Source organism: Sediminibacterium ginsengisoli (genome assembly GCF_900167075.1).
Classification (GTDB): Bacteria; Bacteroidota; Bacteroidia; order Chitinophagales; family Chitinophagaceae; genus Sediminibacterium; species Sediminibacterium ginsengisoli.
This window is the reverse complement of the sequence record NZ_FUWH01000004.1, coordinates 57,672-115,342: the sequence shown is the minus strand read 5'-3', so window position 1 is coordinate 115,342 and position 57,671 is coordinate 57,672. Positions and strand designations below refer to the sequence as shown.

53 protein-coding genes (2 of these 53 cut by a window edge) are annotated in these 57,671 nt (G+C 43.8%); 36 read left to right on the top strand and 17 right to left on the bottom strand.

The window, feature by feature from the left end; all coding sequences use genetic code 11:
* The 12 genes from porU to B5D42_RS08625 all read left to right on the top strand — a co-directional run.
* A protein-coding gene (porU, locus tag B5D42_RS08680) for a type IX secretion system sortase PorU (protein WP_078831091.1) crosses the window boundary here: on the top strand, positions 1-873 show its end. The gene continues 2,538 nt to the left of window position 1, outside the view; 873 of the gene's 3,411 nt are visible here — the last part of the coding sequence; its start codon lies beyond the left edge, outside the window; it ends in the stop codon at positions 871-873.
* 147 nt (positions 874-1,020) lie between these two features.
* Positions 1,021-2,175: a type IX secretion system outer membrane channel protein PorV gene (gene porV, locus B5D42_RS08675; protein ID WP_078831090.1), complete on the top strand. Its 1,155-nt coding sequence runs from the start codon at positions 1,021-1,023 to the stop codon at positions 2,173-2,175.
* Between the two features lie 39 nt (positions 2,176-2,214).
* On the top strand, positions 2,215-2,697 hold the full coding sequence (ispF, locus tag B5D42_RS08670) for a 2-C-methyl-D-erythritol 2,4-cyclodiphosphate synthase (RefSeq protein WP_078831089.1): 483 nt from the start codon (positions 2,215-2,217) through the stop codon (positions 2,695-2,697).
* Between the two features lie 141 nt (positions 2,698-2,838).
* Entirely contained in the window at positions 2,839-3,948 is a 1,110-nt protein-coding gene (gene gmd / locus B5D42_RS08665) for a GDP-mannose 4,6-dehydratase (protein WP_078831088.1), read from the top strand.
* Between the two features lie 12 nt (positions 3,949-3,960).
* The gene (locus B5D42_RS08660; RefSeq protein ID WP_078831087.1) at positions 3,961-4,896 is read left to right on the top strand and encodes a GDP-L-fucose synthase family protein; all 936 of its coding nucleotides are present in this window, start codon (positions 3,961-3,963) and stop codon (positions 4,894-4,896) included.
* Positions 4,897-5,276: 380 nt separating this feature from the next.
* Positions 5,277-7,586: an SLBB domain-containing protein gene (locus B5D42_RS08655; RefSeq protein ID WP_217698804.1), complete on the top strand. Its 2,310-nt coding sequence runs from the start codon at positions 5,277-5,279 to the stop codon at positions 7,584-7,586.
* 41 nt (positions 7,587-7,627) lie between these two features.
* Positions 7,628-8,701: a lipopolysaccharide biosynthesis protein gene (locus tag B5D42_RS08650; RefSeq protein WP_078831085.1), complete on the top strand. Its 1,074-nt coding sequence runs from the start codon at positions 7,628-7,630 to the stop codon at positions 8,699-8,701.
* Between the two features lie 37 nt (positions 8,702-8,738).
* A complete protein-coding gene (locus B5D42_RS08645) occupies positions 8,739-10,022 on the top strand; it encodes a nucleotide sugar dehydrogenase (protein WP_078831084.1) in 1,284 nt (427 codons plus the stop codon).
* A gap of 20 nt (positions 10,023-10,042) precedes the next feature.
* Positions 10,043-11,272, top strand: coding sequence for a class I SAM-dependent methyltransferase (locus B5D42_RS08640; RefSeq protein ID WP_078831083.1), 1,230 nt, complete (start codon positions 10,043-10,045; stop codon positions 11,270-11,272).
* A gap of 23 nt (positions 11,273-11,295) precedes the next feature.
* Positions 11,296-12,408 (top strand): DegT/DnrJ/EryC1/StrS family aminotransferase, encoded by a 1,113-nt coding sequence (locus B5D42_RS08635; RefSeq protein ID WP_176112952.1) that lies wholly within the window; start codon positions 11,296-11,298, stop codon positions 12,406-12,408.
* Positions 12,405-12,833 carry a GNAT family N-acetyltransferase gene (locus tag B5D42_RS08630; protein ID WP_078831081.1) on the top strand — a complete coding sequence of 143 codons (429 nt, stop codon included), beginning with the start codon at positions 12,405-12,407 and terminating at the stop codon, positions 12,831-12,833. The genes B5D42_RS08635 and B5D42_RS08630 overlap by 4 nt, the downstream gene beginning before the upstream one ends.
* Entirely contained in the window at positions 12,833-13,972 is a 1,140-nt protein-coding gene (locus B5D42_RS08625) for a hypothetical protein (RefSeq protein WP_078831080.1), read from the top strand. The genes B5D42_RS08630 and B5D42_RS08625 overlap by 1 nt, the downstream gene beginning before the upstream one ends.
* 127 nt (positions 13,973-14,099) lie before the next feature.
* Here the strand turns inward: B5D42_RS08625 and B5D42_RS08620 are convergent, their stop codons facing one another.
* Positions 14,100-14,414 carry a hypothetical protein gene (locus B5D42_RS08620; protein ID WP_139367067.1) on the bottom strand — a complete coding sequence of 105 codons (315 nt, stop codon included), beginning with the start codon at positions 14,412-14,414 and terminating at the stop codon, positions 14,100-14,102.
* A gap of 190 nt (positions 14,415-14,604) precedes the next feature.
* Here B5D42_RS08620 and B5D42_RS08615 point away from each other — a divergent pair, with 190 nt between their 5' ends.
* The 15 genes from B5D42_RS08615 to B5D42_RS08545 all read left to right on the top strand — a co-directional run bounded on the left by B5D42_RS08615 (position 14,605) and on the right by B5D42_RS08545 (position 31,666).
* A complete protein-coding gene (locus tag B5D42_RS08615) occupies positions 14,605-15,456 on the top strand; it encodes a hypothetical protein (RefSeq protein ID WP_139367066.1) in 852 nt (283 codons plus the stop codon).
* Positions 15,457-15,483: 27 nt separating this feature from the next.
* Positions 15,484-16,929: an oligosaccharide flippase family protein gene (locus B5D42_RS08610; protein ID WP_176112950.1), complete on the top strand. Its 1,446-nt coding sequence runs from the start codon at positions 15,484-15,486 to the stop codon at positions 16,927-16,929.
* Positions 16,901-18,031, top strand: coding sequence for a glycosyltransferase (locus tag B5D42_RS08605; RefSeq protein WP_078831077.1), 1,131 nt, complete (start codon positions 16,901-16,903; stop codon positions 18,029-18,031). The genes B5D42_RS08610 and B5D42_RS08605 overlap by 29 nt, the downstream gene beginning before the upstream one ends.
* 16 nt (positions 18,032-18,047) lie before the next feature.
* Positions 18,048-18,998, top strand: a complete 951-nt coding sequence (locus B5D42_RS08600) for an NAD-dependent epimerase/dehydratase family protein (RefSeq protein ID WP_078831076.1) — start codon at positions 18,048-18,050, stop codon at positions 18,996-18,998.
* A 4-nt stretch (positions 18,999-19,002) separates the two neighbouring features.
* Positions 19,003-19,626: an imidazole glycerol phosphate synthase subunit HisH gene (gene hisH / locus B5D42_RS08595; protein WP_078831075.1), complete on the top strand. Its 624-nt coding sequence runs from the start codon at positions 19,003-19,005 to the stop codon at positions 19,624-19,626.
* The gene (locus B5D42_RS08590) at positions 19,619-20,383 is read left to right on the top strand and encodes an AglZ/HisF2 family acetamidino modification protein (protein ID WP_078831074.1); all 765 of its coding nucleotides are present in this window, start codon (positions 19,619-19,621) and stop codon (positions 20,381-20,383) included. Before hisH ends, B5D42_RS08590 begins: the two co-directional genes overlap by 8 nt.
* Before the next feature lie 48 nt (positions 20,384-20,431).
* Entirely contained in the window at positions 20,432-21,538 is a 1,107-nt protein-coding gene (gene wecB, locus B5D42_RS08585; RefSeq protein WP_078831073.1) for a non-hydrolyzing UDP-N-acetylglucosamine 2-epimerase, read from the top strand.
* Positions 21,539-21,606: 68 nt separating this feature from the next.
* Complete coding sequence (locus B5D42_RS08580; RefSeq protein ID WP_217698802.1) at positions 21,607-22,806, top strand: glycosyltransferase family 4 protein; 1,200 nt, start codon at positions 21,607-21,609, stop codon at positions 22,804-22,806.
* Positions 22,807-22,841: 35 nt separating this feature from the next.
* Positions 22,842-23,975, top strand: a complete 1,134-nt coding sequence (locus B5D42_RS08575) for an N-acetyl sugar amidotransferase (RefSeq protein ID WP_078831071.1) — start codon at positions 22,842-22,844, stop codon at positions 23,973-23,975.
* Between the two features lie 34 nt (positions 23,976-24,009).
* Positions 24,010-24,609, top strand: a complete 600-nt coding sequence (locus B5D42_RS08570; RefSeq protein ID WP_078831070.1) for a sugar transferase — start codon at positions 24,010-24,012, stop codon at positions 24,607-24,609.
* Positions 24,610-25,221: an acetyltransferase gene (locus B5D42_RS08565; RefSeq protein WP_078831069.1), complete on the top strand. Its 612-nt coding sequence runs from the start codon at positions 24,610-24,612 to the stop codon at positions 25,219-25,221. It begins immediately after the preceding gene.
* Entirely contained in the window at positions 25,218-26,345 is a 1,128-nt protein-coding gene (locus B5D42_RS08560) for a DegT/DnrJ/EryC1/StrS family aminotransferase (protein ID WP_078831068.1), read from the top strand. Before B5D42_RS08565 ends, B5D42_RS08560 begins: the two co-directional genes overlap by 4 nt.
* 116 nt (positions 26,346-26,461) lie before the next feature.
* Positions 26,462-28,420 (top strand): polysaccharide biosynthesis protein, encoded by a 1,959-nt coding sequence (locus B5D42_RS08555; RefSeq protein ID WP_139367065.1) that lies wholly within the window; start codon positions 26,462-26,464, stop codon positions 28,418-28,420.
* A 34-nt stretch (positions 28,421-28,454) separates the two neighbouring features.
* The gene (locus B5D42_RS08550) at positions 28,455-30,011 is read left to right on the top strand and encodes a capsule assembly Wzi family protein (RefSeq protein ID WP_078831067.1); all 1,557 of its coding nucleotides are present in this window, start codon (positions 28,455-28,457) and stop codon (positions 30,009-30,011) included.
* An 8-nt stretch (positions 30,012-30,019) separates the two neighbouring features.
* Complete coding sequence (locus tag B5D42_RS08545; protein ID WP_078831066.1) at positions 30,020-31,666, top strand: capsule assembly Wzi family protein; 1,647 nt, start codon at positions 30,020-30,022, stop codon at positions 31,664-31,666.
* Positions 31,667-31,740: 74 nt separating this feature from the next.
* Here B5D42_RS08545 and B5D42_RS08540 read toward each other — a convergent pair whose 3' ends face one another.
* The 13 genes from B5D42_RS08540 to B5D42_RS08480 all read right to left on the bottom strand — a co-directional run bounded on the left by B5D42_RS08540 (position 31,741) and on the right by B5D42_RS08480 (position 47,631).
* Positions 31,741-32,835, bottom strand: coding sequence for a GumC domain-containing protein (locus B5D42_RS08540; protein WP_078831065.1), 1,095 nt, complete (start codon positions 32,833-32,835; stop codon positions 31,741-31,743).
* 6 nt (positions 32,836-32,841) lie between these two features.
* Positions 32,842-35,148, bottom strand: a complete 2,307-nt coding sequence (locus tag B5D42_RS08535) for an SLBB domain-containing protein (protein WP_078831064.1) — start codon at positions 35,146-35,148, stop codon at positions 32,842-32,844.
* A gap of 72 nt (positions 35,149-35,220) precedes the next feature.
* Entirely contained in the window at positions 35,221-36,855 is a 1,635-nt protein-coding gene (locus B5D42_RS08530; RefSeq protein WP_078831063.1) for a capsule assembly Wzi family protein, read from the bottom strand.
* A gap of 43 nt (positions 36,856-36,898) precedes the next feature.
* The gene (locus B5D42_RS08525) at positions 36,899-38,302 is read right to left on the bottom strand and encodes an undecaprenyl-phosphate glucose phosphotransferase (RefSeq protein ID WP_176112949.1); all 1,404 of its coding nucleotides are present in this window, start codon (positions 38,300-38,302) and stop codon (positions 36,899-36,901) included.
* Positions 38,303-38,467: 165 nt separating this feature from the next.
* Positions 38,468-39,244: a WecB/TagA/CpsF family glycosyltransferase gene (locus B5D42_RS08520; RefSeq protein ID WP_078831061.1), complete on the bottom strand. Its 777-nt coding sequence runs from the start codon at positions 39,242-39,244 to the stop codon at positions 38,468-38,470.
* Between the two features lie 42 nt (positions 39,245-39,286).
* A complete protein-coding gene (locus B5D42_RS08515; protein WP_176112948.1) occupies positions 39,287-40,468 on the bottom strand; it encodes a glycosyltransferase family 4 protein in 1,182 nt (393 codons plus the stop codon).
* A gap of 23 nt (positions 40,469-40,491) precedes the next feature.
* On the bottom strand, positions 40,492-41,619 hold the full coding sequence (locus B5D42_RS08510; protein ID WP_078831059.1) for a glycosyltransferase family 4 protein: 1,128 nt from the start codon (positions 41,617-41,619) through the stop codon (positions 40,492-40,494).
* Positions 41,616-42,986: an O-antigen ligase family protein gene (locus B5D42_RS08505; protein ID WP_078831058.1), complete on the bottom strand. Its 1,371-nt coding sequence runs from the start codon at positions 42,984-42,986 to the stop codon at positions 41,616-41,618. The genes B5D42_RS08510 and B5D42_RS08505 overlap by 4 nt, the downstream gene beginning before the upstream one ends.
* A 53-nt stretch (positions 42,987-43,039) precedes the next feature.
* Complete coding sequence (locus B5D42_RS08500) at positions 43,040-44,032, bottom strand: NAD-dependent epimerase/dehydratase family protein (RefSeq protein WP_078831057.1); 993 nt, start codon at positions 44,030-44,032, stop codon at positions 43,040-43,042.
* Positions 44,033-44,036: 4 nt separating this feature from the next.
* Complete coding sequence (locus B5D42_RS08495) at positions 44,037-44,960, bottom strand: glycosyltransferase family 2 protein (protein WP_078831056.1); 924 nt, start codon at positions 44,958-44,960, stop codon at positions 44,037-44,039.
* A complete protein-coding gene (locus B5D42_RS08490; protein ID WP_078831055.1) occupies positions 44,953-46,221 on the bottom strand; it encodes a lipopolysaccharide biosynthesis protein in 1,269 nt (422 codons plus the stop codon). The genes B5D42_RS08495 and B5D42_RS08490 overlap by 8 nt, the downstream gene beginning before the upstream one ends.
* Before the next feature lie 28 nt (positions 46,222-46,249).
* On the bottom strand, positions 46,250-46,927 hold the full coding sequence (locus B5D42_RS08485) for an acyltransferase (protein WP_139367064.1): 678 nt from the start codon (positions 46,925-46,927) through the stop codon (positions 46,250-46,252).
* Between the two features lie 29 nt (positions 46,928-46,956).
* Positions 46,957-47,631 carry a hypothetical protein gene (locus tag B5D42_RS08480; RefSeq protein ID WP_078831054.1) on the bottom strand — a complete coding sequence of 225 codons (675 nt, stop codon included), beginning with the start codon at positions 47,629-47,631 and terminating at the stop codon, positions 46,957-46,959.
* Between the two features lie 92 nt (positions 47,632-47,723).
* Between B5D42_RS08480 and dut the strand changes: the two genes are divergently transcribed.
* From dut to B5D42_RS08465, 3 genes are all read left to right on the top strand, one after another.
* Entirely contained in the window at positions 47,724-48,173 is a 450-nt protein-coding gene (dut, locus tag B5D42_RS08475) for a dUTP diphosphatase (RefSeq protein WP_078831053.1), read from the top strand.
* A 3-nt stretch (positions 48,174-48,176) separates the two neighbouring features.
* The gene (lolB1, locus tag B5D42_RS08470) at positions 48,177-49,007 is read left to right on the top strand and encodes a lipoprotein insertase outer membrane protein LolB1 (RefSeq protein ID WP_078831052.1); all 831 of its coding nucleotides are present in this window, start codon (positions 48,177-48,179) and stop codon (positions 49,005-49,007) included.
* Positions 49,008-49,075: 68 nt separating this feature from the next.
* On the top strand, positions 49,076-50,455 hold the full coding sequence (locus tag B5D42_RS08465; protein WP_176112947.1) for a murein hydrolase activator EnvC family protein: 1,380 nt from the start codon (positions 49,076-49,078) through the stop codon (positions 50,453-50,455).
* Positions 50,456-50,527: 72 nt separating this feature from the next.
* Here B5D42_RS08465 and B5D42_RS08460 read toward each other — a convergent pair whose 3' ends face one another.
* Positions 50,528-51,628, bottom strand: coding sequence for an AI-2E family transporter (locus tag B5D42_RS08460; RefSeq protein WP_078831050.1), 1,101 nt, complete (start codon positions 51,626-51,628; stop codon positions 50,528-50,530).
* A gap of 104 nt (positions 51,629-51,732) precedes the next feature.
* Here B5D42_RS08460 and B5D42_RS08455 point away from each other — a divergent pair, with 104 nt between their 5' ends.
* The 5 genes from B5D42_RS08455 (at position 51,733) to atpC (ending at position 54,624) form a co-directional block, all read left to right on the top strand.
* Positions 51,733-51,981, top strand: a complete 249-nt coding sequence (locus tag B5D42_RS08455; protein WP_078831049.1) for a YtxH domain-containing protein — start codon at positions 51,733-51,735, stop codon at positions 51,979-51,981.
* Positions 51,981-52,352: a phage holin family protein gene (locus B5D42_RS08450; protein ID WP_078831048.1), complete on the top strand. Its 372-nt coding sequence runs from the start codon at positions 51,981-51,983 to the stop codon at positions 52,350-52,352. The genes B5D42_RS08455 and B5D42_RS08450 overlap by 1 nt, the downstream gene beginning before the upstream one ends.
* The gene (locus B5D42_RS08445; protein ID WP_078831046.1) at positions 52,324-52,695 is read left to right on the top strand and encodes a hypothetical protein; all 372 of its coding nucleotides are present in this window, start codon (positions 52,324-52,326) and stop codon (positions 52,693-52,695) included. Before B5D42_RS08450 ends, B5D42_RS08445 begins: the two co-directional genes overlap by 29 nt.
* Before the next feature lie 119 nt (positions 52,696-52,814).
* Positions 52,815-54,320: a F0F1 ATP synthase subunit beta gene (atpD, locus tag B5D42_RS08440; protein WP_078831045.1), complete on the top strand. Its 1,506-nt coding sequence runs from the start codon at positions 52,815-52,817 to the stop codon at positions 54,318-54,320.
* A 52-nt stretch (positions 54,321-54,372) separates the two neighbouring features.
* Positions 54,373-54,624: an ATP synthase F1 subunit epsilon gene (gene atpC, locus B5D42_RS08435; RefSeq protein WP_078831044.1), complete on the top strand. Its 252-nt coding sequence runs from the start codon at positions 54,373-54,375 to the stop codon at positions 54,622-54,624.
* Positions 54,625-54,702: 78 nt separating this feature from the next.
* Here the strand turns inward: atpC and B5D42_RS08430 are convergent, their stop codons facing one another.
* Entirely contained in the window at positions 54,703-55,272 is a 570-nt protein-coding gene (locus B5D42_RS08430) for a YqgE/AlgH family protein (RefSeq protein ID WP_245825617.1), read from the bottom strand.
* A gap of 205 nt (positions 55,273-55,477) precedes the next feature.
* Here B5D42_RS08430 and B5D42_RS08425 point away from each other — a divergent pair, with 205 nt between their 5' ends.
* Entirely contained in the window at positions 55,478-56,806 is a 1,329-nt protein-coding gene (locus tag B5D42_RS08425; RefSeq protein WP_078831041.1) for a sensor histidine kinase, read from the top strand.
* On the opposite strand, the gene B5D42_RS08420 is transcribed toward B5D42_RS08425, so the two are convergent.
* A protein-coding gene (locus tag B5D42_RS08420) for an S-adenosylmethionine:tRNA ribosyltransferase-isomerase (RefSeq protein WP_078831040.1) crosses the window boundary here: on the bottom strand, positions 56,803-57,671 show its 3' portion. Its footprint extends 361 nt past the window's final position; only the last 869 of its 1,230 coding nucleotides appear in the window; its start codon lies off the right edge, out of view; its stop codon occupies positions 56,803-56,805. The two genes, B5D42_RS08425 and B5D42_RS08420, sit on opposite strands and share 4 nt — an antisense overlap.

Below are 57,671 nucleotides of genomic sequence, written 5' to 3'. Positions count from 1 at the left end.
AGCCAGCCGGCGGGGTTTCGTCAGCAACAGAATATTCTCTACCGGGGCAGCGCCAGCGTAACAAACGGCCTCTTCCGTTTTTCCTTTGTATTGCCGCTGGATCTGAGTTTTTTACCGGGCCGCGCACGGATCAGCCTGTATGCAACAGACAGTGTGAGAGATGCTGCAGGAACAGATACCTCGTTTGTGATCAGGGCAACGGCTGTAGCCGGTACGGATAATGAAGGACCGGTGATCCAACCTTATCTGAATGACACACTTTTCCGAAACGGCGGTCTTACCCATGAACAACCCCTGTTGCTGGCGAGGTTATCTGATTCATCGGGGATCAATACGTCGGGTAATGGCATCGGCCATGACATTACGGTAACAATAGACGGTGATGAAAGAAATGTACAGGTACTGAATGCATATTATACAGCGGATCCGGACACTTACCGCAGCGGAACAGTACGTTACCGGATGCCGGTACTCTCACCGGGCAGGCACTGGCTGGTGATCAAGGCCTGGGATGTGGCCAATCATTCCGGGCAGGCACGGCTCGATTTTGAAGTGGCAAGAAAAGATACGCTTGTGGTTACCCGGGTACGGAATTACCCCAATCCGTTCACTACCAGTACCACATTTTCGTTTGAACATAACCAGCAGGCTGCATTGCTGGATGTACAGGTGGTAATTTATAGTATGAACGGCAGGCTGGTGAAGCGGATTGCCCGCCAGGTCAATACTACAGGCACCCGTACGGCAGCTTTGAACTGGGACGGAATGGACGAACATGGCAGGAAACTCGAAAAAGGTGTCTATATTTACCGCGTAATGATCCGCAAGGGAGATGCCTCTTATGAAGATGCAGGGCAACTCATCCTGCTCTAAAAACAAGAACGCTGCATGAATTGATCTCTACCTGACCTTAACCCTTACGGCAGTTGCAATAACAACACAGTATTTATACTGAATGTTGAAGAGTGGCTTCCATAAACAGGGTAAATTTTCTTTATTTGTATTTTAAACTGACACTGAATGCATGCTATCTTGAAAAAAGGAATGGGCCTGTTGCTGATGATTTGCCTGTCTGGCGGAATGGTTTCCGCGCAAACGGATTCCGTTAATATCGTATCAACCGCCGTCCCTTTTCTGCGCATATCGCCTGATGCCCGTGCGGGCGGAATGGGTGACGCAGCTATTGCAACGGCACCCGATGCCAATTCGCCTTTCTGGAATCTTTCCAAAGTCATGTTCGCAAAAAAGAACAGCGCCGTGGCTTTCAACTATACGCCCTGGCTCAAAGACCTCGGGCTCAATGATGTATACCTGGCCAGCATGGCGGCTTACCACAAGCTGGATGAAGAACAGGCAATTTCCACTTCACTGCGTTATTTCAGCCTTGGCAATATCCAGCTTACAGACTACTCCGGTAATATCCTGAATACAGTAAAGCCCAGCGAATTCTGCATTGATGCAGGGTATACGAGACTGCTCAACAGTAAACTGAGTATTGGTGTGGCATTACGTTATATCAATTCCAGGCTGGTAGTAGGTGATGTAGGAACCGGTGTTGTGTATAAAGCGGGGAATGCGGTTGCGGGCGATATTTCGCTCTATTATAACGGCCAGGAAGCAGACGGCGGCGGCTGGACCTGGGGCGCAGTACTGAGTAATATGGGCAGCAAGATCGGCTATACCAACGATTCACGTAATAAGGACTTTCTCCCAACCAATCTGGGGCTAGGCGCTTCTTACACATCAGTATTCGATGAAACGAATAAGCTGAGCATTGCCATGGATATCAATAAACTGCTGGTGCCGGCAGCGCCTGCTGCAACCGGTGTATTCAGTACGGATTCGGCCAACCTGGCAGCGTACAGATCGTCGGGTGTGGTATCGAGCTGGCTCAAATCATTCAATGACGGAACCAACCAGATCCAGAACCTGCAGGTGTCACTTGGAGCAGAATATAATTATAACGATCAGTTCCTGGTAAGGGCAGGTTATTTCTACGAGAACAAGAATCGCGGTAACCGGAAGTTCTTTTCTGCAGGTGCCGGTTTCCAGTTAGACTTCATGCAGATCAATATATCTTATCTTGTGCCTTCGGGAAGCGGTATCACAAGGAACCCGCTTTCAAATACCCTGCGGCTGGGGCTGGTATTCAATCTCGGTGAAAAAGGGAAATAAAGGATCATCAACAAATATTCATCTTTCAACAGGCATGACATGCGTATCGGGTACGGAATAGATTTTCATCAATTGGTAACAGGACGCGATCTTTTTATAGGCGGAGTAAAAATACCACATGAAAAAGGGGCGCTGGGCCACAGCGATGCGGATGTGCTGCTGCACGCGATCTGCGATGCCATGCTCGGAGCATTAAGCCTGGGCGATATCGGCGTGCATTTTCCCGATACTTCCGCAGATTTTAAAGATATCGACAGTAAGATCCTGCTGGCAAAATCGTATGAACTGATCAAAGCGGAAGGATATAGTGTGGTAAATATCGATGCAAGCCTTTGCCTGGAGGCACCCAAGATCAAACCTTATGTACAGCAAATGCGCGAAGTGATCGCAGGCATCCTGGAGATCACCGTAAAAGATGTTTCGGTAAAAGCGACCACAACGGAAAAAATGGGCTTTGTAGGGCGCGAAGAAGGGCTTGTGGCGCATGCCGTTTGCCTTTTACAAAAGGAGCTGTCAGAATAGTACATCCAAATAGTCAATGTTAGTGCGATTTTATTCCTCCGGATCGCTTGATTACTGCGCATTTTGTAACGCTTTTTATTTGATATTTCATAATTGACTCATAAAGTGTTTATTTTGCATCGATTTTAAAGCTAGCAGTTAATGAAAAAAGCATTGGTAACTGGGATCACTGGCCAGGATGGCGCATATCTTACCGAATTATTATTGAATAAAGGCTATGAAGTACATGGTATAAAGAGAAGATCTTCTTTATTTAATACTGCCAGAATAGACCAGTTTTACCAGGATCCGCATATTCCACATCGTCATCTGCATTTGCATTATGGGGATCTTACAGATTCAACAAATCTGATTCGAATTATACAGGAAGTTCAGCCAGATGAGATTTACAACCTGGCAGCGATGAGCCATGTCCATGTTAGCTTTGAAACTCCGGAATACACTGCTAATGCTGATGGTATCGGTACGCTCAGAATACTGGAAGCGATCCGTTTGCTTGGCCTTACCAAAAAAACAAAGGTATATCAGGCATCAACCTCGGAATTATACGGACTTGTGCAGGCTGTACCCCAAAGTGAGACAACGCCTTTTTATCCACGGTCACCTTATGCCGTTGCTAAATTATATGCATATTGGATTACGGTAAATTACCGTGAAGCTTATGGCATGTTTGCCTGTAACGGTATCCTGTTTAATCACGAATCTCCGTTGAGAGGAGAAACCTTCGTAACCCGCAAAATAACAAGAGCGGTTGCCAAAATAGCTTTGGGATTACAGGACATTTTGTACCTAGGTAATTTGGATGCGAAAAGAGATTGGGGTCATGCGAGGGATTATGTGGAAGGTATGTGGCGTATTCTGCAACAGGATACACCAGAAGATTTTGTACTTGCAACCGGTATTACCACACAAATCAGAGAATTTGTAAAAATGACTTTCGATGAAATCGGGATAGAAATTGAATTTGAAGGCGAAGGTGAAAATGAAATTGGTAAAGTGGCTGCCTCGAAAGGAAAATACAATTTACCGGCAGGCCAGGTAGTTGTTAAGGTTGATCCGAGATATTACAGGCCTACAGAGGTTGATTTGCTGATCGGTGATGCGTCGAAAGCGAAAGAAAAATTAGGATGGACACCCAAATATACTTTGGCTGAAATGGTGAAGGAAATGGTAGCACATGATGTGATGCTATTTGAAAAAGATCAGATTTTGAAAAAAAGTGGCTTTGATGTGAAGAATGAGTTCGAATAAGAGAAGTTAAGTATGCAAAAGAATGCTAAGATATATGTTGCAGGCCACCATGGTATGGTGGGCAGCGCAATTGTACGTAAGCTGGAGAAAGCAGGTTATACGAATTTTGCCCTTCGCTCTTCAAAAGAGCTGGATCTCCGCAACCAACAGGCTGTAAGTGATTTTTTTGCCAATGAAAAGCCCGATTACGTTTTTCTTGCAGCGGGCAGGGTTGGCGGAATAGTTGCCAATAATACGTTCAGAGCCGAATTCGTATATGATAACTTGATGATAGAAAGCAACATCATTCATGCGGCATACGTGAATGATGTTACAAAATTATTATTCCTCGGTTCTTCATGCATTTACCCCAAATTAGCACCACAGCCTTTAAAAGAAGAATATTTGCTCTCAGGTTACCTAGAATCAACCAATCAGCCTTATGCGATAGCCAAAATAGCCGGAATAGAACTTTGTAACGCCTACCGGGATCAGTACGGATGTAATTTTATATCTGTAATGCCTACTAATCTGTACGGCCCCAACGATCATTATGACCTCCAGAAGTCACATGTGCTTCCGGCACTTCTGCGTAAGTTTATAACTGCAAAACGGAACAATGATAATGCGATCGTTTTGTGGGGTAGCGGAACTCCCAGGCGCGAATTTTTGCATGTCGATGACCTTGCGGATGCCTGTCTCTTTCTTATGGAATATTACAATGAACCCGGCCCCATCAATGTAGGAGTAGGCAAAGATGTTACAATATTGGAATTGGCAGAATTGATTAGCCGTATTGTAGGATATGAAGGGAAAATCACGCTTGATACAAGCAAGCCCGACGGCACACCCAGGAAACTTCTTGATACTTCCAGACTTTCGGCACTGGGCTGGGAAAGTACCACTACCTTAGAAGAGGGTATCCAAAAAGTGTACGAAGAAATCAAAACCGCAAACTGGGCGAGGTAAAAACATTTTACTTTTTGACGATCCTTGCCCTTATATTTGTGCGCCGAATTGAATATTCCTGTTCCCCCCCAAGGAGTATTGTACTAATGCCTTGAATATCTGTTCAATAATGCTCCGAAATTATTATTTTCGGGTCTACCTAATAGGTATTCTACTGTTTTCCACGGTATTGCATGTGACCGAGGACGGCGAAGCCATTTTTAAAAAATTATTTCCCCAATATGAATAATAAGCAATTGTTTCGCGTTTTTGCTTTTTTGCTGGTGCTGCTTCTTGGAATAAAGCGATCAGATGCACAAGATTTGCTTAAAGGAAAGGATTTAAGCACAATAAAGGTTGATCAGCTTAGCGATGCAGATATAGCCAAAGTCAAAAGTCAATTGAACAGTTCGGGTTATACGATTGAAAGAGTGGAACAACTGGTTCTCGCAAAAGGAATGTCTGCTGCAGAATTTGCAAAATTGAAACAGCGCATAAACAACGCTTCAGAAAACAGTACCAATAATAATACGATCGGCAAATTTAAAACACCGGAAAAAAATAAATCTGAAAACAATAACCGGGAAGCGTCAGATTCTCTGGATAAAGCCAATTATAAAGAAGAGGGACCGAAAACATTAATAAACCCGCTGATTTTCGGTTCAGAATTATATACCTCTATTGCACCAAGTTTTGAGCCTAATTTAAAGTTGGCAACACCTATGAATTATATTTTAGGTCCGGAAGACCAGTTAACCATTTCCGTATATGGTGTTCAGGAGTACAACGGAGAGCTGACCGTTTCTCCTGAGGGATTTATTTCCATTCCTAATGTTGGCCAGATCAAGGTTGCAGGGCTTACAATCGAAGCGGCTACCCAGAAGATACGTTCCGTAATGGGAAATACCGTCTATTCCTACCTGAAATCTGGAGGCGCTAAACTTTCAGTAACACTCAGTAAAATTCGTACTATTAAGATCACTGTGATCGGCAGCAGCAGGCCTGGTACCTATAATCTGTCCTCTCTTGCCACATTGTTCAATGCTCTTTATGTTGCGGGCGGACCTTCATCCTTCGGAAGTTTCAGGGAAATAGAATTAATACGCCATCAGGAGCCAGTACGTAAGGTTGACCTGTACCGGTTTTTATTGCATGGTGATCAGTCTGATAATATCGGTCTGAAAGACAATGATGTTATTCGTATTCCGTCGTACAAAAAAAGAGTAGAACTTGAAGGGCAGGTAAAACGTCCGGGCATATTTGAAGTATTACCCGGCGAGCATTTTACAAATGTGCTTGAATTTGCTTCGGGGTTCACGGATACAGCTTATATGGCATCCGTTAAGGTTTTTCAGAGAAATGAAAAGGAACGCAAATTGATGGATCTGGAGGAAGGAGTTTATAATGTTTACCAGCCTCAAACCGGTGACCTTTTCGTAATATCAAAGATCCTCAATCGTTTCCAGAACCGGGTTAAAATCACAGGCGCTGTTTTTCGCCCGGATGTTTATGAATTAAGGAACGGAATGACTGTTGGGGATCTGATACGAAAAGCCGATGGTCTGAAGGAAGATGCGTTTGGTTCTATCGCCCAGGTATTGCGTCTCCAGGAAGATCTTACACGTTCAATCCTCTCTTTTGATGTAAGGAAGGCATTGAATGGAGATCCGGAAAACAATTTATTATTGAAGAGAGAGGATGAAGTATTGATCACATCGATACAGGACCTGAAAGATACCTTCAAAGTAAGCATACAGGGTGAAGTAAGATTACCAGGTCAGTACGATTATGTTTCCAACCTTACACTGAAAGACCTGATACTACAGGCAGGAGGCTTTACGGATGCTGCTTATTATAATAATATTGAAATCGCCCGGATCGTAAAAAGGGACAGCATTTCACTGATCAATAATACAGCCAGTACTATTATCAGGGCACAGGTCAGCGGTGATCTGCAATCCCCAACTGCAAGCATTCCTTTGCAGGCGTTTGACGTGATTACAATTCGCCGTAAGGCTGGATATTTATTACCTCAGTCAGTAAAAATAAGCGGTCAGGTACAATATCCCGGCCCATATGTACTGACCAGCCGTAATGAAAAAGTAAGTGATCTTCTGACCCGCGCCGGAGGATTTACACCGGAAGCCTATCCGGCAGGCGCTTATTTGAAACGATATAAAAACGAAGTCGAGAAGCAAAAGGCCGCACAGGTAGTAAAGAAAATACAGAAAAATGTCAAGGACAGTAATGATGTTGTTATTTCTGAAGTAACACGTGATTATGACCAGATTCCTTTAGACCTGCCATATATTATTGCGAACCCCGGATCAATAGAAGACCTACATCTGAAGGAGAATGACGAACTGTACGTACCTAAATTTGACGGACAGGTTAAAATAAGTGGAGCAGTTTTAATGGCAACACAAGTCCCGTATCAGAAAAAAAATCAATTCAGGGATTATATCAGCGAAGCAGGAGGTTATAATGGCGATGCGTGGAAAAAAAATGCATACGTGATTTATGCCAACGGTAAAGCGGCTACAACAAAACGATTTCTTTTTTTCAAATCATATCCTGAGGTGTTACCTGGATCAGAAGTAGTTGTGCCTAAAAAACCGGAAAAAAAGAACCTGAGTACCGGTGAGATAATCGGGATATCAAGCGCCTTAGCGAGCTTGGCAGGGGTTATCATTGCCATTCTGAGGCTTTAATATATCTCCATCAGTTAATGTTATAAAAATGCAGGTGATCAATGCAAGATGTTCGCGAAAATAATGAAAACAGTGTCTCCATCAAGACCCAAATTTTAGCTTTAAAAGGCTGGATCAATCATCTGAGGACAAAATGGGTTATACTCCTGGCAGCAGCCATTATCGGCGCTGCTATCGGCTTTACATACGGGTTGTTTCAAAAAGTGAAGTATACTGCATCCTTGAGCTTCGTGCTTGAAGATGAAAAGAGCTCCGGAGGTCTTTCGGGAGCACTTGGACTTGCAAGCCAGTTCGGTCTTGACTTGGGTGGCGGTGGGGGAAGCGCATTCAGTGGTTCCAACCTGATACTTCTTATGAAGTCGCGATCAATGATAGAAAGAGTGCTGCTGAGCCCTATTGTTACAAGAGGGAAAGATATATCCATGATCGACAGGTACTTGGAATTCAAAGGGCTAAGAAAAAAGTGGGCAGGCAAAAATCTTGCATTAGCTTCTGTTAGCTTTCCTGTAAATGCGGATAGAAAATCGTTTACAATTCAGCAAGACAGTATCTTGGGAGAGGTATATGCTACTTTAGCTGAAAAAAATATCGTTGCGTCGCAAAAAGATAAAAAATCAACCATCTATTCGGTTGACATGGTCAGTGAAGATGAAATGTTTGCAAAGCGATTTGTTGAACAACTGGTAAATGAAGTGTCTCAATATTATATAGACACAAAGAGTAAAAAAGCCCAGATAAATTTCCAGGTACTGCAAAATCAGGTGGATTCGGTACGACAGGAATTGAATAGCAGTCTTTCCGGAGCGGCGGTTGCGAATGACAGAACATATAATCTTAACCCGGCATTTAATATTCAGCGGGTCCCATCTTCAAAAAAACAGATAGATGTGCAGGCCAACACAGCTATACTAACGGAACTGGTTAAGAACTTTGAATTGGCTAAGGTTACGCTCAGAAGAGAAACGCCGTTAATTCAGACGATCGATACGCCTATTCTGCCTTTAAAAAGAACGGAAGACGGGACATTACGCCTGCTGGCAGGCGGCGCTTTTCTTGGAATGATTGTAGCGATCGCATTTATATTCCTGATTCTGGCATTTAAAAAAATATCATAAAAAATCCTTCGCAAACAAAATTTTATAATCGAATCTGATGAAGAGCACACAAAGAAAAATAGCAGTAATCGGACTAGGATATGTTGGGTTACCCTTGGCCATAGAATTCGCTAAAAAGTACGCAGTTATTGGTTTTGACATTAATAAATCAAGGGTCGGCGAACTCAGTAATGGTGTAGATAAAACGAATGAAGCCGACCTGAATGATCTGCAGGCTGTTCTTAAGAAAAATGATCAATCCACGGGGTTGCAGTTTTCCTGTGAACTGAACGATATAGCTGATTCTGATATTTATATTGTAACAGTCCCTACGCCTATCGATAAATTTAATGCCCCTGACCTGACTCCGATCTTAAAAGCATCGGCAATGATCGGAAAGGTTTTGAAAAAAGGAGATATTGTTATTTATGAATCAACTGTTTATCCTGGCTGTACAGAAGAAGATTGTGTTCCTGTTCTCGAGAAAGAATCAAAGCTGACCTTCAATAAGGACTTTTTCTGCGGTTATTCACCGGAAAGGATTAATCCGGGTGATAAAATCAATACGTTAACCAAGATTAGAAAAGTTACATCCGGATCAACTGCGGAAACTGCTGATATTGTTGACGATTTATATAAAAGCATCATTACTGCGGGTACCCATAAAGCGCCCAGCCTCAAAGTAGCGGAAGCATCAAAGGCTATTGAGAATGCACAGCGCGACCTTAATATATCTTTTGTGAATGAACTCTCGCTCATTTTCGACAGGATCGGAATTGATACAATGGATGTAATTGAAGCGGCTGCAACAAAATGGAACTTTTTAAAATTCAAGCCGGGGTTGGTAGGGGGGCATTGCATTGGTGTGGATCCATATTACCTGGCGCATAAAGCTGAATCGGTTGGGTACCACCCCCAGGTTATCCTCAGCGGAAGGCGCGTCAATAACAACATGGGAATGTTCATTGCCAATAAAGTAGTAAAACTGTTGATTGAAAATGGCGTTGTTATCAAAGGCGCGAAAGCCTTGGTATTGGGCGTTACTTTTAAGGAAGACTGTCCGGATATCCGCAATTCTAAAGTTGTAGATATCTACAACGAACTTCTACAGTTTGGTCTGGATGTGGACGTATATGATCCGCATGCCGACAAAAATGAAGTACATGAAGAATATAACATTCGTATGTGCAGTACGTTGGGAACATATGATGCGATCATTCTGGCCGTCTCTCATAATGAGTTCCTACAATTGAATTTCGAAAAGATCAAAAAAGATAAAAATGCGGTTATTTATGATATAAAATCCTTTTTAGAAAGGAGTATTGTTAATGCCAGATTATAAATTCAAAAATTAAGCAATCAATGTATACTGAAATCACAAAATGCAGAATTTCCGAAAGTTCTAACCTTGTCACGGTACTCTCATTAGGAGAGCAATATTTAACCGGCGTTTTCCCAAAAAGTGTTGATCAGGAAGTATCTAAAGGACCGGTTGACCTGGTATGGTGCCCTGACAGCGGATTGCTGCAAATGAAACAATCATTTCAGGCGGAGGAAATGTATGGTGATAACTACGGGTATCGTTCCGGTTTAAATGCTTCTATGGTAAAGCATCTGCAGCATAAAATCAGAACACTTGAAAAGTTGGTTTCTCCAGGTGATTCTGATTTAGTGATAGATATCGGTAGTAATGATGCCACTTCATTAAAAGCCTATTCAGGGCATTTTCGCAAAGTAGGAATTGATCCGACCGGGAAAAAATTTAAACAATATTATACTGAGGACATTACATTGATCCCCGACTTTTTCACAGCAGGAAAGTTCAATGAACTTTTCCCTGATGATAAAGCCAAGATCATTACCTCGATCGCAATGTTTTACGATCTGGAAAGGCCATTGGATTTTGTGAGGGATATTGCAAGCTGCCTGCATGACGAAGGTGTTTGGCATTTCGAACAGAGTTATATGCCAAGTATGCTGCGTACCAACAGTTACGATACAGTTTGCCATGAGCATATCGAATATTATTCTTTACGTGTAGTTGAAAGGATGCTGAAACAGTCAGGATTACGCATCGTCGACGTTCAGCTGAACGGAATTAACGGCGGAAGCTTTGCGGTAACCGCATGTAAAATGGACGCACCTTTCAAATCAAATCTGCCTGTGATTAACTGGCTCCTGAAACAGGAAGATCAACTGGAGCTGGACACAATTAAGCCTTATCTCGAATTCCAGGAACGCGCTGTAAAACACAGGCAAAACCTTGTTGAGCTTATCGATGCCCTGGTAGCGGATGGTAAACGTGTTTTTGGTTACGGTGCAAGCACTAAAGGAAATGTACTCTTACAATACTGCGGTTTCACAGCTAAACAAATACCTTATATCGCAGAAGTAAACTACGAGAAATTTAATTGTTATACGCCAGGTACGCATATACCAATTATTTCAGAAGACGAAGCAAAGGCAATGAAGCCGGATTACTTCCTTGTATTGCCATGGCACTTCCGGGAGAATATCTTAGTCAGGGAAAAGGACTTTTTAGAGAATGGAGGAAAATTAATCTTCCCTCTGCCGGAGATCGAAATTATTTAGAGTTATACCTTAATTATAAAAAAATGAGTAATAAAATAAACTGGTATAATTTTTCTTTCTGGGGAAACGAAAAGCAATACGTAAACGAGGCATTGGATTCAACCTGGATATCCGGGGGGACGTATATCGAAAAATTCGAGAATGCTTTGTGCGAAAAAATGAAGTTGCCCAATGCTTTTGTGGTAGCGAACGGCACCGCTGCGTTGCATCTTGCATTTCTGACAATTGGAATTCAGCCAGGTGATGAAGTGATAGTTCCTTCATTCGGATTTCTGGCAGCAGCAAATGTTTTGAAACTGATGGAAGCAACGCCGGTATTTGTTGATATCGATGAAAACAACTGGTGCCTCGACAGTAATTTAATTCAGAAGAGCGTAACAAAGAAAACCAAGGCAATTGTGATTATCCATAATTATGGAATAATTGCAGATATGCTCCGGATCAAACAAATAGCAGCCGATAATAATATTGTGCTTGTAGAGGATTGCGCAGAGTCTATTTTCTCAAAGTACGATAATAAATACTGCGGCCAGTTTGGAGACATTAGCACATTTAGCTTCCATGCTACAAAAACAATTGCAACAGGGGAAGGCGGAATGGTCTGCTGCAGAAACGAAGAACTGACAGATAAATTAAAATTGATACGCAGCCATGGTTTGCGCCGCAAAAAAAAGCATTACTGGCACGAATATTTCGGGCACAATTTCAGGTTATCCAATATCTTGGCCGCAATTGGTTTCGGGCAACTGGAACACGCTGATGAAATAATTGAAGCAAAGCAACGAATTTGGGATCGGTATAAGATCAATCTTCAAGATAATTCAATGCTGAAGTTTCAACAGATACCGGAAATGTGCAATCCGATTGTGTGGGCGATTGCTGTATGGATTGACGTAGAAAAAAACGGGAAAACAAGAGATGAAATACTTACGGCTTTATCAAAAAAAGGAATTGAGTGCAGACCTGGGTTTTATACGGCGTGGCAATTGCCGATTTACGAAGGGCAGTCTGAGGTAAACTTTGAAGTTGCCAATCGTATCGCATCCAACATCATCGTTTTACCATCATACCCCAAAATGACAGACGGTGAAATTGATTTCGTTTCAGAGGCATTAGTAAAAATTGTTTCAGAATGATTATTGTATTGCAAAATAATCCTGACGCGAAATCTCTGTTGGAATCATTTACCGAAAAGATGGGCAGTTCCCGCGAAACGTTCAGGTATTTCAGCACCAGAAGTTTCGATGTAATCGATACCCATATTTATACAATCCTCGTAATAGACGAAAAGGGTTCTCCGATTGGATATGGCCATTTGGATCCGGCTGAAGATATTATATGGCTGGGCATTTGTGTAAGTGAAGCTGCTACAGGTAAAGGCGTGGGTAATATTATCATGAATGACCTGCTGAACAAAGCAGGCGAGCTGAATATCCCTGAAATAACTCTGAAGGTAGATAGCCAAAACCAAAGGGCAGTAACATTGTATAAAAAATTCAATTTTGAAATTGTCTCAGGCGGAGGTGAATATTTCATTATGAAATATAGCGTGGCGTCATAATGAGTAGACAGAATGAAATGGTGAAACCTTTTGTTATTTTTAGCTCCCTTACAGAAGAAAAGGGACATTTGCTTTTAGATGACGACTTCTGGTTTAGCAGTCTTATAAAATACGACCCCGAGCTTAGTGTTTTTACTTCTGTAACGTCCTGCGATCTACTCGCAAAGAAATACCCATCGCATAAAAAACAGTTCATCGGATTCAGAGATTTTCCTTTTTTCAGGAAAATATACTACCGGCTGCATCTTTTAGGGCGGTTGTTCAGTAGTAAAAAAATAACAGGGAAAACAATTATTTTCCAGGGATTTGACGAAATCGGCATATTATCCTACTTGTGGAGGATCCGGAATTGGAATAATACTACGGTTCTTATCCTGACAAATAATGTATCACCTGAACGGTTTGAAAATAGCCCCAGGTTGCTTCCTTATCTACTCAGAACGATATTCAAAAAATGTGACTTTGTCTTTTATCACTCCGATTTTGAATATAAGCTTCTGATCAGTAAACTTGGAGATAAGGTAGATAAAAACAAGCTGAAGAAAGTAAAATACCATTTATTGGGGGCTCCCAGGCTGCTGGCCAGTAATACGCATCAGGATAATACAATAACCTATTTTGGCCCTTCAATGGTATCCAAGCCATTGCTCGATTTTTGCAACCTCATCAAAGCTGATGCAAACCGTCAATTTAAGTATCATTTCTATAATCTTGACAGAAAAGATGAAGAAATGATAAGAAACAATACCCCTCCTGAAGCATCACTCAATTTCCACTACGATTATATGACAAATGAGGAATATGCAAATGCTATCCTTCAGTCAACATACGTGTTTTTACCGCACAACTCTTATTATGAAGGGAAATTAAGTGGCATATTCTGCGATTGTGTCAATTATAATGTGCCCGTTATTTCGGATAGAATAGAACCGGTAATTGAATTCTTTAAGGCATATGGCGAACTTGGCTATTTGCTGGATTATAAAAAGAATGATTGGGGGAACACTTTCTTTAACGAGATATCCGGAGAGAAGTATCGGCAGTTTATTGAGAATATGAATAAATGCCATGCGGAGCATAAGGCAGATATCATAATAGAATCTTTTATTGAGAAGATAAAGTCAGAGAATAGATCTTGATGATGCTGGAATTGCCGATAAAAACAAAGTTGACCAACCTGAATAAAGACAGCTATTTGTATGTTTTTCTGATAGGATTGTTTTTAAGCCTGATCTTTCAGACCAGATCCACTATACCGGCATTATATTATCCGTCTTCATTGGTAGCGCTGGCGATTATCTGCTCCGTTTTCTTTCTGCCACCCAGGCTTCTTATATACCCACTGTTTCTTTTAATAATCTGTATGCCTGATTTAACGCAGACGTTCGAAGAAATAGAAGAACTGGGAGTTGTTTCAGTAGCAAGCCCATGGCAGTTTTCGTTTAGTATATTGTCCCCTGCTTTTTTTGTATTTGGCAGTTTACTGGTGATTACTATACGGCTATTCAGTTTTCCGATAGCGAAATCTGACAGATCTATCCTGGTATTCTTTTTTATTGTATCTACAATAGTATCATTCATCTTCGGTTTTTTTCAGGAATCGTTTTCGCGGTTTGTAGCCGATGCAAAAATCCCAATGTTCTTTTGCATCGGACTGATCATATTCGGTAATTATTATAAGCGATATCCGAGTGAGCTTTTAATATCCTGCCAAGTGTTTATATTGCTCGCAGCAGGTAATTATTCAGTTGATATATTCAAGTTTTTCTTTTTGAGGTCTGAAGGGATCGAAAAAGTGAGTTATAGCAGCCTTAGCCTGGATTCGGCAAAAGGACTGATTACGATATTCTCTTTTTGGGCAATAGCAGGCCTGATCAAAGGGAAAAACATCATTGTTAATATTGTACTTGTTCTCCTGACATTGTATGTACTTCTGGCCTACCAGACAAGGTGGTTGATAATAACATTTGTACTGGGGCTTCTGGTGATAGCTTTTGCAGTCGGATTTAAAAATGCAATGATCGTATTGACATCCATCGTTCTGCTTTTTTGTATCACGATTCCCATTATCATCAAAGTGGCACCGGAAGTATGGGAAACAGCAATGTTCCGACTGAGTTTTATAGGAAACCTGACATCGGGTTCTTCATTGGAAGATGTTGAAATAGTGCGAGCAGGATCTATTTATAACTCAATGAACCTGCTATTTGAACGAAAAGCATTTCTTACAGGAATGGGGTATGGCAGTTGGTATACCGACAACTATTTTCCTATGCCAAATCTTACCACAGCCGCATTTGATGAAGATGCACTGAATATGGGTAAATATTACCGTGTTCATGATTTCCTGTTCAATTTCCTGTTTAAATTCGGAATCATAGGAACAGGGATATATATATCTTGTTATCTGAAACCCATACGCCGTTTGTGGAAGCTTAAAAAACAGATCCTTGCCGACTCGCGATACAATTTTGTATTTATTGCCATCATAGGGCTTTGCCCGATGGTAATCACTTATATGTGGTTTACAGGAAAAGGGCTGCTTTTCGGCGCATTATTCGTTGTGATCTCCCGTGAATGGGCCCGTGTATTTAAAGAGAAAATAACTACGCGGGAAGCGTAGATTGATATTTTTTTATCCATTAGTATTTTGATCAGTAGTAAGTCTTTAGTTGTAATAATACTCCAGTTAATTCAGGCATTGTTAGCCGCTGCTATTACTATTTATATTGCGCGGCTGCTTGGAGCTGAAAACTACGGTAAGTATATATATATGATTACCGCAACATCGTTATTGCCCCTTTTTATAGGACTGGGAGGTGAACATGTCTTTATTATGGAGGCAAGCAGGGATATGAATTTATTACCCGTATTTTTTAGTAATGCGGTTTTCATAAGAAGCGTTTTAACAGCTGTAGCGCTTGTTGTGGCCATAATTACTTGTTTCGCATTTCGGGTAAATGATAGTTGGCCATTCATGCTGGTACTTGCGGGATCATTGCTGGCCGTTTTCCCTAATCCTCTTTTTCTTTCTCTTTACCGCGTGAAAGGAATACATATAAGACCGTGGGTTCTCTTATTTATTACACCGCTTTTTTTCATAGGATACCTGTTTTTGTACAGGAACATGATTGATCTCAGTGTTGTATCGACCGGCTTTTTTTTCTCTCAGTTTATCGTATTTGTTCTCTTTATTATCGATACGCGCAGAATAGTAGAATTTAAGGTCGATTTCAAATTTCTGAAAATGAACGTAAGGAAAGGAATCATCTTCTCCGTTTCCCAAGCATTCGATTTTGCGTTCGCAAGGCTTGATATTTTCATGCTCCAATTTCTCCTCGGGCCGTTCTCTGTGGGAATATATGCTGCCGGTCAACGAGTAGTATCGCTACTGCAGCTCATTCCTTCATCATTTCATATCGTGGAGTTGCCGGAGTTTCACAGAATATCACATGATAAACAACGATTGGAAGCTAGGTTCCGTAGCCTCAGAAAGCTTTTGATGGAACTGGCAATGCTGTGTTTTGGCCTGTTAATTATTAATGCCTCTTACATTGTAACGGTACTTTTCAGCGATTTGTATACGGATACGGTTCACATTGTTATTTTACTTGCAGTGTCAAGCGCTATCGTGTTTGTAAATTATCCGTACTACATGCTTGCAGAAGCTGTCAATAAAATCAAGCAAAGAATGTATGTACGAATAGCCACTTTCATTCTCACCATATTGTTTATATATGTTATGGTTCAGCTATTGGGCACAACAGGTGCCGCTATCGGGTTAATAACCGGTCAGTTCCTTTTTATGCTGTTTCTACACAGGTTGACTAAGTCTGAAAACGGCGGTTTGCTGGCAATAGTAAAGGATTTTAAATTTCTGCCGGTATTCGCGATCCTTGCAATTATGTCATGGTCTGTTAAGCTTGTAGTTTCATCTTCTCTGACCGGGGCATTATTGTCTTCTTTTTTATTCCTGGTGACTGTAACCATTTTTGAGATCACAATCAACAAGGGCGATATTTTCAAATTGGTAAAAACTTTAAAAGAGCAGATTAATTCAAACAGTCATGATGAAGGTATTTCAGGAACAGAATGATATTATTTTTTTAATTAGCGGAAGACCGTTGCCTGCCATGCTGGATATGGCGTTTTATTCTACGAATCACAATAAAAAAGTATTGGTGATTTTGTTGGAAAGGGGAGAGGATGATTTAAGAATAGACAAGTCAATAATCAATTTTGAGTTGATCACCATTACGGTTCCTTATAAAACCGTAGACCTGAAAAGGATAATATCGATACCGGCTATTTATAAAAAAATAAAACACATCATTCAAAGCACGTTAAAGCCAGGAGGCATCATCTTTACGGCATCTTATGACCTTCTGCTTTTTGCTTATTTTATTGCCGGTACTAAAAGATATAAAATAAGGCACCAGGTAAGGGACCTGCATGCACTTCAGTTGTCTGATTCGGCAAAAGCGCGTTTTTTTATTGCATTGGAAAAAAGTTTGCTGAAACGCGTAGAAAAATTAGTAGTCTCCTCACCGGAGTTCGGAGATAAATATTATAAAAAAATATTCAGCCGCGAGATTGTACTACTTGAAAACCTTCCTGCAAAAAATGTGTGGGACAACTTTAAAAAAGAAAAAAGCAGTTTCTTTTCGATTGGTTTTATTGGCATATTGAGATATAAGCCTTCCCTGTATCAGCTGGTTGATGCAGTAGAAGAATTGAACGGCAAGGGGATAGAAATGAAGGTCTTATTTGCAGGAGGAGGGAATAGCAGAGATCTGAAGGAAAAAATCAAAGTTGAAAATTTATTCGAAATACAGGGTCCATACGAATATGCAAAAGATATTAAAGATTTATACAGGGCCCTTGATCTGATTTATGCAGTATATGATAATAAGGATCGTAACTGCCAGCTGGCTATGCCGAATAAATTCTATGAATCGATCATAACAGGTATCCCGATCCTTGTTGCATCAGGAACATTCATCGGGAAAATGGTGGAGCAACTGGGAATAGGGGCCACTGTTTCTACCGGCGACAAGGACGCGCTTATAACATTGCTAAGCAATACTGAGCAGCCTGGGTCCTGGTACCAACGGGCATTGAAAAACCTTACTGAAATAGACATCACGCCATATTACGAGGCTTATGAAAAAGCGATGAAAAGAAGTGTTCTTTTTTAATTTTTAATTTTATAAAATGATACAACCAACAAAAAAAGTGCTGATTACTGGTGGTTTCGGAGCACTTGGATATAACCTGACCCTTCAGTTGGAATCGTTGGGCGGATATGATATTCATATAATAGACAATCTTTCAGCTGGAATAGCTAATTTTTCTAAAAATGTAGCATTTACTAATATGGATATTAGTAACACAGAGAAAGTAAAGTCCTTTTTCGATAAATATAAACCTAATGTCATTTACCACCTGGCAGCGCATTTTGCAAATCAAAATTCAGTAGACCATCCCATATCTGATGTTTCCACAAACGTTATCGGGATGATCAATCTTTTTGAGGAGCAGAAAAATAACACCGAACTCGAAAAAATTGTATACGCAAGTTCCAGCTGTGTATATGGAAATAACCCGGTAATGTCCGAAGATGTTAATATTACCCCTTACGATACCCCTTATGCGATTAATAAATATGCAGGAGAGCTTTATGCAAAGTATTATGCAGAGATTCATAAGTTACCGGTAGCATGCCTGCGGATATTCAACAGTTACGGACCGGGGGAGATGCCAGGAGCATACAGGAACGTTATACCTAATTTCATTCAGAAAGCCTTGCGCGGGGAAAATATTTACATTACAGGAACGGGCGATGAAACGCGAGACTTCACTTTTGTAAGTGATACAGTAGAGCTGTTGATTAAACTGGCACAGGCCGAGTATAAAAACGCAGAAATATTTAACGGAGGAACAGGTTCTAAGGTGAGTATCAAACAACTCGCAGAACTGATTATTGAATTATCCGGGTCTGATTCGCAGATTATTTACACTCAGCCCAGAAACTGGGACCATGTTAAGAACAGATGCTCGGATACGTCAAAATCGCGGGGACTGTTAGGTTATAACCCGCAGGGGGAAATCCGCGAAGGATTAGAAAAAACAATTCAATGGATTCGGGAAAAATTACAAATGTGAGAATATGGTAACTATTATTAATTACGGATCCGGGAATGTGAGGGCAATCGCCAATATATACGAGCGCCTGCGTATAGAACATTCCATAGCATCCAGGCCGGAAGATTTTAAGGATACAACAAAAATAATACTTCCAGGTGTGGGCGCTTTTGATGAAACCATGAGTATGCTAAATAATTCTGGTTTTGTTGATATACTTACCGAGTCTGTAATTCTGAAAAAAACACCGGTACTAGGTATTTGTGTGGGCATGCAGATATTGGCGGAAAGCAGTGAGGAGGGGGAGCTTAAAGGACTGGGCTGGATCGGCGGGCAAGTTAAAAAAATTGATAAGAACAATATTACAAACAAACCCAAGATCCCTCACTTAGGATGGAACTCCGTAAAGATCAAAAACGACTCGCAGATACTACAGGGAATCAATGAGGAAGAAGGGTTTTATTTTGTGCATAGCTATTATTTTGAATGCACTGATGAAAAGAATTGTATGACAGAGTCCTTTTACGGGGAACATTTCACTTCATCGGTAAAAAAGGACAATATTATAGGTGTTCAGTTCCACCCGGAAAAGAGTCATCAAAACGGAATCACTTTGTTAAAAAATTTTGCAGAGTTTCAATATGCTTAGATCTAGAATTATTCCCTGCCTTTTGATACATAAGGGGGGATTGGTAAAAACAGTTGGTTTTAAAGATCCGAAATATGTCGGCGATCCGATAAACGCAGTAAAAATCTTCAATGAAAAAGAAGTTGATGAACTGATCGTATTGGATATTGACGCTACAGTAAAGGAGCGTGAGCCGGACTTCGAGACAATCAAGAAACTTGCCGTTGAGTGTCGCATGCCTTTATGTTATGGTGGTGGCGTATCTTCTGTAGAGCATGCAAAGAAGATCATAAACCTGGGAGCTGAAAAACTCGCGATTAATTCCGCCGCGATAAAAGATATTTCTATCCTGGAAAAAATTGGCAAAGCTGTAGGCATGCAAAGCGTGGTAGTGGTGATTGATGTGCGAAAGAATAAAAAGGACGGTTATGATATCTACATCAGGAACGGAACACAGAAGGTAGAAATTTTATTCGAAGATTACCTTCAAAAGCTGAACCAGATCGGTGTAGGAGAAATCGTTATTAATTCTATTGATGCAGACGGAACAATGACCGGTTATGATATGAGATTGGTTGATATAGTGAGGGAGGCGGTCGATATGCCACTGACCGTATTGGGAGGAGCCGGTAAATACGATGATATAAAAGGCCTGATTCAAAAACATCATATTATCGGAGCAGCGGCAGGAAGCTTGTTCGTATTCAAGGGTAAGTTTAGGGCCGTCCTGATCAGCTACCCGTTAAAAGATGAAAAGAAAAACATTTTGAGTAATTAATAACAACCTGATAACCGGCAAAAAATCTATTTTAAACAGAAGAAAAGTATGCACATTACAATTATTGCAGGAGCCAGGCCTAATTTCATGAAAATAGCTCCGATCATTAAGAGAATCAAATTTGAACAAAGTGAAGGTTGTGATATAAGATATTGCCTTGTGCATACCGGTCAGCATTTCGATAAAAACATGAGCGAGGCATTTTTTACACAACTGGAAATACCTGACCCGGATGCGAACCTGGAATGTGGCGGCGGAACCCAGGCCGAACAAACGGCCAACATCATGATCAAATTTGAAAAACACCTGCTGGCAAATCCGACAGACCTGGTGGTAGTTGTTGGAGATGTAACTTCAACAATGGCTTGCTCTATTGTAGCAAAAAAACTGAATACCAAAGTAGCCCATGTGGAAGCCGGCATAAGAAGCGGCGATATGAAAATGCCGGAGGAGATAAACAGAATCGTTACTGATTCACTGACCGATCTGTTTTTTACTACTACAGAATATGCGAATAAAAATCTCAGACTGGCAGGAGTTTCCGATGAGAAAATATTCTTGGTAGGAAATACTATGATCGACACACTGCTCGGTAATAAATCCCGTTTTGTTAAACCTGCAATATGGGACAACGCCGCATTGAGCCCCGGTGCATACTTTATGCTTACCCTCCACAGGCCTGCAAATGTTGACAATATATCAGAATTAAGCACACTGATGAATGAAATAATACAGTCATCCGACGGATTGCCCGTCATCTTCCCTGTTCATCCGAGAACAAGGAAGAATATCGCTCATTGCGGTATTGAAGCGTCCAATTTATATATGATTGAACCGCTCGGGTACCTGGAGTTCAATTATCTGGTACAGCATGCCAAATGCGTAATTACCGACAGCGGTGGAATTACAGAAGAAACAACTGTGCTGGGAATACCGTGTATAACCATGCGGGATACAACCGAGCGGCCGGAAACAGTAACTATCGGTACCAATGAGTTGATAGGTACAAATCCGACGGCTTTAAATGCAGTTGTAAAGAAAGTTTTGGCGGGTACCTGGAAAAAAGGCGGGGTGCCAGAAATGTGGGATGGCAAAACAGCGGAAAGGATCGTCAACGTTTTAAAGGACGCATCACCTAGTATCTGCGCCAGGTAAAATATCGGAATATTTAAATTAATAAAATGAGGATAACGTACTTGCATCAATATTTTAATTCTCCAAAGATGCCTGGCAGCACAAGGTCATATGAAATGGCTAAGCGACTGGTGAAAATGGGTCACGAAGTAACAATCATTACGTCACAGACAAATGCAGGGAAAGAGGGCGCAACAATAAAAACCAACGAAGATGGAATATGTGTGTATTGGCTGGCGGTCCCATATTCCAATTCAATGAGTTACAATCGGAGAATAATGGCGTTCATCAAATTCGCATATGAATCATATAAAACAGCGATTACGATACCAGCCGACCTGATTTTTGCATCCAGTACACCGTTAACAATAGCATTACCCGGAGTTTATGCTGCAAGGAAATTAAAAGTTCCGTTTGTATTTGAAGTGAGGGATTTGTGGCCGGATCTGCCTATAGCTGTAGGAGCAATAAGGAACGGTGTTCTAAAAAAACTGGCCTACCGCCTGGAAAAATTTGCCTATGTTAATTCCGATGCAATTGTGGCCCTGTCAGACGGAATGAAAAAAGGAATAATGAGTACTGGTTATCCCGGAAATAAAATTTCAGTTATACCTAATGCTTCAGACCTGGAGAGGTTCGACCCTCTGAAACCAAGAAAACGACAACTGAGAGAACAATACGGCATTCCCAAGGATGCAATTGTAATTCTTTATGCAGGAACATTCGGCGTGATAAACGGAGTTGAATATTTGATGAAGCTGGCGGCAGAATTTATCAATGACAAACGAATATTTTTTCTTACCGTAGGTGGCGGGCAACAGTTTGAATTTGTCAAGAATGTAGCAGTAACCAATGGTACATTGGGCCGCAATGTGCTGATGTTTGAAAAAGTATCAAAAATTGAGGTGTCTGCTTTTTTCGAGTGTGCGGAAATGGCCATTTCAACAGTGATACCCTTGCCTGAACTGGAAGCCAATTGCGCTAATAAATTTTTTGATGCACTTGCCGCTGGTTGCTGTATGGTCATAAACCACAAGGGCTGGCAGGCAGAATTGTTGGAATCCAGCGGCGCCGGGTTCTCTCTCTCATTTGACATAACGACCGCAAAAAAAGAACTGCAGGAATGGCTGAACGAACCCAGAAAAATATTCCAGGCAGGCAAAATCGCTAGGGATATAGCGGAAAAGATGTTCGACAGAAATATCTTAGCCCAGCAACTCGAAGCCGAATTGATAAAAGTATACGAGCAAAAGAAAGACAAGTTGAATCAACATCATATTCATCTTTAAGAACAAAAAGTAATTAATTTTTTTAAATAAAATCTATGAGACCCTATCAAATCTGTACAAATTGTGTAATGGATACTTCAGACCCCAAGATCACCTTTGATGATAATGGTGTTTGTGATCATTGCAATGGCTTTTATAAAGATGTTCTGCCTAACTGGCATCCCAATGAGAAAGGAAAAGAGATATTCAGAAAACAGGTGGAGGAAATCAAAAAAAAAGCAAAGGGAAATACTTATGATTCCATCATGGGGCTGAGTGGCGGACTGGACAGTTCCTATTTACTTCACCTGGCAGTAACAGAATTCGGATTGAATCCGCTTGTGTTTCATGTTGATGGTGGATGGAACACGGATATAGCCGTGAACAATATACAGATGCTGGTAGATAAATTAGGGCTGGATCTTTTTACAGAAGTGATCGACTGGCCGGAAATGCAGGATTTTCAATTGGCTTATTTCAAGTCGGGGACGCCGCATCTGGACATTCCACAGGACCATGCTTTCTTTGCGACTATGTATCATTTTGCAAAAAAATATAAGATTAAGTATATTCTGAACGGAGGTAATTTTTCTACAGAATGTATCCGAAATCCGAAAGACTGGCTTTATTACGGAACTGACATGACTATGATTAAGGATATCAGGAAGCAATTTGGAACGGTAAAAATGGAAAAATATCCATGGAGCGGGATCCTTTATCATAAAATTTATCTCAGGTATATTAAAGGTATACAGGTAGTAAAACCGTTGAACTATCTGCCTTACACAAAAGAAAATGCGATTGAGGTACTAAGTTCTACCTACGGATGGAGGCCTTACCCTCAAAAGCATTTTGAATCAAGGTTTACTAAATTTTATGAAGGCTACTGGCTGCCAACAAGGTTTGGATTTGATACGAGGAGGGTACAGTTCTCTAGTCTCATTGTTACAAAACAGATGACCCGAGAAGACGCTATTGAGAAATTAAAAGCACTTCCATATGATGTTAATCATATTGATGAAGAGTTTGAATACATTGCAACCAAGCTTGGAATTTCAGTTGATGAATTGAGAAGCTATCATACGATGCCTTTAAAATCTTTCCGGGATTATAAGAATGAAGAATGGCTTTTTGATCTTGGTGCTAGAGTGATGAAGTTGATTGGCCTGGAACGTGCTATCAAACGATAATAATAAAACGGAATAGTTAAGAAAGGGACGGCAGATGTTAAGGTTGAAACATACGGTTGATTTTATTATGTCTTTTGTAATATTGTTATTAACGTTACCTGTTAGCATAACGGCAATACTGGTATTATGGATCAATAACGGGGGAACACCCTTTTTTGTTCAGGACAGACCCGGAAGACATGGTAAAATATTTAAGCTGATCAAGCTGAAAACGATGTCTGATAAGAAAGATGCAAACGGCGGCCTTCTGCCTGATGCTGAGCGACTCACGTTTATCGGCGCACTGATAAGGAAAACTTCAGTTGATGAGATCCCTCAATTGATTAATGTTATAAAAGGAGACATGAGCCTGGTAGGTCCGCGTCCGCTGTTAATGGAATACTTGAAATTATATACACCATTCCAGGCCAGGCGCCATGAAATGAAGCCCGGAATCACCGGTTGGGCACAGGTAAACGGCCGCAATGAAATTTCATGGGATAAAAAGTTCGAACTTGATGTATGGTATATTGATAACTGGACCCTTTTTTTAGATTTTAAGATCATGGTTTTAACAGCGATAAAAATCGTTCGGGCTAAAAATATCAACACGCCGGGCCAGGCTACAGTAGAACGCTTTAAAGGGAACGAATAAATGTTGTTAATAGGAGCAAGCGGACATGCGAAAGTGATTTGCAGTGTACTTGAAACACTGCAAATAGCGGTAACTGGCATATTTGATGATAATGCTGCTGTCAGATATCTGAATGAATACAGCGTTTCCGGCCCATATGATGAAAATTTCAGAAAAGAAGATAACCTGATTATTTCGATTGGAGATAACAGGATCAGGAAAATCATCTCATCCAAAGTGAAGCATGATTTTGGAACCATAATTCATCCCGGTGCAGTCGTGGACCGAAAGGTGAAAATCGGTGACGGAACTGTTCTGTTGCATGGGTGTATTGTGCAGAGAGATGCAGTTATCGGAAACCACTGTATTATCAATACCAACGCTTCTGTTGATCACGACTGCATTATCGCTAACTATGTGCATGTTTCACCGGGAGCTACCTTATGTGGGAATGTAATGGTTGGCGAAGGCACTCATATCGGAGCCGGAGCCACAGTTATACCTAATATAAAGATCGGGAAATGGTGTATTATCGGGGCCGGAGCTGCTGTTGTCAAAGACCTGCCCGATTATTCCGTAGCAGTCGGAACACCTGCACGTATTATAAGAACGTTAGACATAACTCAGATATGAAAACTAAAATTTGGTTATCCTCACCTCATATGGGGAGTAATGAACTGGAATATGTGAAACAGGCATTCGATACAAACTGGATAGCACCATTAGGGCCATTGGTAAACCTGTTTGAAGAAAAACTGGGAGAGAGAACTGCTGTTTCTCACGTTGCAGCGCTGAGCTCAGGAACGGCAGCAATACACTTGTCGCTGAAGTTGTTAAATGTTGAAGACGGAGATATTGTACTGTGTCAAAGCCTTACCTTCTCCGCATCAGCAAATCCTATTGTATATGAACGCGCTCAACCTGTTTTTATAGACTCTGAGCCGGATACATGGAATATGTGTCCTTCCGCATTGAAAGAGGCAATTGAATATTTTATCGCATTGGGCAGGAAGCCCAAAGCAATTATCGTGGTTCATTTATACGGCATGCCAGCAAAGATGGAAGCGATCATGAAGATCGCATCAGATTGCGATATACCGGTAATTGAAGATGCCGCAGAGGCGCTGGGCTCATCAATTGATAACAAGCCATGCGGATCTTTCGGAACTTTCGGTGTATTGAGCTTCAATGGAAATAAAATTATCACAACTTCCGGCGGTGGTGCATTGCTTTCTGAAAATGCAGAACATATTGCGAAAGCAAAATTTTTTGCTACACAGGCCAGGGACACGGCGCCACACTACCAGCATTCAGAGATAGGATATAATTACCGATTATCGAATGTATTAGCAGGAATAGGTATAGGGCAACTGGAGGTGCTGGATGACAGGATAAAAGCCAGGCGCAGTAATTTCGAGTATTATAAGGCCCAGCTTTCACATATACCAGGGATATCATTTTTAGAAGAACAGCAAGGTGCCTTCTCAAACAGATGGTTAACATGCATATTGATAAACCCTGAAAAGAATAATGGTATTGACGCTGATCGTATCCGTATTGCGCTGGAAGCAAAAAATATTGAAAGCCGCCCCCTCTGGAAGCCAATGCATCTTCAGCCCGTATTTGCGGATGCTCCGTATTTTGGCAATAAAAATGCAGAAAATTTATTTGCTCAAGGTTTATGCCTGCCCTCCGGAAGCAATCTCACCGAAGAAGACCTGCAGCGGGTAGTGACTGTAATCAGGAATATATTTTAGAGTAATATATAACTAATATAAAACAAGCAATTAGTTAAATTAAAACGGCTTTTATTGTGGTTGTTATATATGTGTCGTACATTTAACATTGATTTGCAAGGATTTAACTGCTCAATATGTTTAAAACAATAAACATTGTACCGCGTTGGATTATTTTTCTGATAGACCTGGCAGTCTGTAGTTTTGCTTTTGCTTTTGCTTTACTGATCAAACATAACCTGGCGTTTGAAAAACTCACACTGCATGATCTGAGCGGAAGCCTGCTGATCATCCTACTGATAAATTCCATTGTATTTGTTAATTTCCGTATTTATGCGGGGATCATACGTTATACCGGTGTGCAGGATGCATTACGTATCTGTTATGCTATCGCCATGAGTACAAGCGTATTATTTTTCATTAGTCTTGTATCGTCGAATTCGGGGGGTGCAGTTTTCTTTTCCAATGTTACATTGATTATTTACGCCTTATTTAGTTTTCTTGCGCTTATCAGTTACCGTGTATTTATTAAATATGCATTCAGTTACATGCGCAGCTACAAGATGGATCGCAAGAATGTGATCATTTTTGGGGCTGGGGAAGCTGGTTTCGCAACAAAACGGATCCTGGAACATGATTCGAAACTGAATATTACAGTTGTAGCTTTTATTGATGATGACCTGAGAAAAGTTGGAAAGGTGGTGGACGGCATCAAAATCCATCATACCCTCGATCTTCAGGCAATATCACTGGCGCAGAAAATAGATGAGATTATTATCGCAGTATTTGATCTGCCTCCGGTAAAGAAAAATGAGATCGTGGATTTTTGTCTTGATCATGATATCAAGGTACTGAATGTTCCGCCATTGGATACGTGGATCAACGGCCAATTCTCGGCCCGGCAGTTACAGACCATCAAGATCGAAAACCTGTTGGAGCGTGACCCCATCAGGATCAATAATGATAAGATCGTTTCGCAGATCAGCAACAAAAGAATACTGGTTACAGGTGCGGCCGGTTCTATCGGAAGTGAAATAGTGCGCCAGTTGCTTAAATACAATCCTCAAACGATTATTCTTTGTGATCAGGCCGAAACACCACTGCACCAGCTGGAGCTCGAATTGCAGGATATAAAAACTTCTACTACCTGCGTATCTTTCCTTGGAGATATAAGGAATGAGCACCGCATGCAAGAGATGTTCACCCTGTTCGAACCGCATATCGTTTATCATGCTGCCGCATATAAACACGTACCGATGATGGAACTTTGCCCTTCGGAAGCGGTACTTACAAACGTAAACGGAACAAAGATCATTGCCGATCTGGCCGTTAAACATCATGTACAGCGTTTTGTAATGGTATCAACCGATAAGGCTGTGAACCCGACCAATGTGATGGGTGCTTCAAAACGGCTCGCCGAAACATATGTACAGGCGTTACATTATCAGTTCAGCGTTAATACAAACGGGAGCGACAGTAACAGCGCACAAAAAATGGCTACCAAGTTTATAACTACCCGTTTCGGTAATGTTCTGGGTTCTAATGGCTCTGTGATCAATCGTTTCAAAGAACAAATCGAAAAGGGCGGCCCAGTAACGGTAACACATCCAAATATCACCAGGTTTTTCATGACCATTCCTGAAGCCTGCCAGCTGGTACTGGAAGCAGGTTCCATGGGTAATGGCGGTGAAATATTCGTGTTCGATATGGGCAAACCTGTGCCTATAGTAGATCTTGCCAAGAAAATGATCCGTTTGTACGGATTGGTTCCCGGTATTGATGTAGATATTAAGTATACCGGCCTGAGGCCTGGCGAAAAGCTGTACGAGGAACTGCTTACAGATAATGAAAATACATTGCCTACTTATCATGAGAAGATCATGATAGCCAAAGTACGCCACTCTGGCCTTTCAGATATGCAGCTGAAATTCGAAGAACTCATACTGCTGGCACGTAAGAAGCAGGCAAGTATGGAAATGGTAGCGAAAATGAAAGAGCTAGTTCCTGAATTTGTAAGCAACAACTCCATTTTCGAATCATTGGATGGAAGCAAAACTGCCATTAATGTTGTACCGATCACCCGGGCAGTGTCATAAACATAGTCATAGCGTTTCACTTTAGATTTACTGAATGATTGTTCGATTCCTGAGGAGAATATTGTTTTTCTCTGTTTTACTCTGTAACCATTCTTATGCCCAGACGATCCTGCCGGGATCTTTTGCAGATGAAACAGCGCGTTCATTACAATTGATGGGTAAGGTCGATTCTACCTTGTCATTCAATGTACGTCCATTTCAGGCGAGCGGTCGCCTTTTATCTGAGCGCGGACTTTACAAAACGATAGACAGTTCTTCAGATTACCTGCAGCCGCACCGGTTTAAAAAAGCTGCATTAACCATTCTTCCGTTAACCATCGTACAGCAATTCAATTCCCATCATCCATTCGGCTGGAACGATGGTGCCATGATCGCTGCAAAAAGTTATCAGGCAATGGTACGCGCCGGTATACATATTTCCGCAGGACCGCTCGATGTTCAGCTTCAGCCCGAATTTGTGTATGCTGCTAATCCGGGTTTTGAGCATAATAGTCAATATGGTAATATCCTTACCGGAGCCTATAAAAAGATATTTCCAGGGCAGTCGAGCATCAGTATTTCAGCAGGTGCTTTTTCTGCGGGTGTTTCAACAGAGAATCTTTGGTGGGGTCCCGGTATGCGAAGTGCTCTTTTAATGAGTAACAATGCGCCTGGATTCAATCACTTTTTTTTCAAATCACGCAGGCCTGTAAAAACAGGTATCGGCAGTTTCGAATGGCAGTTGCTGGGTGGCGAGATCACACTTGACCCTAAACTTACATTCGAAAATACTAACCTGATGGCGCGCCCGGTTCCTTTTAACGATGCGCGTTACCTCAGCGGTATCGTACTCAGCTACCAGCCCAAATGGGTGCCTGGCCTTTTTGTCGGATTCACGAGGGCCGTACAAACCTATACAGACGATAATGAATCTCCGTCTGTAGGGATCTTTGAAAAATATTTCCCCGTGCTTGCATTAGCTGTTGAAAAGAAAAATGTACGGAATGAAGATAATATGCGGAGAGACCAGCTGGCTTCTTTTTTCATGCGCTGGGTGCTACCAAAAGCAAAAACGGAATTCTATATAGAATATGGGTATAACGATTATGGTGTTAACATGCGGGATTATTTACTGGGTCCTACCCACTCAGCCGCATACATTGCAGGCATCAGGAAGATCATACCCATGCAGCAGAACAGGCGCCTGGAACTGGGTTTCGAATTGACACAAATGAGCCAGACCCCCGATTTTATGGTGAGGGACGCAGGTAACTGGTATACGCATGGCCAGATATGGGAAGGGTACACACATCAGAACCAGATCCTTGGCGCAGGCGCGGGGCTAGGTACAAACGTTCAGAGCATAACTGTTAACTGGGTAGACGGCTGGAAACAATTAGGGTTTTTAATTGAACGACTGGAAAGAGATCCGCAGGAGCATGCGGTAAATAAATGGATTGATTTTGGGATAGGTGTATTACCCAAGTGGAAATATAAAAACATGATCATTTCCGCAAAGGCAGAACTCGTAAACTCACGCAGGTATATGTGGGAAGCCAGCCTTAACAGGCTCAATTTTCACAGCAGACTCAGCATTTCTTATTTATTCTGATTATTACCATGATAAAACCGCGCAGGTTATCTTTACTGGTCATAGCTGCAGTAACAGGTTATACGGCAACTGCACAGGTCATTTCTAACGACCGGCTCAAAGAGTTGTTCCGTAACCGCCAGCTGCTGGGATCCTATCAGCAAAAAAGTTCTTTAAGTGTGAATGCGAACCAGGTATCGCTGAAAGAACTGGATTCGGCTCTGGGGAAGAATGAGAGCCTGTTCGTGAACAATGCTGTTATAAAAGCAGGGTTCACCCCGGTAACGCTGGTACAACAGGCTAACAGTAAATTGCCATACGATTGGAACCTGGGTTCAATGATCCCGGCACGAGGATACCAGGTAATGGTGAGTGCGGGCGTGTATGCAAAGATCGGTAAACATATCACCATGCAGGTAGCGCCGGAATTGGTTTCGGCGGCAAACAAGGATTTTGAAGGTTTCTCATCGCAGCTGAACGAGAAAGCCTGGGCAGATCGTTATATTTTCTGGAACAGGTCAGATATACCGGAGCAATTCGGAAGCGGTGCTTACCATAAAGTATTACCAGGGCAGTCATTCATTCGTTACAACGCCGGCGCAATCTCTGCGGGTATTTCAACAGAAAATTTATGGTGGGGACCCGGTTACCGGAATTCGCTTATCATGAGTACCAATGCGCCGGGATTTTTACATGCAACCATTAATACAACAAGACCGATCAACACAGGAATCGGAAGTTTTGAAGGGCAGATCATTGGCGGAAAGCTTTCTTCTTCAGGTATATTGCCGCCGCGTATTTACAGTGTTTACAACGGCAATTTTGTATACGAGCCCAAACACGAAGAAGATCGTTATATAGCTGGAATGGTACTTACCTGGAACCCCAAATGGACGCCGGGACTTTACCTTGGCGTTGCCAAAGCTTCTTATTTGTATATGTCGGATATCAGCAACCCGCTGGATGTTCTGCCGTTTCAGGGCTTTTTCGGAAGAACCCGCACAGCAGCTGAAAAGAACGGCCGTAAAGCCTCGATAGGGTCTTTATTTGTACGATATGTAATGCCAGCTGAAAATGCAGAACTGTACATGGAATACGGAAGAAAGGATATATCACTGATGCCATGGAATGTTTTGCAGTCTGATCCGTACCGTCGGGCTTATGTAGCAGGATTCAGAAAACTATTTGCTACACGCAATAACGCACATATTCAGTTTGCTGCGGAATTAACGCAGATGCAGGCGCCAACGGCAGAGCTGATCAGATCGCCCGATAGTTGGTACACACATACCTATGTACGCCAGGGCTATACACATATGGGCCGCTCATTGGGAGCAGGCATCGGACCCGGAAGCAACAGCCAGACATTTGAGGTGAGCTGGATAAAAGGCCTGAAGCGGCTGGGGATGCAGTTTGAACGTGTGAGGTATAACAGCGACTATTACTATTATGCGTTTGAATACCTGTCGGATTTCAGACGCCACTGGATCGATCTTTCCACCACCTTTAAAGCAGACTGGGATTATAAATCATTTCTGTTCTCTGCACAGCTCGGTATTATTCGTTCTTATAACTATAAATGGCTGGTGATACAGGTAGACCCCAACGAATATTTGGCACCCGGTAATGAAATCCTTAATGTTTCAGGAAGACTGGCTGTCTCTTACAGGTTCTGATCACTGCAATCTGATAAATGCATCAATAAAAATGCCCGCTTGCAAAGCGGGCATTTTTATTGATGCTTATGTAATTACAATTTTCTCGAAGCAGCATTGCTGCCAAAGAAAACAAAGCGCGCAGTGAGCAGCAGAAAGGTGATAAATACAGCTAAGAAGAATCCACCACCGACAGCAGCCAATGCGGATGTTTTGTTTTTCTTCAATGGGATTTCAGCATTGTCAACCACCTGTATGGTAGGGGTTTCCTGGATCTGTGCCGTTTTGTTGATCTCCAGGTTCTTAATGATCTCCCCGTAAATAGTGCTTTGTACATATTTATCACGGGAGGAAATTTCGGCAGTAACTTCCGGTGCTGCATAAGCGGGGTTCGCATCCAGGAGTAAACGGCTGGCATCTGCAGCCGAATAGGTTTTTTTGTTAAGAGAACGCTCGAGACTATCGGCTTTTGCCTGCAGGCGCTGGATGTTTTTGGTAAGCCTTCTTGTTTTTGTTTCAATGTAGAAATCCGTAGCGGTCTTCAGCAGGCGCTGGCAAAAGGAAATGCTCAGCTGTTCATCACGCATGGTGCTCTGCATTTCTATAAAGCTGAGTTTACGATCGATCTTTACAACACTTAATTCTTTCTCGAGAATATTTTTTACGATCCTTTGCAAAAGGCTGTCCTCTATACGCCCGTAGCTTTCTTTGCCCGGAGGAAACTGTACCAGTTTGTTCACTTTGCTGTTTTGTTCCCATTTCTTTTTCCAGCCATAAGAGTCGGCGTATACATCGGCAAGAGACCTGGAAGATGTACTGTCTGCCGGTGTTAAAAGTGTCTTTTTAATGAGGCTTCGGCTTTTCAGTAGCTCCAGGATATTATCTCCCGAAAGAATACCGCTTCCGCCTGTAATATTGCCAAGGTCCAGACCGAATTGCCCCGCAAGCGCAGACATCAGGCCGCTGCCGCTGGCTTTGGTATCTTCCACTACAAATGAGATCCTGGCGGTGTAGGTAACAGGCTTCCAGAAATAATAAGCCACACCAAGAACTGCGCCCAGTATTCCGGCCAGGAAAAGCAGTTTGCGGAAAGACAATGCCTGTTTGGCGGCACTCAGCAGCTGTAATCCGTCTGACTGCAGTGAATAGGCTTCATCCTCGGGTAAATTGATAGGTTCGGGTTGTTGCATGGAAGATTATTTAAGAACAGCGATCATACTTACAACAGCTGAAAGTGTACCGGTAAGTGCACTTAGTTCGAGTATCGATAAGCCCTTGCGTGTTGATTCTGTTTTTTCCGGAACAATGATCTTACTGCCTGCAGTTACTTTCGGGTATTTACGGAAGAACAGGAAATGTTTTATTTTCTGATTGATACCGTTACTGTATTGTATATATGCTTTCTTAAGATTACCCTGATCGGTAACACCGCCGGCATTTGAAATATAAGAAAGGAAACTTCCCGATTCATAACTGAGGATCTGCGGATTGAATACGGCCCCTTTCACTTCCACGAAAGGAACATTGCGCGGAATGTAGATACTGTCGCCCGGTAACAGCAGGAAACGGGCAGCTGGTTTACCAGACCTGGCCTGGTCGCCGAGGAGGTTGGTTGCCACGCGCAGGTTATTGCGGTAAACCTGTACATCGTTCATTGAAGCAAATGGTGAGAGGCCGCCTGCCCTTGCAATGATCTCCTGCACACTTTCATCCCTTTTTTCAAGTGCATAATCTCCTGCATATAATACTTCGCCCCTCAGTTTTACATTGCCGAGCGAATGGTAGTTCAGCAGCTTTGGAACAAATATGTAATCAAAAGGCTGCAGCATTGTTTTATTGGCATTCTGAAGACTGGAATCCACGTTCACTGTGATAATATCCAGCAGTTTATTGGCCAGGGTATCGGCAGTATTTTTTTCCAGCCTCGATATTTCCACTTTATGATTGGCCGCATCACTTGTAAAGCCGCCTGCCATGAAGATCACATCTTCCAGCGACATTCCTTTCCGGTATTCAAAAACGGCAGGGTTGCGCACATTGCCTGCAACGGTAATATGAGGGATGTCCCGCAGGCTGTCTTTTCCTGCGATCACCACAGAATCCTCACGTTGAAGATAAATAGGTGCAGCTGTTCCGGATAATACAGCATTCACATCAAATGCCTGAAATTCCCTTTCGGCATTGTCGTTACGCATCCGTTTAATATAACCTCTGTTCAGGAACGCATCCACACGCAGACCTTCTGCTTTCCTGATCAGTTGGGCCAGGGTTAGGTCTTTGGTGAGCTCGTAATTTCCCGGCCTTTGCACCGCACCACTGATGATCACACGGTTGGTATAACGGGCGAGGATCTTTTCAACATGAACAGAATCGCCGTTCCTGGGTATAAAATAATTGTAATCCGCAGCTGCCACATCTCTTACATTCCTTTCCTTTTCGCCCAGCTGCACTACCTTAACGCCATCCTTGAATGCTTCCGGATCAAAACCTCCGCCATATTGAAGCAGTTCGGCAAGGGTTTCTTTTTCCAGCAGTTCGTATACCGCAGGACGTTTCACCTCTCCATCAAGGATCACCCTTTTTTCATATAAAGGGAAACGGATCACATCCTGGTCTTCCAGGCGGATATCTTTTAAAGTTCCTTTCTGAAGGAAAGCATAGAAATCGATCGTCTCTACCAGTTTGTTATTGCGGATGAGCTCGATCTTACGCAGTGAACCGTTTGTACTTGGTCCGCCTGAAAGATAAAGCGCATTGAAAAAGCTTGAAAGCGCTGAAATGGTATAACCGCCCGGATTCTGGGCTTCGCCGATCACAGTTACGTGAATACTGCGCAGTTCACCGAGTTGTACCATCACTTGTGTTTTACCGCTGGCAACGGCAGGGTAAGGTTGCTGTAATTTGCTTTTGATCTTCTGCGTTGCCTGCTGTATGGTAAGTCCGCTCAGCTTTACAACACCTGCATGCGGAACTTCATAATTACCTTCCCTGGAGATCAGTGATGTATTGGTAAGCTCGTTAAAACCTGTAAGTGTAACCGTCAGCTCATCATTGGGCCCCAGTACGTAATTGGCCGGCGTTGGTAAATTGAAGTTGGGTGAAAAGCTGCTTGTGCTGCCGTTGAAAAAATCAAATCCGTAATAAGGAACTCCTTTTTTCAGCGTAGGCACCTCGTATACCCAGGTAGTATCCCTGATAAAAGCTGTGGTGTCTTTGATCAGGTTTTTGGAGTCGAATAATGAACGTGAGGATGCATTTCCCTGCAGGCTTACCAGCCTTTTCTTGAACGCATTGATATCCTTGCTGCTCATGCCACGCTGAGCAAGCGCCTTCACTGCATCAGCCTCAGACATACCCGCTTTCTGTGCCTGCTTCCAAAGTGCCATGATCTGCTGATCTGAATACTGGCTCACAGAACCGGCATTCTGCGCAAACGAAACTGCGCAAATACAGCAGGCCAACAATAAAAACAGGAGCGAACGTCTGGTTTTCAATACAGTCATATAGGAAGAATTATGGCAAATATCGGTATTGACAGCTAGTATTCAGCATTTCAGGGATGGTATTTACCCTGCCTAGAGCCCGTAGCTGACGCCGATGCTGAAAATATTATCCGTTCTTTTCTGGTTCAGCTGCTTATCATTGAAACGGCTGTTGCTGAATGCCGCATTCAGTGTAAGGTTATTGATCCATTCATAGGAAACAGTAGTATACCATTCGCTGCGGGTATAATTCAGATCGAACAGGAATGGCGGTTGCGGCTGCTGGAAATACTGCTGGTCCAGCGTTCCGGCGCCCCCTTTCCGGGTGTACTGGTACTGGAGTGCGCATTTCAGACGCGCTACCGGCGTATATTTCAGTGTAAACAACAGACGGTCTGCATTATTCCCCATCCAGTCGCCCAGTACATAACCACTGTGCGTATAGTTCTGTGCAGGGATCAGGTTGCGGTATACAAACGGATTTATACGGGTATATTCGGCTCCTATCGTTAAATAAGGAACGAGCAGGTCTGTAACCGAACCGCCAATATTGATACCTACCTGGTTTCGGCTTTTCTTACTGTCGAAAATAGTGGCTATCCGGATCTCGTCGATGAACAGGGTGGTATACAAATGTGTATTCCTGATATGATTCCTGGAGCTTACCTGCGCAAACAGCTGTCCGTTGGAACCGGCATTGATATTGTCATTGTTAACCAGGTTGTCATAAGCTTTGAAGAACAATACCGGGATGAGATAGCCGATATCGAGCCTGTCGCTGTATACCATCGATTCACCAAAAGTAATATCAAGTCCCTTTACCGGCGTTACCTGCAGGCTGTGAGACGCCATGAATTTGGAAATATAAAATTCCCGCATGCCGCCATAAGGAGTAGAACCTGTGGGGTATGAACGTGCAGAGTCGAGGATGTTCGACTTGAGCCATGCATGTGTGTAATTGAACTTCAGCCACGGTAAGGGCCGGTAATCCAGCCGGATATAGGGATAAGTGGGGGCTTTGTCTGAAAGCACCATCCTTCCGTTCTCACCATAACCCCAGAGAAGGTAATCCTGCCCGAAACTGACAGAACCGTTTTTCCAGGAATAGGAAATACCCCCGCGCAGTTCGCTGAAGTTGACGCTTTTTTTGTTCTCTGCGATACGTCCCGAAATACCTGTCACCGGTGAATTTGCACGCAGCGTATCGAGCCCGGTTCCTTTTTCATTGATATCGTTGAATGAGAAATACCAGGCCCAGCGTTTGCCGGCATAACCGTATAGTTTGAAACCTGAACTGTATTGTCTGATATCTTTCCCGTTGCCCTGGATGGTAGCCGCAGTAATAATGGGATCGGCACGGAGCATGAAATCTTTAGACCTGATCTCAAGCGCCCGCCAGCGCCCTGCAGTATCCTTCCGGAAGAAACGCGTATCTGTCACATCCTGCCCATTCACGGTTTCATCGCTGAATTCCTGTTTGTAGAACAGCAGTTCCTTTTTCTCCGTAGGTGAAAGCAGGGTTTCATGTGCCTGTAATGAATCGAGGCACTGACCGATATAGATCCTGCTGAGCGGCCGGATATTATCGTTGAAATCGATGATCCCTTTCTGCGCCATACGGTACAGGTAGTTGTATACTTCGCTTCTATGCTGTTCCCATACTGCCTGCGATGATGCGGATAATACCAGCACCAGGGCAATAAGGGTCAGCAGATTCTTTCTTTTCATAATACACTGTTATGTATGATGATCACATGGAGTGATCAAATGATCAATAGGCATTCTGATCGCCCCTTACAATATTGATGATCGTCTGAAGAATGATCTGGCAATCGATCCAGAACGTCCAGCGATGAATATAATACAGGTCAAAATTTACGCGCTGCTGCATGGCTCCGGGCATCTTTGTTTCACCACGGCTTCCGTTTACCTGTGCCCAGCCGGTAATACCCGGTTTAACCACATGCCTGAGCATATAATTGTCAACCGTATGCATTGCCTGCAGGTTCAGCGGGGTAGGATGCGGTCTCGGGCCTACAACAGACATACTCCCGAGCAGCACATTCCAGAACTGGGGCAGTTCGTCGAGATTTGTTTTACGTAATATGGCTCCAAACCTGGTCACCCTCGGATCGTTCTTTTTAGCCTGTTTATAATTCCCGTCATGATCCGTATCCGTACTTTCTGCAATCATCGTGCGGAATTTGTAACAGGTGATCTTTTCATTGTTAAGTCCCCAGCGTTCCTGCTTGAAGATCACAGGTCCTTTCGACGTAAGTTTTACGATCAGCGCCAGGATCGGCAGTAACCAGCTGCCGATAAGAACAAAAAAAACAACGGAAAACGCAATATCGAAAAGCCGCTTTACGAGTTTATTTTCCACTTTATCCAGCGGCAGGGAACGGATATTGAGTACCGACAGCTGCCCGATATTATTTACCTGCAGCGGCGAAGATGCAAACTGATGAATATTCGGAATGATCCTTGCTTTTACAGAATAATAATCGCAAACCTCAATGCAACGTTGAATGTCTTTGTTCTGGGCGTCGGGTAAAGCGATCACTACTTCATCAACGCCTTCCTGGTTCAGGATCAGCGGCAGGGTATCCAGGGTACCCCGGTAGGGGCAACCGTTCATTTTAGACTGATGATCATCTATAAAACCAATGCATTTATAACCGTAGTAATAGTATTTATTGATCGTTTCGTAAAAATCAAGCGCACTGTTGGTTGCGCCCACCAACAGCACATTATCCAGCAGTTTCCCCTGGAAAATAGCGGAGTGCAGGCTTTTACGGATGATGTATTTGGTAATGGTAAGAAAAACAAAAAGGAAAGTGATATACAGGAAGATCACAGATGAGCTGATCTCGAAATATGGCTGCAGGAAAAAGCTGAGGGAACTCAGGAAAATAGTGTAGATCAGCAGCGAATACAGTATAAAAATGATTTCTTCCGAATACTTGTTCGAGCGGCGGTCTGCATACAGTTTGGAAAAAGAAGCGGATATGTACCAGGTCACAAGCGCCACCAGGGTAAACAGCTGGTCTGAGGAGCTGAGTGAGAACAGGTTCTGGCCGGTTACCACACTGATTGCCGCCATGAAGGAAATGCCAATAACAGGAGCATCTATCAGATACCTGATTATAGTATAACGATTATGCGGTTTGGCCATAGTTTCGGTTCTGCGAAGCATCTTCATTTCCTACACGGCAAAAATAGGAGTATAAAAAACGCTGACTGTCTGGATTTTGCTGCTAAAATAGTTGAATATTAAAAGATTGTGCCAACTGATTGATTTTAAGGGAAAATTTTCAGATTTAAATGGAAATCAGCGTGTTCACTCCGCCCGGTCCTTTTTCCTGAACCATTGTGCCAGTACCAGCGGAATAAACCTGGGGGCTTCCACCATGTAACGCCTGAATAAGCGTTTGGGCTCTTTCAGAAAACGATACAGCCATTCCAGGCCGTTCTTCTGCATAAACTCCGGTGCCCTGCTGATGGAACCGGCCGCCACTTCAAAAGCACCGCCCACACCAATGGCGATATGTGTATCCAGGTAAGCCAGGTTTTCATAGATCCAGTAATCCTGTTTGGGTGCAGTAAGACTTACCCAGACTATATCGGGCCGGGCTTCATTGATCATCGCCCTCATTTTTGCATTTTCTTCCGCACTGAATGTTTCTGCAAAAGGGGGAGAGTAAACACCTTTTATCCGGATGCCGGGAAAATCAGCTTCACATTTCTCTTTCAGCAGCTCCGCAACCCCTTCCTTTGCGCCCAGAAAAAACATGGAATAGTTGTTACGGTAGCATTCTTTAATATAAAGCGGCAGCAGATCCAGGCCTGTGACCCTTCCTTTCAGCGGCTGGCCAAGGAGGCGGGATGCCCATATCAGCGGAACGCCGTCGCAAAGGGTGAGATCGGCAGTATTGTATATCTGGTTGAGATAGCTGTTATCTTTTGACCAGAGCAGGCAATTCACCGGTGTAACACAAACCCTTTTTTTCTCCCCCTTCTCTATCCATTGATTGAAAAGCACAACTGTTTCCGTTAGGGAAATATTGCTGATGCCGGTTCCGATGATATTTACTTTACTGACTGGTTCGCTGATCATAGCCAAAGGACAACTTTGGCCAAAAATAAAACATCTGTTTCATTACCCCCGTTCATATACCTGCCTGAGCGTTGCAAGGTGCCCGTTTTCATGATAACGGTTCATATAAGTTGAGTAGGCATTGGCAGAAATGCGGTTCAGTGTTTCCGGTTGGAGCTCCTCCAGGCGGGAAATGGCTGCAGCCAGCGAAGCCTGGTTGCCGGCTTCGTACAGGAAACCGTTCGCGGCGTCTGAGATCATACTTTCAGTAGTAGGCGAACTGCCCGCAATGGTAATAGCGCCTGCTGCCTGTGCCTCAATAATGGTCATTGGCATACCTTCCAGCAACAGCGAGGAAAAAATAAAAGCCCTGCAACGCTGCAACAGGGAAACGATCTCTTCTTTGGTCTGCTGGCCCAGGTATTCTATATTTTCTGATAACCCTGACCTTATATAGGAAACCAGTTCACCCTCGCCCGCGATAACCAGTTTTTTACCCGATGAACGGAATGTTTCAAACACATGCCTGATACCTTTTACCTCATCCAGTCTTCCTATATAAAGATAAAAGTCTTCGCGCCGGCTATAATCCGTGTAGCCATGCCACGACAAAAAATTGGGTTTCACATGTATCTTTTCTTCATTTACACCCGTTTGCACCAGCAGGGATTTCATCAGTGGATTGAGTACCAGGAAATGATCAACCTTATTTCTCCAGGTTCCGATATTCCGGTGAAGCATTGTGGCACCGGCAAGGATGCGTGAAAGGAGGGAAGAGGATTTAAAGCATTTATGCCGGATGCCGGGCTTGAAGCTCTTATTATTTACACAATCCATACAATTGCCCCCAGCCCTGAAAAAAAGAGCATTCAGACAGAAAAGCCGGTAGTTGTGCACAGAAAAAACAGTAACGGCACCTGCCAGCTTCGCCGCCCAGAAAACAGAAGGCGAGGCATTGTAAAAGAAATTATGTACATGGACCGTATTCACTTGATTGCGCCTGATAAAACGGTATACGGAAAAGAAAGAGGAGATATTGAAAAAGAAACGAAGCCCCGCCGCTGGCAGCGCAAACAGGTTCTTTTTACTGAAAGTGTGATTATTGTATTCTTTGTAGAAAACCCTGACACCCGCTTTTTTCAGCAGATCCATCTCATTGAACACAACACTGTCTTCTCCACCCTGGTAGAGATATTTATTGTGAATGAATAGAACAACGGGCTGACCCGTGAAAAAGCTGTTCATCGGCAAAAGGTAGTAAATTGGTTTTATTTGTGTGACAATGCTTTTCTGAAAAGCGATAAGATACTGTCTGCCGCTTTTTCCCATGAAAACAGCTGCCTGCGCAAAGCCCCTTTTTGCTGTAATTGTTCCCTGGTTTCCGGCTCGTTGATGAGCAATTCTATCCTGGCTGCTATATCGTTTACATCGAACGGGTTGAATGTAAGTACAGCATCTCCGCCGATTTCAGGCAGACAAGTGTTATCGGCTACTATAACGGGCAACCGGTAGGCAAAAGCTTCCAGTACCGGCAGACCGAAACCTTCGTTGATGGAAGGGAATACATACATAAAAGCATGGCGGTAAAGCGCGGCCAGTTCATTGTCTGCTATATATCCCGTTAAAATAATATCCTGCTCCAGCCCTGTTGCTGCGATCGCTGCCAGTATTGCTTCCGAATCATCGATATACCTCGATGTATGCAGAGAGCCGGCCAGCACCAGTTTGAATGGATGACCCTTGTCGCGGACTTTTTTAAATGCATAGATCAGTGCCGGAATGTTTTTTCTTTTGTTCATCACACCCACATGCAGCAGGTAGGATTGCGGTTCAATACCAAGACGCAGTAGGATCTCCGCACCCTTGTCGTTTTCAGCATAATGCGTCAGCGATTTCGGACCTTCGTATACCACAACAAGCTTTTCCGGCGGCAACTGCGTATAATGTTTTATGATCTGCTGCCTGGAATATTCAGATGGAACAATGATATAAGTGCAACGCTTCGCCGAAGGAAGTGCAAGGTGTTTGAACAAAGCGATCTGGAGCGGATGATAATGTTCCTTATGCTCAAAAAAGAATGCATCATGGAACACAACAGCTGTTTTGAAGCCGGGATGCATATATGGCACAAAATAATCTGTACATAACAGGATATCGCAACGGTTCCATGCGGCTTTCAGGGGCAGAATGCATTGTTTCCAGAAATGCAGGCTCAGTTGTTCGGCGATTTTGAAAAACTTGTTTTTGCCCTTGTACTGCGGAACAGATGAAGTGAAGTAAATGAAGGTAAATCCATCGTCCTTATGCTGGCTGAAAGCTTTGCACAACTCTTCCAGGTATGTTTTCTGGCCGGTTGTAGCTGTTTTCAGATCTCTTGTGTCAATTCCTATCCTCATTTGTTCTTAACTGACTTTTGTTCCTGTACAGGTGTTATAATATTGATCAGCATCCCCGAGAAAAACCATGTAAAATAACTGATGTACAAATAGGTTTCTACTTCTGACGTAAGAAACGGAATGATCAGGCCTACTTTCAGCAGTACAAGCATGAGCCCCAGCCGTCTGGCTTTAAGCGAAGCGCTGGTTCGGAAAGCCTGGAATGCTTTCCTGATAATGGTAGCATAAGCAGCTATATATAGCCCCACGGCTATCACTCCTGTCTGAACCCCGATGATGATGAACTGGTTCTCGCCCCCGATATTTTCGCCGAAGCTGCCTGCAATACGGCCGGATGAGCCCAGCCCCAACCCGAACGGATTGGCCCCTATAGCCTGAAGGCCTGTGATCCATTCTATCACATGACTCGCGCTGGAACTGTCTGAAAAGTCGATGGTTGTTGCGATCACTTCATAAATATCTCCTTCCAGCCATACCAGCACAGCCAGTACTGCGAGGGCTATACCCCAGTGTATGGCCAGCAGCAACGTACGGTTACGGGTAATAAGGATATAAACATAGATCATCAGGAAATAACTCGCGAAAGCAGCCCTTGAAAAAGCAAAGGAAATGGAAAGCAGGGTGAACAGGAATGTGACCAGCAGCAGCTTGTTGAGCCGGAAACGGTTTTTACGGTCTGTTGCAAGCGCCGCAAGAACAGACACGCTGATAAGCGTTGCTGCCGCATGCTCCAGCGGCATGGAAAAAAAGCTCGCGAACCTTTTGATCCCGTTGATCGATTCGAAGGTCCAGGTGAGCCCGTAATTACCCGCCGGTTCCACATTCAGGAAAACGGCGTTATACTCCGCATAACCGGTATAGGTCTGAAAATGCTGGTAGGGAACGATCTCGAAAAGCAGTACAATACCTGTGGCAATGGCAACAAGGCAGAGGTATGAAAACCATTTGTTCAGGTTGATCTGCCGCGGATCGCAAAACCTGCCGGCGAAATAAACGAAAGGAAAAAACGAAACGCTTTTATAGGCGATCATTTTTTCAGTAATACTGTATGTTCCTAACGGAAGAACAATATACAGGAGATTATAGGCCGCGTAAGACAATACCAGCCAGTCGGCAGTGGTCAGCCTGATTTTTTTTTTATGATGCGAGACAAAAACCAGGAGCGCGATCAGAACGGTAACTTCCTTCAGTATCTGTAATACAGGAATGATCTTACCCAACCCGTACATATGCGAAATCGACAGGCTGGTAATATAAATGGGTAAACCAAAAATAATAAAGAACAGAATCCCGTCCTGCTTGTTATTGGCCAGCTTATAAATCGCGGTGAAAAAAGCGGTTATATAAATGCAGGGAAAAAGAAACATAAGGCAACGGTGTTCTTTATGCCGGTTACGAAAAAAATATTTTCAGCCAACCGTTATTTCTTCCAGAAGCTGTACATGCCTTTATCCAGCTCATATTCGCTCCATTCCTTTCTTTCGCGTGCGGGCTGTGTTTTTGCCCAGTTCCACATAGCGGTAAGACCATCTTTCAGTGAAGTAATATCCCGGTAGCCAAGGAGTTCTTCAGATCTTTCATGTGTTGAAAAAGCATTCTTTACCTCATGCCTTTGTTCCAGGAAACTGAATGTGGCATCGCCGATCACTTCTTTCAGCAGTTCTGCTGCTTCCAGTATCGTATATTCTTTGCTGCTGCCCAGGTTGATGATCTGCCTGGACGACTGATCACCGGTGCCGGCTTCCCATAAAGGGGCAAGGCAATCATCCACATAACTGAAAGCTCTTTTCTGTTCTCCTTTCCCGAAAATAGTAAATGGCTGGCCGTTAAGATGCTGGTACATCCAGATGCCCAGTACATTCCTGTACTTATCCCAGATATTCTGGTTACGGCCATAAACATTATGCGGACGGATAATACACCAGTCGAGCCCATGCTGCTCTCCGGCCACACGGATGTCCATTTCACAGGCATATTTTGCAATACCGTATGGATCTACCGGCGCCGGTATGGCTGTTTCATCGAATGGCGGATTGCCTTCGCCGTATACTGCCATACTGGAGGTAAATACCAGTCTTTTTACATTGTAACGGATACAATTATTAATAATATTCGCTGTTGCCAGCAGGTTATTGGTATAATTGAATTTGCGGATAAAAGGGCTCAGCCCTTCCGCTGCATAGGCAGCAAGATGGTAAACGATCTCTATATGATGCGTTTCGAACAAACCCGTCAGATCATCTTTGGCAAGATCGGATTCGGCGAAGATTACTTTTTCAGGAATGAACTCCCGGTATCCGCCGCTAAGGTTATCTATTCCTACAATATTGTATTCCGGATGATGCTCAATGACCCACTCTGCAAGTCTCGATCCGATTAAGCCCGCCACCCCCGTTATAAGGATCGTTTTCATAGTTTCACTGGTTATAGATAATTGAGCCCTTTATTCCATCACGAACCGCACGCAGCACTGCTCTCAGTTTTTTAAAACGCTTTCGTAGCGCAAAATACCCTATAACCAGTGAAATGTAAAAAAAATTAAAAATGATAGCGCTGGGAGCAAAGTACCAGGGAATATACTTTTTGAGTATCCAGAGCCGGTTGCGCTGGTTAAGATAATGTGCTCCCGGACTCACAAAACCTTCTTCTCCCTTTGTTCGGGAAGTGTTGGACATTCCTGAAATATGGTATATCACGGAAGAGGGCAGGTACATCAGTTTATAACCAAGTTTACGGATACGGAAAGACAGATCCACATCTTCACTATAGATAAACATATTCTCTGCCAGCAGCCCTGTTTTCCTGATGATATCGTTCCGTACAAAAAAAGCGCAGCCGGTTACCCAGTCTACTTCTTTCTCGAAATTGTATTTTTCGCTCGAGGGTTTCGCTTCTCCCTTTGTATAGGTATAACCAAGGAAACGGTTGAAGTACGAACCGCCATTCCAGATCAGATTTCTGTCGTGATGGTAAAAAATACGTGGCTGAACGATTCCCACATCCGGATGTTCGTCCATATAGCGGCATAGTATATCGAGGAAGTCGGCTTCTACAAATGTATCGTTGTTCAGCATGATGGAATATTCGTACCCATGTGCAAGTGAATACCGGAAGCCGATATTGTTTCCGCCCGTAAACCCTGTATTCACCGGTGATTCCAGTAAGATGATCTCAGGATGCAGATCGCGGAGCCTTGTTCCGGAATGATCCACGGAGCCATTGTCTACAACGATAATACTGAAGTTGTCGGACCGTACGTTTTTAAGCGAGAGTATGCAGTCGTTCGTTACATCAAAGCTGTTCCAGTTCACCAGTATCACTGCTATTCTTTTATTAATCATGCTTCGGAGAGAATTTTAAGGAGTTGCGTATAAAATAGAGATATAACGGGATGCTGCATAATTCGATGATCAGCGGGTAATACCCGAATGAATATACCGAGCCGAATTTTAAAAACAACAGGGCAGTAGTAACTGTAAGCATAAGGATGATGACAGCGATCTTGAATATATCCGCATACCTGTTTTTAATAAGCAGGTCCAGCACATTGAGGAGGTTCATCGATGCTACAAAAGGCACGAAACTTATACACCTGATAAATGAACAGGTGAGTGGATCATCTTTGCCTGTCAGTACCCTGGTAATCAGCGGCGCTGTAAAAAACAGTGCAATACCTGCTGTTATGAAACAAACAGCGAGATATTTGTTGGTTGTTCTTCTATATCGTACCCAAAGCGCCGGTTCTTCCTGGTACAGCCGTACCGCTTTCGGAAAAAGCGCCCCGGAAAATGCCGTCAGCAGCAAACGGAACGACCATACTATTTTATCGCACAGCGAATAAGCGCCGAGTAATAAAGGATTGTGTAATGTAGCTATGGAAAAAAGAAAGAAAGACTGCTGTAACTGTACTGAAATATTATTACCTACCAGGTAGAAATTGTTTTTCAGCAGCCTGCCTATTTCTCCCGGGTTCCATAATGGTTTACCCAGACGGTATTTTCTTGAGATGTATATACTCAGCAGCATATAAAAAATAAAACTGCATATTCCCAGGTAAAAATTAACCCATGGTGCTTTTTCCGGGTTGGTGATCAGTGTAAGGATCAGAATAGATGCCAGCAGTTTTGAAGCGAGGTTGGCCACATTATAAATAAAAAGCTTTTCGGTGCCGGTAAAAAAGAAAAGCGGGTTTACAATTTCGGCAAGCAATATGGGAAGTGCCAGTAACAGGTATTCTGTATGATAGCCCACTGCGGTGAGAACGGGAATGCTGAGCATGCATAGCACGGCAAGCGCAAAACGGGTGAAAAGAATATTGTAGAAAACACCAGCCAGCATGCCGCTGTCTGACTTGTGCAGTGTAACATCTTTAATACCAGACAGGCTGGTACCGTAATTGGTAACGAGGCCACCCAGGGCTGCAAAGGAATTTGCTACCATTACCATCCCGAATTGATCAAGCCCTACTACATGTATAATAATAGGGAAGAGCAGTATCTGCACAACCGCATTGGATACCTGTATAAATCCGAGATTCAGGAAATTGGACAGCAACGGTCTCCTCAACAGATCTGGTATTCTTGTTTTGCTGCCTCCTGTCATGTACAATAACGTTTATGCAAGTGTTTGATTAGTCTTTATCCCAGTAAACATCACTTGCCAGTACGGATAATGGATTTTTTCCGAATAACTGATGAGTGCCCGTGAGTTCTTTATTTACAAAACTGTTGGCTGCAATGATAGCACCATCCGGGATCACCGTTCCCTTAAGCACGAGCGAGCGGCATCCGATCCATACGGAATTACCGATGATCACCGGCGCAGGCGGGTTCAGTACTTCCGAACGGGAATTGCGGATGGCGTGATAATCCGTATCCATGATCAGTATATCCCATGAAAGCAGGCAATCATCACCAAAGACCACTTTTTTATAGGCAACAATAGTACTCTCAGCCGTTAACGCAAAGTTTTTCCCGAAAAAAAGCATGCCTTCCGGGCCAACGGAGATCTTGGAACCATGGCCTATTTCCGCCTTGCCTTCAAATACAACAGTACCGCATACTTCCCAGATACTGCGTGAGCGTTTATGATCGAAAATGCCTATGTTGCCATACCCGATCCGGATCATCCCGGTTTCCAGCGGCCCGTTCAGCTGAACCTGACCTTTTACTTTACGCAGGCTTGTTCGGGATGAGATCCAGAAAGGAAAATGCACGGCCTGCTTCCAGGGCAGGTACCTGAAATTGAAATAGATCGTTTTAGGGTTGGCCCGCCATATGGCTTTTAAAAGGGAACGGATTGTTTTCATGTGAACGAATGATTTGGTATTCTGTCACATTAATTGTACTTGATTGCTGTCAGGCGCAGGTTATCGATCGACCAGCTTTTGTTACAGTAACTCATATAAGGCTGCAACGCATCATTACATGCGATCTTGATGGCGCCCCCCGAATGCCCGGTAAGGAACTCGATCTTATATAAAGAACTGCCATTAGCCGATGACTGAAGCGCACAAACACCCGGCAGACTCCGGTTCCAGGCATTGGCACCCGGAGGATTGGATGTGGTTCCGGTTCCATAATTTACCGGGAACGACTGCGGGTAAGTGGTGTTGGAAAAAGTGGTCTGGTATACCAGGTCGTTGCCAAACATCATCTGCCACACATCCGGAATGGTACTTCCGGGTCTAATATAATTACCATCCCAGGCATCATGGATCAGAAGGTCGAACTCAACCTTGAGCGCATTATGCTCCGGCAGATGATCCAGATCCAGTTCGATGCGGTTATTATTGAAAAAACCGAATACCTTACCATTATTAAAGGAAGCTATTTTAGAAGAGTCCACTTTGCCATTGTGATCGAAAATGGTCAGCTTTGCCTGGCTGCCTTTTTCAAAATCATTAAAATATACCTCGTGTTTATCCGGAAGGCGCTTGAAACAACCGCCCGACAGAAACGCCAGTAACGGAAATAACAGTAACACGAGAAAGGATAACCGCTGTTTTTTCATAAAGCCAGGTTTCATCCGTACAGATTAGGGCCAAAAGTAATACATCTTATTCTTTGTCGGCCAACTCTTGTACATTTCCTACATTTGCCCTCATGTCAGCAAATCTTACCCCGGTTAACATTATTAACCAATCAGATAACCCACTTCCGGCTTATGCCACAGAAGGGTCTTCGGGAATGGATATCAGGGCTTTTCTGCCCCAACCGGTAACACTTGCCCCGATGGAGCGGGCCCTGATTGCAACGGGATTGTTCATAGAATTGCCCGAAAATCACGAAGTGCAGGTTAGACCGCGCAGCGGGCTGGCCATCAAACAGGGTATTACCTGCCTGAATACCCCCGGCACGATTGATGCAGATTACCGTGGTGAGATCAAAGTGATTCTCATCAACCTGTCCAATGAACCCCAAACCATTCATACGGGCGACAGAATTGCACAGCTCGTAGTACAGCGTGTTGAAAAGATTGTATGGGCACCGGTAGATATTATTAATGAAACAGCCAGAGGCGCCGGTGGGTTTGGTCATACAGGCAAACAATAATACATGAAACAAGCAATTTTCATTATATCCGTCCTTCTGGTCTCTTTTTCCTGTAAAACAGTAAAAAAGGTACAGAACATACAAACGGCGATGGTCCGCAAGGATACAGCCCAGGCAGTGATCATTAAAGAGGCGCCCAAGGTGGATTCCGCGGCTATCGTGGAAGGGATCATGAGCAAAGTGGCCAAAAGCAAGATCGATTTCAAAACTTTCAATGCCAAGATCAAGGTCGATTACGATGGAGCTGAAAGAAGCGATAATTATACCGCTTACCTCAGCATGCGCAAAGACAGCGTGATCCTGATCAAAGTGGCAGGTAAATTCCTTGGCATCAGTAAAGTGGGTTTACAGGTAAAGATCACCAAAGACAGTGTGGTGCTTGTAAAAATGGTAGATGATAAATCCGTCATGTACCGCGCCATCAGCTACCTGCAGGAAGAAACCCAGATCCCCTTCGATTTCTATACCATGCAGGATATGATTATCGGTAACCCTATTTTCATAACCGGCAACCTCATCTCTTATAAGAACCTGGCCACGCAACTGCTGGTACTCGTGAACGGCGATGTGTTCAAGCATCTGGTAACGCTCGACATCAACGACAGCAGGATCCTGCACAGCAAGCTGGATGATGTGAATATCCAGCGTAACCGAACCTGCGATATCACTTTCGGAAATTACCAGCAAATGGGGCCTTACCTCTTCGCCGCCAACCGGAAAATCTCGGTAGCAGAGAAGTCAAAACTCGATATCACCCTCGATTTCAAAGAGTTTTCCTTAAATGAACCGTTAAAATACACGTTCGAGATCCCAAAAAATTACAAACGCAAGTAATTTACCGGTCATTTTAGCCGTTATTGCACGATAACATCATGTTGAGAACCGAAAATAAAGTGACAATCATGTTTAAACCGCTTCTTTGCCTTTTCTTCTCTTTTTGTATCGCAGGTATGGTATGTGCCCAGCAGGCAACAAGGGAAGAACTACAGAAAAAGGAGCAGGAACTGAAAAAAGAGCTTGCAGACCTCACCCAGCAACTCAACGAGACCACCAAGAACAAAAAACTCTCCTTAAGCCAGCTCTCCATCATCAAACAAAAGGTGAATAAGCGTATGGAGCTGGTAAACGGCATCAGCAAACAGATCAAAGCGCTCGATGAAACGATCTTTATGAACGAGCGTGATATTTACAGGCTGGGTAAAGAGCTGGATACCCTCAGGGTGAAATATGCACAGAGCATTGTATTTGCCTATAAGAACCGGAGTAGTTACGAGTACCTCAATTTCCTGTTCTCCGCCACCAGCTTCAACGATGCCATTAAAAGGGTAGCCTACCTGAAAAGTTACCGGCAGAACCGCGAAACCCAGGCTAATACCATTATCAAATCGGAGCAGCTGATGAAAGAAAAGATCGGCCAGCTCAGTATCAATAAAAAAGCACAGGTAGCCACATTCCAGACCCAGAGCGAACAGCTGAAAGAACTGCAGGAAGATAAAAAACAGCAGGACCAGGTTGTGGCTCAGCTTAAAGGAAAGGAAAAAGAGATCGCCAACCAGCTGAAGGAAAAAGAAAAGCAGCGCCAGCAGATGCGTAATGCGATCCAGGCCGTAATACGCAGGGAAACGGAAGAAGCAGCGAGAAAGGAAAGACTGGCCAAACAGAAAGCACTGGAAGACGCTAAAAAACTACAGGCAGCTAATGCCGCAGCTGCCAATAAACCCGCAGACGCAGGTACTGCGCCGGCCAAGGGAAGCACGGCAGGTACAACACCGGCCAAACCTAAGCCTGTAGAGCCGATTACATTAGATAACACACCAAAGAACAGGACCTACAGCGCACTGGAGTCAACCCCTGAAGGAAGGGAGACTTCTATTAAATTCGAAAATAACAAAGGCGCATTACCATGGCCTGTAGATATTGGTAATGTAGACGTGCATTTCGGTATAGAGACGATCCCGGGTACAAAACTCACACGTAACAGCGATGGTATCGAAATCGCGGTTCCGCAGGGAACCGTTGTAAAAAGCATCGCAGACGGAGAAGTGTCTTATGTAGGTGAAGTGTCAGGTGAATGGACCGTTATGATCAGGCATGGTAAATACTTCACAACCTATGGGCACCTTTCAAGTGTATCGGTATCACGCGGACAAACCATGAAAGCGGGCTCAGTGCTGGGCAGATCTGGCCTGAACATCGATGGCGACGGATCCCTTTCGCTGATGATCAATAACGACAAACTGCAGATGATGAACCCGGAACTGTGGCTGAAACGGAGAAGATAAATAATACACCGGCATAAATAGAAAGGGAACGCAGACCGCGTTCCCTTTCTATTTTTATATCAGTTAACGTATTTACGGACGATTCATTTTTTTCTTTTTGCTGTTTCCTGCAAAAGGAAGCTGAAAATAGGAAGGCAGTACGGGCCTTGTCCTTCGCTGAACGCGTGGTTTCTGGTATTCGAGATAGTAGATACGGAGCAGGATGATAAAATAGGAAATGATCAGCGGACCGAAGATCAGCCCCGTAATCCCGAAATACTGCAACCCGATGATCACACCCAGGACAGTTACGATCGGGTGTACATCCGCCATCCGTTTGGCCAGCAGGAAACGTACTACATTGTCGAGGCTGCTGAGTACGATGAGTCCCCATGCAAAAACAAAGATGCCGGCCCAGGTATGATTGCCCAGCAAAAGGATCAGGGATGCCGGGATCCAGGCCAGTCCCGTGCCGATGATGGGAATAATGGAAGAAAAACCGGTCAGGATGCCCCAGAATCCCGGTTCGTCGAGGCCGGCAAGGAGATAGGCAAAATAACCGAATACACCCTGCACCACTGCAATCAGCGGGATCCCGACGGCATTGCTGAAGGTTTGTGCCCTGAGCTCATTACCGAAAAGGATGATCTTGCTTCGCGGAAAAGGCAGATAGAATATAATGGCAGCCTCCATGCGGTTAATGTTCATGATCATGAAGTACAGGAAGAAGTACATCATGATGATCTCACTGAAAAAGTTGAGGCCCTGGTTCACTGCAAGCGACAACATTCCTGTAATAAAGGATTGTACTTCAGCGATATTCTTGTCGGAGATCAGCGTAAAATGAAAGCGTTCCTGCAGCATGGCATCGAAACGGCGGAGAGGAGTAATGATAGTGTCCATATTGGCCGCCAGCTGGAATACCTTTCTCACCAGCATGGTACCCATCACAGAAATAGGCAGGAGAATGATGAAAAAGGATACCACGATTACGAGCACGGCTGCCCAGGATTTCTGCCATTTCTTTTTATTCACCAGCCATTCTACCGGCCCCTTACTGAGTACATAGAACATCAGGGCACCCAGGAAAGCAGTAAAGAAAAGGCTCAGGCTCATCAGCAGAAAAGCACCTAATAAAAGGATAACGCCCAGGAAAAAATAACGGTTGATCTTATGGTCTTGCCTGTTTTCCATGTAAATTGTGTGTTGAGGATTGATCACTGAAACACATCCGATATAAAATATTATACCGGGTTAGGATAAATATATTGTTTTAACCGCCTAAAATAAAATCCAATATGACGGATAACCAGAAATTCATCGCAGGCCTTGTGCTCGGGGCTGCTGCCGGCGCCGCACTGGTGTTATTGTTCAGCGGTGATAAAGGAAAGGAAGTACTGGCCGATGCGAAAGAAATGGCTGCAGATGTGGAGCAGAAAGTAAAAGACAGTATAGAAGAATTCGATCAGGCTTTCAATGAACTGCTGGAGAAAGGCAGAGATTTCATCGCACAGCTGCAAACGACTGCAACAACTAATAATACATAATGGAAACAGAGGATTTTTTCAGGGATTCGCGAAGGGAACTGGAAGAATATGTACGCGACAGGCTGCTGCTGGCAAAGATGCAGGTGGCAGATAAGTCGTCACGGCTGGTGGCCATGTTATTTACAGTGGGGCTGCTGGCTATGTTCGGGCTGTTCATCCTGTTATTCCTGAGTATTATGGCCGGGTATTATTTTGCAGATCTTACGGGTAGTCTTTATGCCGGCTTCGGCATTGTTGCGGCAGCGTATATACTCCTGGTGATCATACTGCTGGTAACCCGCAGGCGATATGAGCAACGTATTACAGATATGGTGATCAAAGTGTTTTTTGATAAAACAGCCGATGAAACAGATGAGAACAACAGGAACTGACCAGCCGGTCCGCAACAGCCGGGAACTGCAGCAGGCCATGCATGACCTGAAGCTCCGCATCCGCGAACGGGAGGCAGGACTGGAGCAGCGGCTGGCAAAGTTGCCGCAGGAGGCTGCCAAAAATGCGATAGGCGCAATCCTGCCGGCATTCCTGAGCAATAAAGTAGCCGGCAGTGTCTGGAAACTTGGCATAGGGCTTTTTAAACTGCTGGCAGGCAGCAAAGACCCGGAGAAGGGTGGAAAACTGGCCGGGACCTTGCTGAAAGGGGTAAAGCAGGTCGGATTTTTCGGCTTACTCAGGCTTTTCTCCGGTTTTCTCAGGCGAAAGGAAGGCAAAGGGTAAATTTTAGTTGGCGATTTTGGTGATTTTTATGCCGTCTGCCCTTACCTTTGCGCCCAAATCGGAAAACCCGGTAGTGGTAATAATAAAAGACATTTAAAACCCATAATACATCTCCTGATATGGCTACAAAAGGTAAGATCAAGCAGATCATCGGCGCGGTAGTTGACGTTCACTTCCCCGACGATAAAACGTTACCAGAGATTTATAACGCCCTGGAAATAACCAGGCCAACCGGCGAAAAGCTGGTACTGGAAGTACAGCAGCACCTGGGTGAAGACAGTGTGCGTACCATCGCGATGGATGCAACTGAAGGCCTGGTGCGTGGTATGGAGGTTGTAGACACCGGCAAAGCGATCGCTATGCCAATAGGAGATGGTATCAACGGGCGCCTGTTCAACGTAACGGGAGACGCTATCGACGGTCTGCCGCAGTTGAGCAGAGAGAACGGACGTCCTATTCACAATAAACCACCATTATTCGAGAACCTGAGCACATCGAGCGAGATACTCTTTACCGGTATCAAAGTAATCGATCTGATCGAGCCATATGCAAAAGGTGGTAAGATCGGTCTGTTCGGCGGTGCGGGTGTAGGTAAAACCGTATTGATCCAGGAGCTGATCAACAATATTGCGAAAGGCCACGGCGGTCTTTCAGTATTCGCCGGCGTAGGTGAGCGTACCCGTGAAGGAAATGACCTGCTGCGTGAAATGATCGAAGCGGGCATTATGAAATACGGCGACAAATTCCGTCACAGCATGGAAGAAGGTGGCTGGGATCTGAGCACAGTAGACCTGGAAGAACTGAAAGATTCAAAAGCAACATTCGTATTCGGACAGATGAACGAACCTCCGGGAGCACGTGCGCGTGTGGCCCTGTCGGGTCTTACCATCGCGGAATATTTCCGTGACGGTGATGGTACCGGCAAAGGAAAGGACATCCTGTTCTTCGTAGATAATATCTTCCGTTTCACCCAGGCTGGATCAGAGGTATCGGCGCTGTTAGGCCGTATGCCATCAGCGGTAGGTTACCAGCCAACACTGGCAACTGAAATGGGTCTGATGCAAGAGCGTATCACATCAACCAAAAATGGTTCAATTACCTCCGTACAGGCGGTATATGTACCTGCGGATGACCTTACCGATCCGGCTCCTGCAACCACTTTCGCACACCTTGATGCCACAACCGTACTGAGCCGTAAGATTGCGGATCTGGGTATCTACCCTGCGGTGGATCCGCTGGATTCAACCTCACGTATCCTTACACCGGCTATCGTTGGTGAAGCGCATTACAACACTGCTGACCGTGTAAAACTGATCCTCCAGCGTTATAAGGAGTTACAGGATATCATTGCGATCCTGGGTATGGATGAACTGAGCGAAGAAGATAAAATGACCGTACAGCGCGCACGTAAAGTACAGCGTTTCCTGTCTCAGCCATTCCACGTGGCAGAGCAGTTCACCGGTCTGAAAGGTGTATTCGTAAGCATCGAAGACACGATCCGTGGTTTCAATGCGATCATGGACGGTGAGGTAGATGAATATCCTGAAGCAGCATTCAACCTGGTAGGAACCCTGGAAGATGCGATTGAAAAAGGTAAGAAATTACTGGAAGCAGCTAAGGGTTAACCGGCCCGCATTGAACACCGGCAGGTGAGATAACCTTTAAAAAAAGCATTACATGACACTTGAAATACTGACTCCTGAAAAAAAGCTTTACAGCGGCGATGTTTACGGTGTACAGCTGCCTGGTATTACAGGTCTTTTTGAAGTACTCGATAAACACGCTCCCCTGGTAAGCGCCCTGGGAAAAGGAAAGCTGAAGATATTGAAAGACAAAAGCAATACCGAAAGCTTCAGTATCCAAAGTGGTTTCGTTGAAGTATTGAACAATAAAGTAGTGGTTCTTGTAGAAGGAGCTACTGCATTATAAAATAACAGTGACCGATTGAAAGCCTCCGTAATAACAACGGGGGCTTTTTTGTGTGGTTAAGCTAAAGAAAAGTTTAGATTAATTCAGTTGCGGATCAATAGGATAGTTGACCATCTGACGATATTCACCACCGAGTTCTTTCAGCGCATCCTGCCACACGAGGTCCTTGTTGGTATGAAACACAAGCCCGCTGTCTGCCTGCCGCGTGATCCAGCTTTTCTGTTCCAGCTCATCTTTCAGCTGATCTTCACTCCAGCCGCTGTAACCCACAAAAAAGCGGATATCATTCTGCTTCAGCTCCCTGTTGCGAAGCAGTTCAAGCACCTGCTCAAAATCACCGCCCCAGTAAACATTATCGAATACGGCAATACCGCCCTGGATCAGATCAGGACGCCTGTGAATAAAGTGCAGGGTATCTTTCTGTACCGGTCCGCCATCATATACCTGTAAACCGATACCCGCCGCTTCGGTGATAATATCGTCAAGGTTAATATTGAGCGACTTGTTAAGCACAAAACCCACACTGCCTTCCTGCCTGTGTTCGCAAAGCAGGATCACGGTTCGTTTAAAATTCGGGTCTTTCAGGAAAGGATCCGAAATCAGTAAAATGCCAGGCACGATAGGAATCATAGTGAAAAGGTACGCCATAATTTTATATTGCGGGTTGCTGTGGAGAGAAGTGTGGTTGGGAGAAGAAGAAGGGGTGAGGGAGAAGTGAGGAGAGGTGAGGGCGAAGTGAGGGGGGAGATGAGGGCGAAGTGAGGGGTGGGGGGGTGTTGGTAAACCAGTTAAAATGCTTGTAAACCTGGCACCGGAACTTTTCTGAAAGCCCATACCCGTTATATTTGTGACGATGAAGAAAACTTTCCCTATCATTATCATACTGATCACGCTCTCTCTGCTCGGTCTGATCCGGCTGCAGGCTTCGTGGCTGCTGAACCTGCTCGAGCTGAAGGAAAGCCAGCTCTCCGCCAAAGTGAACGAGGCGGCAACAAACGTGGCAGAAGAACTGGGAAGGGTTGTCTACAATGGTCCTGTATTACGCGTACCGCGACGTAACTCACTTCGCCTGAATTCCGATTTTCCGTTAAACCTTATGAAACCTACTTCCGTTGAGGAAAAATTTTCTGCACAGGATGTACAGGCTAAGCTGAGACGGGCTTTCGACAGCGAGGAACTGAAAAAGATCAAATTTGAATTCGCCATACTGAATCCTTCCGATGAACTCGAATTCGGCTCGGCCAATTTCGATAAAGAGTTTTATGATACGGTAAATAATAAGCGCGTCTTTATTCCCATCATGCCGCCCGACAGGTCTAACCGCGAATGGTTCTCCACTTTCGAGCACCTTGTATTGCTGGTGCCCGATTTCAAAATGCAGCTCTGGAACTCTTTACGCTGGGTGATTATCGGTGCCGCATTATTTATGCTCGTGTTTATTGCAGCGTTTTACGTAACCATCAAGACACTGCTTAACCAGAAAAAAGTAAGTGAGATCAAGAGCGACTTTATTAACAATATGACGCATGAATTCAAAACGCCGCTTGCAACGATCTCGCTGGCAGTAGATGCGTTACGGAACGACAAAGTACAGGCGAACCCTGAAAAAATGAGCTACTTCACCGGGATCATCAAGGAAGAAAATATACGCATGAACAAACATGTGGAAACGATCCTGCAGGCCGCACTTACCGAACGCCAGGAACTCAGCCTGCAACGCACAGAACTGCATGCACACGATATCATTGGTCATATTCTGGATAATTACCAGTTACAGCTGAAAGAGAAGAATGGTACGGCAGAACTCCTGCTCAATGCCAAGAACGACAGCATTTTCGCAGATGAAGTGCATTTCACCAACCTGGTATCCAACCTGATTGATAACGCGATCAAATATTCAAACGATCATCTCCGCATCAAAATATCTACCCATTGCACTGCACAGTATTTTATTATGCGTGTGGAAGACAATGGTATCGGTATGAGTAAGGAAACCCTCAAGCGTATTTTCGAAAAATTCTACCGAGCACATACAGGTAACCTGCACAATGTAAAAGGCTTTGGATTAGGTATGAGTTATGTGAAAACGGTTGTGGATGCACACAAAGGAAAGATCAAGGTAGACAGTACACTTGGCAAAGGCAGTGTGTTCACGATCGAACTACCCGTAAACAGGACTTAGTCTTCATTCATCCATAAAAGGCTGCCGTCTCCGTAACTCAGGAAACGGAAATCATGCTCCAGCGCATACTGGTAAATGGTGCGCCATTCATTCCCCGTGATAGCAGCAACAAGTAACAGCAGAGTAGACTGCGGCTGATGAAAGTTAGTGATCAGTGCCCTCGCTACCCTGAAGCGGTAACCAGGTGCAATAATGATCTGCGTTCTGGCAGGAAGCCTTTCAATGGAATGCCGGTCCATCCAGCTGAGTAATGCTTCCAATGCTTCAGTGGTGCTGATAGGAGCGGTCTTATTTTCATACGCTTCCCATTGCGTGATATACAGTTCCGAAAAGGGAATTTCAGGTTGCTGTATCAGCTTTACACCTAACCAGTAAAGGCTCTCCATGGTACGAAGCGATGTGGTGCCTACGGCGATGATAGTGCCGCTGATATGCGTAATCAGTTGTTGAACCAGCTTCCTGTCGATCTCCATGAATTCCGTGTGCATTTCATGCGTTTCCATGGTCGGCGCTTTCACGGGTTTGAAAGTTCCTGCACCAACATGAAGTGTTACAAAACCGGAACTGATATTTTTTGCTGCGAGCGATGCAAGCAATTCCGGCGTGAAATGCAGTCCTGCCGTGGGTGCAGCCACAGAGCCGTCATGCTTTGCATAAACGGTCTGGTACCGCTCTTTATCCGTGTCTTCCGCAGCGCGGTTCATATACGGAGGCAGTGGCACAAGCCCGGCAAGATGCAGGATCTCTGCAAAGCTGGCATTGTTGTCCCATTCAAATTCGATGATGTAATGATCCGTACGCTGTTCCGCTTTTCTTGCGGTAAGCACTGCTGGTCCTGTATCTGAAGGAATTTCTTTCCGCAGCA

Bases quoted from the DNA above. Each gene is read 5' to 3' on its own strand.
- porV (WP_078831090.1), top strand. From the start codon at position 1,021: ATGCATGCTATCTTGAAAAAAGGAATGGGCCTGTTGCTGATGATTTGC.
- ispF (WP_078831089.1), top strand. From the start codon at position 2,215: ATGCGTATCGGGTACGGAATAGATTTTCATCAATTGGTAACAGGACGC.
- gmd (WP_078831088.1), top strand. From the start codon at position 2,839: ATGAAAAAAGCATTGGTAACTGGGATCACTGGCCAGGATGGCGCATAT.
- B5D42_RS08660 (WP_078831087.1), top strand. From the start codon at position 3,961: ATGCAAAAGAATGCTAAGATATATGTTGCAGGCCACCATGGTATGGTG.
- B5D42_RS08650 (WP_078831085.1), top strand. From the start codon at position 7,628: ATGCAAGATGTTCGCGAAAATAATGAAAACAGTGTCTCCATCAAGACC.
- B5D42_RS08645 (WP_078831084.1), top strand. From the start codon at position 8,739: ATGAAGAGCACACAAAGAAAAATAGCAGTAATCGGACTAGGATATGTT.
- B5D42_RS08640 (WP_078831083.1), top strand. From the start codon at position 10,043: ATGTATACTGAAATCACAAAATGCAGAATTTCCGAAAGTTCTAACCTT.
- B5D42_RS08635 (WP_176112952.1), top strand. From the start codon at position 11,296: ATGAGTAATAAAATAAACTGGTATAATTTTTCTTTCTGGGGAAACGAA.
- B5D42_RS08630 (WP_078831081.1), top strand. From the start codon at position 12,405: ATGATTATTGTATTGCAAAATAATCCTGACGCGAAATCTCTGTTGGAA.
- B5D42_RS08625 (WP_078831080.1), top strand. From the start codon at position 12,833: ATGAGTAGACAGAATGAAATGGTGAAACCTTTTGTTATTTTTAGCTCC.
- B5D42_RS08620 (WP_139367067.1), bottom strand. From the start codon at position 14,414: ATGAATGATACTATTGTAGATACAATAAAAAAGAATACCAGGATAGAT.
- B5D42_RS08605 (WP_078831077.1), top strand. From the start codon at position 16,901: ATGATGAAGGTATTTCAGGAACAGAATGATATTATTTTTTTAATTAGC.
- B5D42_RS08600 (WP_078831076.1), top strand. From the start codon at position 18,048: ATGATACAACCAACAAAAAAAGTGCTGATTACTGGTGGTTTCGGAGCA.
- hisH (WP_078831075.1), top strand. From the start codon at position 19,003: ATGGTAACTATTATTAATTACGGATCCGGGAATGTGAGGGCAATCGCC.
- B5D42_RS08590 (WP_078831074.1), top strand. From the start codon at position 19,619: ATGCTTAGATCTAGAATTATTCCCTGCCTTTTGATACATAAGGGGGGA.
- wecB (WP_078831073.1), top strand. From the start codon at position 20,432: ATGCACATTACAATTATTGCAGGAGCCAGGCCTAATTTCATGAAAATA.
- B5D42_RS08580 (WP_217698802.1), top strand. From the start codon at position 21,607: ATGCCTGGCAGCACAAGGTCATATGAAATGGCTAAGCGACTGGTGAAA.
- B5D42_RS08575 (WP_078831071.1), top strand. From the start codon at position 22,842: ATGAGACCCTATCAAATCTGTACAAATTGTGTAATGGATACTTCAGAC.
- B5D42_RS08570 (WP_078831070.1), top strand. From the start codon at position 24,010: ATGTTAAGGTTGAAACATACGGTTGATTTTATTATGTCTTTTGTAATA.
- B5D42_RS08565 (WP_078831069.1), top strand. From the start codon at position 24,610: ATGTTGTTAATAGGAGCAAGCGGACATGCGAAAGTGATTTGCAGTGTA.
- B5D42_RS08560 (WP_078831068.1), top strand. From the start codon at position 25,218: ATGAAAACTAAAATTTGGTTATCCTCACCTCATATGGGGAGTAATGAA.
- B5D42_RS08555 (WP_139367065.1), top strand. From the start codon at position 26,462: ATGTTTAAAACAATAAACATTGTACCGCGTTGGATTATTTTTCTGATA.
- B5D42_RS08550 (WP_078831067.1), top strand. From the start codon at position 28,455: ATGATTGTTCGATTCCTGAGGAGAATATTGTTTTTCTCTGTTTTACTC.
- B5D42_RS08545 (WP_078831066.1), top strand. From the start codon at position 30,020: ATGATAAAACCGCGCAGGTTATCTTTACTGGTCATAGCTGCAGTAACA.
- B5D42_RS08540 (WP_078831065.1), bottom strand. From the start codon at position 32,835: ATGCAACAACCCGAACCTATCAATTTACCCGAGGATGAAGCCTATTCA.
- B5D42_RS08535 (WP_078831064.1), bottom strand. From the start codon at position 35,148: ATGACTGTATTGAAAACCAGACGTTCGCTCCTGTTTTTATTGTTGGCC.
- B5D42_RS08530 (WP_078831063.1), bottom strand. From the start codon at position 36,855: ATGAAAAGAAAGAATCTGCTGACCCTTATTGCCCTGGTGCTGGTATTA.
- B5D42_RS08525 (WP_176112949.1), bottom strand. From the start codon at position 38,302: ATGGCCAAACCGCATAATCGTTATACTATAATCAGGTATCTGATAGAT.
- B5D42_RS08520 (WP_078831061.1), bottom strand. From the start codon at position 39,244: ATGATCAGCGAACCAGTCAGTAAAGTAAATATCATCGGAACCGGCATC.
- B5D42_RS08515 (WP_176112948.1), bottom strand. From the start codon at position 40,468: ATGAACAGCTTTTTCACGGGTCAGCCCGTTGTTCTATTCATTCACAAT.
- B5D42_RS08510 (WP_078831059.1), bottom strand. From the start codon at position 41,619: ATGAGGATAGGAATTGACACAAGAGATCTGAAAACAGCTACAACCGGC.
- B5D42_RS08505 (WP_078831058.1), bottom strand. From the start codon at position 42,986: ATGTTTCTTTTTCCCTGCATTTATATAACCGCTTTTTTCACCGCGATT.
- B5D42_RS08500 (WP_078831057.1), bottom strand. From the start codon at position 44,032: ATGAAAACGATCCTTATAACGGGGGTGGCGGGCTTAATCGGATCGAGA.
- B5D42_RS08495 (WP_078831056.1), bottom strand. From the start codon at position 44,960: ATGATTAATAAAAGAATAGCAGTGATACTGGTGAACTGGAACAGCTTT.
- B5D42_RS08490 (WP_078831055.1), bottom strand. From the start codon at position 46,221: ATGACAGGAGGCAGCAAAACAAGAATACCAGATCTGTTGAGGAGACCG.
- B5D42_RS08485 (WP_139367064.1), bottom strand. From the start codon at position 46,927: ATGAAAACAATCCGTTCCCTTTTAAAAGCCATATGGCGGGCCAACCCT.
- B5D42_RS08480 (WP_078831054.1), bottom strand. From the start codon at position 47,631: ATGAAAAAACAGCGGTTATCCTTTCTCGTGTTACTGTTATTTCCGTTA.
- dut (WP_078831053.1), top strand. From the start codon at position 47,724: ATGTCAGCAAATCTTACCCCGGTTAACATTATTAACCAATCAGATAAC.
- lolB1 (WP_078831052.1), top strand. From the start codon at position 48,177: ATGAAACAAGCAATTTTCATTATATCCGTCCTTCTGGTCTCTTTTTCC.
- B5D42_RS08465 (WP_176112947.1), top strand. From the start codon at position 49,076: ATGTTTAAACCGCTTCTTTGCCTTTTCTTCTCTTTTTGTATCGCAGGT.
- B5D42_RS08460 (WP_078831050.1), bottom strand. From the start codon at position 51,628: ATGGAAAACAGGCAAGACCATAAGATCAACCGTTATTTTTTCCTGGGC.
- B5D42_RS08455 (WP_078831049.1), top strand. From the start codon at position 51,733: ATGACGGATAACCAGAAATTCATCGCAGGCCTTGTGCTCGGGGCTGCT.
- B5D42_RS08450 (WP_078831048.1), top strand. From the start codon at position 51,981: ATGGAAACAGAGGATTTTTTCAGGGATTCGCGAAGGGAACTGGAAGAA.
- B5D42_RS08445 (WP_078831046.1), top strand. From the start codon at position 52,324: ATGAAACAGATGAGAACAACAGGAACTGACCAGCCGGTCCGCAACAGC.
- atpD (WP_078831045.1), top strand. From the start codon at position 52,815: ATGGCTACAAAAGGTAAGATCAAGCAGATCATCGGCGCGGTAGTTGAC.
- atpC (WP_078831044.1), top strand. From the start codon at position 54,373: ATGACACTTGAAATACTGACTCCTGAAAAAAAGCTTTACAGCGGCGAT.
- B5D42_RS08430 (WP_245825617.1), bottom strand. From the start codon at position 55,272: ATGGCGTACCTTTTCACTATGATTCCTATCGTGCCTGGCATTTTACTG.
- B5D42_RS08425 (WP_078831041.1), top strand. From the start codon at position 55,478: ATGAAGAAAACTTTCCCTATCATTATCATACTGATCACGCTCTCTCTG.